The organism is Nocardia fusca NBRC 14340, assembly GCF_001618425.1.
GTDB classification, from domain to species: Bacteria; Actinomycetota; Actinomycetes; order Mycobacteriales; family Mycobacteriaceae; genus Nocardia; species Nocardia fusca.
Genome location: NZ_BDCU01000032.1, coordinates 1 through 53696 on the forward strand (window position 1 = coordinate 1; position 53696 = coordinate 53696).

Below are 53696 nucleotides of genomic sequence, written 5' to 3' on the forward strand. Positions count from 1 at the left end.
ACCGACCCAACAGCGAATCGAACTCCGCACACACCTCGTCCAACGCCGCCGCGAACACCGGGAACACCGCAAACAGCTCCCGGCCCATACCCACCCGCTGCGCACCCTGACCGGTGAACAGGAACGCCGTCTGCCCCGGCACGGACGAGCCCTCGATCGTGCCCGGGGCCCCGGCGGCCACCTGCGCGAGCCCGGCCGTCAACTCGTCGCGATCCCGCCCGACCACCACCGCGCGCCGGTCGAGCAGCGCCCGCGAGCCGGCCAGCGACCGGGCCACCGACCGGATATCCGCCTCCGGGTGAGTCTCCACCCAGGTCAGGAGTCGCCGGGCCTGGGCCCGCAGTGCCGGTTCCGATTTCGCCGAGAGCACCCATGGCACCGCCGCGATCTCGGGCACCCCATCCGTGGGCTGCTCGGCCACCGTGGCCGGAGCGGGGGCCTCCTCGAGAATCACGTGCGCATTGGTTCCGCTGATCCCGAACGACGAGACGCCGGCACGGCGCACCCGCCCGTTCGCCGGCCACGGCCGCGGTTCGGTCAGCAGCCGGACCGCGCCGGCCGACCAATCCACATGGGGGCTCGGCTCGTCCGCGTGCAGGGTCCGGGGCAGCGTCTCGTGCCGCAGCGCCTGCACAATCTTGATCACCCCGCCGACGCCCGACGCGGCCTGGGTGTGCCCGATATTCGATTTGAGGGCACCCAGGCGCAACGGCTCGCCCGCGCGGTCGCGGCCGTAGGCGGCCAGCAGCGCGTGGGCTTCGATCGGATCGCCGAGCGCGGTCCCGGTGCCGTGTGCCTCCACGACGTCGATATCGGCGGGGCGCACCCCGGCATTCGCCAGCGCCGCCGCGATCACCCGCTCCTGGGAAGGACCGTTCGGCGCGGTCAGGCCGTTGCTGGCACCGTCCTGGTTGATCGCGCTGCCCCGGACCACCGCCAGGACCTCGTGGCCGAGCCGCCGGGCATCGGAGAGCCGCTCCACCACCAGGACCGCCGCCCCTTCGGACCAGGCCACGCCGTCCGCGGCCGCCGAGAAGGATTTGCAGCGCCCGTCGCGGGCCAGCCCCCGCTGCCGCGAGAACTCCTGGAACACCATCGGTGTCGCCATCACGGTCGCCCCGCCCACCAGCGCCAGCGAACTCTCCCCCGCCCGCAGCGCCCGGCAGGCCAGATGCAGCGCGACCAGCGACGACGAACAGGCGGTGTCCACCGTGATGGCGGGTCCCTCCAGACCCAGCGCATAGGCCACCCGCCCGGACACCACACTGCCGACCGCGCCGGTGACCACATAGCCCTCGACCTCGGGTCCGGCCTGCCGGGTGACGGTCTCGTAGTCCTGGTACATCACGCCCGTGTAGACACCGGTATCGCTGCCGCGCAGCGAGGCCGGGTCCAGACCCGCGTGCTCCAGTGCCTCCCACGACACCTCGAGCAGCAGTCGCTGCTGCGGATCCATCGCCGCGGCCTCGCGCGGACCGATCCCGAAGAAGCCCGCGTCGAATTCACCGGCGTCGTACAGGAACCCGCCGCGCCGCGTGTACACGGTTCCGGGTTTTCCGGGGTCCGGATCGAAGAGCCGCTCCAGATCCCAGCCGCGATCAGCCGGGAAATCACCGGTCGCGTCGCCCCCGGCAGCCACCAGATCCCACAGATCCGCCGCCGAACCCACGCCGCCCGGGAATCGGCACGCCATCCCCACGATCGCGATCGGCTCGTCCACCGGCACCGGCCGGGCCGGCTCGGCGCGCCGCGTCGCGGTGGTATCGGATGCGGTCGGCTCGATCCGGGACAGGACGAAGCGCGCCACCGCGGCGGGTGTCGGATGATCGAACACCAGGGTCGACGGCAACGGCACACCGGTGGCCTCGGCCAGCCGGTTGCGGAACTCCACCCCGCCCAGCGAATCGAATCCGATCTCGTCGAAACGCTGTTCGGCCCCGATCTCGGCGGCCGACGCGTGCCCGAGCACCGCGGCCGCCTGGGCGAGCACCGCATCCAGGACCGGCGCCGACCGCCGCGCCGGCGGCAACCCGGCCAGCCGGGCGCCCAGCGAGCCGGTCGCCGCGCCGGTTCGGGTCACCCGGCGCGCGTACCCGCGCAACACAGTGGGCAGCGCACCCGGTTCGGAGTGTCGCCGCAGCACAGTCGGGTCGAAGGCCAGCGGTACGAGCCCCGCTTCGGGGCGCCCGGCGGCCAGGTCGAACAACCGGACCCCCTCGGCCGCGCCGAGCTGTTCCAGCCCCATCCGGCGCCACCGCGCCAGCGCGACCCGGTCGAGCGCGCCGGTCATCCCGCTGCCCTGGTCCCACGGCCCCCAGGCCAGCGACACCCCGGCCAGTCCCGCCGACCGGCGACGCTGTGCCAGCGCGTCGAGGTAACCGTTGGCCGCGGCATAGTTGCCCTGGCCCGCCGAGCCGATCACCCCGGCCACCGATGAGAAGAGCACGAACGCCGAGACCTTCCGGTCCCGGGTCGCTTCGTCCAGATTCCGGGCGCCGTCGACCTTGGGCGCCAGCACCCGGTCCACCTGCGTCTCGGTCAGCGTGCCGACGGTTCCGTCCGCCAGCACTCCGGCCGTGTGGACGATCGCCAGCGGCTGCCCGGGGTCGATTCCGTCGACCAGTTCCCGCACCGCCGCGCGGTCGGTGACATCGCAGGCCACCACCCGCACCCGCGCGCCGGACCGCTCCAGTTCCGCCGCCAATTCGGCGGCTCCTTCGGCCGCCGGCCCGCGCCGGGAGGTGAGCACCAGCCGGCGCACCCCGTGCGCGGCCACCAGGTGGCGGGCGAACAGCGCGCCCAGGCCGCCGGTCCCGCCGGTGATCAGCACCGTCGCCGCCGCGAAGGGGGCCGGTTCCGCGCCCGTTCCGGGCGCACCGCTCCGGGTGAGCCGCGGGACCAGCACCTCGCCACCGCGCAGCGCGGTTTCCGGCTCGCCGCTGCCCAGCACCGCGCGAATCCGGCCGAGGTCCACCGGGTCGTCCGGCTCCGTGTCGACCAGCACGAACCGATCCGGGTTCTCCGCCTGCGCCGAACGGACCAGCCCCCGGACCGCGGCGGCCGCGGGGTCGGCGACCTCACCGGCCAGCCCCGCACCGCCGCCGGTGACCACGACGAGCCGGCTGCCGGAGACCGCGGTCTCGGCGAGCCAGGCCCGCAGAACGGCAAGTGTCGCGTGCACCCGGGCCCGCACCCGCTCCGGTTGCCCGGCCCGGTCGGGCTCCACCGGTTCGGCGGCCCGCCACACCAGCGCGTCCGGGATCGCTTCCGCCGTGGCGAGCGCGGCCACCGACGCCCAACTCTCCTCGACTCCGGCCACCGACGTCTCCGCGAGCACCGCCACCGACGCCGGTGCGGCGGCCGCGGCGACCGGTTCCCAGCTCACCTCGTACAGCTCGGCACCGGTCGCGCCGGCGCCGAGCGAGGCCACGGCGACCGGCCGCAGCGTCACCGCGGCGGCCGTGGCCACCGGTGTGTTCCGCGCGTCCAGCAGGGTCAGCGTGATCCGGCGCTCGCCCGCCGCGGCATCGGCCGTCCGCAGCCGGACCCGCGCCGCGGCGGCACCGGAACTGTGCAGCGCGACGGTGTCCCACGAGTAGGGCACCAGGATCTCGCCCGGGCCCGCGAGTTCGACCGCCCCACCGAGGAGCAGCGCGTGCAGGGCCGCGTCCAGCAGCGCCGGATGCACGCCGTAGCGGGCCGCGGAGTGCGCCGCCGGATCGGGCAGTGCCACGTCGGCGAATATTTCGTCGCCGCGCCGCCACAACGCGGTCAGCCCACGGAACTGCGGTCCGTAACCGTAACCGCGGTCGGCGAGTTCGAGGTATCCGTCCTCGACCGCCACCGGCCGGGCGCCGGCCGGCGGCCAGCTCTCCGTGGACGGCACCGGTTCGAACGGCACCGCGGACTCCGCGACCAGCATCCCCGTCGCGTGCCGGACCCATTCGGCGGGCTCGGCGGAACCGGCACGCTGGGGCCGGGAATGCACCGATACCGCCCGTGCGCCCCGGGCGTCGGGTTCACCCGCGCGCACCCGCAGTTCCACCGGGCCCCGCGCCGGCAGGATCAGCGGCGCGGTGACCACCAGTTCGGCCAGCCGCGGGCTACCGGTCAGCGCGCCGAGGTGCAGCGCCCATTCCACGAACGCGGTTCCCGGCACCAGCACGACACCGCCGATGACATGGTCGGCCAGCCACGGCTGCGCCGGCAGCGACAAGCGGCCGGTCAGCACCACGCCCTCGGTATCGGGCAGCCAGACCGCCGCGCCCAGCAGCGGATGGCCGGCTTCGGCGAGCCCCGAGGCCACCACATCGCCGGCACCACCCGGGGCCAGCCAGTACCGGCGGTGTTCGAACGCGTAGGTCGGCAGCGGGACCCGTCCCGGCGCCACGCCGGCGAACAGCGGACGCCAGTCCACCTCCGCGCCCGTGGTGTGGAGCCGGGCCAGCGCCGTCACCAGCTGGGTCACCTCGTCGGCCGATCGGCGGACCGCGGCGGTCACCGCGACGTCGGGTCCGCCCGCCGCGCTCTCGGCCAGGCATCCGCGGACCATGGCCGCCAGGACCGCGTCCGGACCCACTTCGACGAAGCGGCGGACCCCTTGCGCGACAGCGGTCGCCACCCCGGGCGCGAAACGGACGCAGCCGCGCACCTGGCGCACCCAGTACTCGGGGTCGGTCACCGCGTCCCCCGCCGGTTCACCGGTCAGGTTGGACACGATCGGCAGCAGCGGTTGCCGGTAGGCCACCCCTTCGGCCACCGCACGGAACTCGGCCAGCATCGGATCCATCCGCGCCGAATGGAACGCGTGACTCACCCGCAACCGGTTCGTCCGCACCCCCGCATCGGCCAGCTCGCGTTCGATCTCCGCGATCGCCTCGGCGTCACCGGACAGCACCGTCGAAGACGGATCGTTGACCGCGGCGACCCAGACGCGGCCGGCGCGACCCGCGATCGCGTGCACGGCAGCCGCCTCGCCGACCGCGACCGCCAGCATCGCCCCGCCCGCCGGCAACGCGCCCATGAGTCGCCCGCGCGCCGCCACCAGCGCACACGCGTCCGGCAACGACCAGACTCCGGCCACATAGGCGGCGGCGAGTTCGCCGATCGAATGCCCGATCAGCACATCCGGTGTCACCCCGAACGATTCGAGCAGCCGGAAGAGTGCGACCTCGAAGGCGAACAGGGCGGGCTGGGTGAATTCGGTCCGGTTCAGCGTGCCGCCGGGATCGGCGAACATCAGCTCCCGCAGCGAGCGCCCGAGCAGCGGATCGAATTGCGCGCAGACCTCGTCCAGTGCCGTGGCGAACACCGGGAAGGCCTCGTGGAGCCGCGCGCCCATACCGGCGCGTTGCGCCCCCTGGCCGGTGAAGAGGAACGCGGTACCGCCGGATACGGCCTGTCCCGTCACGACCCCGGCCGGGCCGGAACCGGCGGCGAGCTCGGCCAGCCGTGAGACCAGTTCTTCCCGCTCGGCGCCGAGCACCGCGGCGCGGTAGGGGAACCGGGCGCGGGTCTCGACCAGGGCGCGGGCCACGGCGGCCGGTTCGACGCCGGGCCGCTCACCCAGCCACTGCCGCAACCGCTCCGCCTGCGCCCGCAATGCCTCCGGCGATTTCGCCGAGATCAGCAACGGGAGCGGGCCGGCGGTGGCCACGGGCTCCACGCGATCGGGCGCCGGCGCGGCCGGCGCCTCCTCGAGGATCACGTGGGCATTGGTGCCGCTGATCCCGAACGACGAGACACCGGCACGGCGGACCCGCTGCCCGGCCGGCCAGGGTTCGGCGTCGGTCAGCAGCCGCACCGATCCGGCGGACCAGTCCACATGCGGGCTGGGCGCGTCCACGTGCAGGGTGCGCGGCAGCGTCTCGTGCCGCAGCGCCGCCACCATCTTGATCACCCCGCCGATACCGGCCGCCGCGACGGCGTGACCGATATTCGATTTCAGCGAACCGATCCGCAAGGGCTCGTCGCGACCGGATCCGTAGGCCGCGATCAGCGCCTGCGCCTCGATCGGATCACCCAGCGTCGTCCCCGTACCGTGCGCCTCCACCGCGTCGACGTCTGCGGGCACCAACCCCGCATCCGCCAACGCCGCCGCGATCACCCGCTCCTGCGACGGACCGTTCGGCGCCGTCAAACCATTACTCGCCCCATCCTGATTCACCGCGGCACCCCGGACCACGGCCAGCACCTCGTGACCGCGCCGGCGGGCCTCCGACAATCGTTCGAGCACCAGCACACCGACACCCTCGGACCAGGCGACACCGTCGGCCGCCGCCGCGAACGCCTTACAGCGCCCATCCGGCGCCAGTCCGCGCTGGCGGGCGAAATCCACGAACAGGCCGGGGCTCGCCGAAACGCTCACCCCACCCGCCAGCGCCAGCGAGGTCTCCCCGCGGCGCAGTGCCTGACAGGCCAGATGCAAGGCGACCAGCGACGACGAACACGCGGTGTCCACCGTGACCGCGGGCCCCTCCAACCCGAACACGTAGGCGACCCGGCCCGATATCACGCTGTGCGCGGTGCCGGTGAGCCGGAAACCCTCGTATTCGCCGGTCACCGCGCGCTGGTATCCGGACGACGAGGCGCCCACGTAGACACCGGCATCGGTACCGCGCAGCCCGGCCGGATCGATACCGGCGTCCTCGAGGGCTTCCCAGGAGGCCTCCAGTATCAGCCGCTGCTGCGGATCCATCGCGGCCGCCTCGCGGGGGCCGATCCCGAAGAAGCCCGCGTCGAAATCGCCCGCGCCGCTGAGGAATCCGCCTTCACGCGTGTACACGGTGCCCGGCCGGTCCGGGTCCGGATCGAACAACCGGTCCAGCTCCCAGCCGCGGTCGGTGGGGAACGGGGTGATCGCGTCGCGACCCGCGGCGAGAAGCTCCCACAGGTCCTCGGCCGAGGCCACTCCGCCCGGGAACCGGCAGCCGATCCCCACGATGGCGATCGGCTCCTCGGACCGCTGCCGGGACACGGCCCGGCGCACGGCCGGGACCGCGCCCTCCAGGCGGGCGCGCAGCAACCGGGCCACCGCGAGCGGAGTCGGGTGATCGAAGATCAGGGTCGCGGGCAGGGCCACCCCGGTCACCGCGACCAGACGGTTGCGCAGCTGCTGCCCGCCCAGCGAATCGAACCCGAATGCGGTGAAGGGCCGGTCGGAGTGGATATCACCGGCGGAGTCGTGGCCGAGTACCGTGGCCGCCTGCTCCGCCACGACCGCCAGAACCAATGCCTCGCGTTCCCGTTCGGGCGCGGCGGCCAACCGGGACGCGAGCGGGTTGTCCGGCACCGGGGTCACACCGGCTTCGGGCTCGTCCGGTTCCACCACGGAGTTCTCCGCGGCCGTGCCCGGGATCTGCTGCGGCGCGATGGTGATCGCCGGGGTCCAGCACCGGCGCCGCTGGAAGGCGTACACGGGCAGTTCCACCCGGCGGAACGACCGCGCGTCCGGCACCGGCGCCACGTCGAACCCGGCGCAGTGCGCCTGCGCCAGCGCGGCGGCGAACCGGTCGGGTCCGCCGTGGTCGCGGCGCAGGGTGCCCAGTACCGCGACCCGCTCGGCCAGGCCCGCGGCGTCCGCGCTCGATTCGATCGCGGAGACCAGGACCGGATGCGGGCCGACCTCGACGAACGCATTCAGCTCCGCGGCCAGCAGCGCCTCGATCGCGTCGGCGAAACGCACCTCCTCGCGCAGACCCCGATACCAGTACTGCGCGTCCAGGCCCGCGGTGTCCAGGAACTCGGCGCGCACCGTCGAGAAGAACGGCACCGAACCGGACCTCGGCCGTACCGGGGCCAGGTCGGCGAGCACCCGGTCCCGGATCTGTTCCACCGCGGCCGAATGCGACGCGTAGTCCACCGGGATCCGTTTGGCCCAGATACCGTCCGCGGCGCAGGCGTCCAGGAATTCGCCGAGCGCGTCCGCCGCACCGGAGACCACGGTCCGGCCCGGTCCGTTGACCGCCGCCACCGACAGCCGGCCGCCGAATACCGCCACCCGCCGCGCCGCCTCCGGCGCGCCCACCCCGACCGAGGCCATACCGCCCGAACCCGCCAGTACCTCCGCGACGGCCCTGGAACGCAACGCCACCACCCGGGCCCCGTCGGCCAGGGACAGACCACCCGCCACGACCGCCGCGGCGATCTCGCCCTGGGAATGTCCGACGACCGCCGCCGGCTGTACTCCGGCGGCCTGCCACATGCGCGCCAGCGACACCAGCATCGCGAACAGGGCCGGCTGTACGACCTCCACCCGCTCCAGCGACGCGGCGCCCGGGGTTCCGCGCAATACCTCGGTCAGCGACCAGTCGACGTAGGGCGCGAGCGCCGCCTCGCATTCCGCGATCGATCCGGCGAACACCGCGTTCGCGGCCAGCAGTTCGGCGCCCATGGCAGGCCACTGGCCGCCCTGCCCGGGAAACACGAATACCGCGCGCCGGGCGGCGGCACGGCCGGTCACCACCTCGGGACCGCCGGGCACCGATTCGGGCACCGGATCGAGCAGTGCGGTCAGCCCGGCGCTCATCCGCTCGGTGTCGTCTCCCACCACGGCGGCCCGCCATTCCAGCGGAGTCCGGGTACGCCACAGCGACTGCGCGAGATCGATGGCCTCGATATCGAGTTGCCCGGCCAGCCGCTCCCGCAGCCGTACCGCCTGTTCCCGCAGCGCCGCCGGACTGTGCCCGGACAGCACCCAGGTCACCGGCGATTCCGCGGTACCGGGTACTTCGGGCGTCGCGGCCGGCGCCTCCTCCAGCACCAGATGCGCGTTGGTGCCGCCCATCCCGAACGACGACACCCCGGCCCGCCGCGGTGCGGCACCACCGGCCGCGGCCGGCCACGGCTCGGTGCCGGTCGGTACGCGCAACCCGAGTTCCGCCAGCGGGATCCGCGGATTCGGGGACGCGAAGTTCAGACTGGCCGCGAGTTCGCGGTACCGCAGGCACAGCGCGGTCTTGATCAGCCCGGCGATTCCGGCGGCGCTGTCCAGATGCCCGATATTGGTTTTCACCGACCCGACCGCCAGCCGGGCGCCGCCGGTCCGACCGGCCCCGTAGGTCTCGCCGAGCGCCGCGGCCTCCACCGGGTCACCCGCCGGGGTTCCGGTGCCGTGCAGTTCGACATAGTCCACGGTCGCCGGTTCCACCGCCGCAGCCGCGAGCGCGTCCCGCAGCACCGCCACCTGCGCGGCCGCGCTCGGTGCGCTCAGCACCCGCCGTTCGTTACCACTGTTCACCGCGCTGCCGCGGATCACCGCGTAGACCCGGTCGCCGTCCGCGACGGCCCGCGCCAGTGGTTTGAGCACCACCATGCCGCCGCCCTCACCCCGTACGGTGCCGTCGGCGCGACTGTCGAAGGTGAAGCATTTTCCCGATGGTGAATGCGCGCCGAACTGTTCGTAGCGGGCGCCGCTCAGCGGCGACAGGATGAGATTGATTCCGCCCGCCAGCGCCACCTCGGATTCGCCGCCGCGCAGTGACTCGCAGGCCAGGTGCACGGCGACCAGGGACGAGGACTGTCCGCTGTCGACCACGAGGCTCGGGCCGGTGAACCCGTAATGGTTGGAGATCCGGTTGGCGGTGACGCCGCGCCCGACTCCCGGCAGCGAATACCGCCCCACCCCCGCGATCCCCTGCGCGGCCACCAGCTCGGCGAAGTCGGTGCCGGAACCGGCCAGGAACACACCGACCCGGCCACCGTCGCGATCCCGGTATCCCGCGTCTTCCAGTGCCTCCCAGCTCAGTTCCAGACCGAGCAACTGCTGCGGATCGATCGCGCGCGCCTCGTTGGGCGAGACCCCGAAGAATCCGGCGTCGAATTCCGAGGCCGAATCGAGGAAACCGGCTGTTTCGCCGATGCCCGCGCGATCGGCGGGCGCCGCACCGATGGCGTCGCGCCCGTCGCGCAGCAGCCGCCAGAACGCGTCCAGGTCGGCGGCGCCGGGCATCCGGCACGCCATACCGACAATGGCGATCTCATTCGCCGACTCGACCATGGGTTTCCTCAATCTTGCCGATTTCGCTGAAAAGCACTGTGGGGTGGTGGAAGTAACCGGTCCGGAAGCCAGGCGCGGACCGGTCGGCGCCGCTCAGGAAGGCGGCTCCCCGGCCGCCGCGCCGAGCGCGCCCAGCCACTGCCGCATCCGCTCGGCCACCACCGGTATCGCGTCGTCGATGACGGTGAGATGGTCGGCCGGGATCTCGACGGTCTCGCCGCGGTGCTGCCACTGCGGAACCGGTTCGGGCAGTCCGAGTCCCGGCATGGTGGTGGTGGCGCGCAGGACCAGTGTCGGGGCGGAGATCGGCAGCGCGGGCCGGCTGCCGTAGACCCGCGCGTAGCCGGCCATCACCACCAGCGAGCGATCGTCCACGGCGATCAGCTCGTGACCGCTGTCGAGGGCCAGGCCGAGGGCGCTGGCGAAGACCGCGCGATTACCGGCTTCGTCGTCGGGTGAGTAGGTGTCGATCATCGCGACACCCAGCGCCGGCCGTCCCCGTTCGGCGAGCCGGCCCGCGAGTCCGTGCGCGAGGGCGCCGCCGATGGAGTACCCGGCCAGGACGAAGGATCCGGCGCCGACCGTGTCCAGGGTGACCTCGGCGAGCTGATCGAGCAGCCCGTCCCAGGACGCGGGCAGCGGCTCTCCCGGCCGGGTCCCGGGCAGCCACAGCGCGTGCACACCGAATTCGGCGCCCAGTTCCCGGGCCAGTTTCCCGAACTGGTGCGGCCCGTTGCCGATCAGGAAGGACGGCACGCAGATCACCGTCGGTCCGCCGCCGCGGGCCAGCAGCATCGGCTTGCCGATATCCCCCGGTTCGGCCGGGCGGTCGAACGCGACGGTCAGTTCCGCACTCTGGATCAGCAGCGGCAGTACCTCGTCCACGGCGCCGCGCCGATGGGCCGCCACGACCAGATCGGTGAGGCTGCCCCGCGGGCCCGAGGTCGCGGCGGGCGCCGCCGCCGGTTCCGGCCCGGCGGCGGCCAGCCGCGCGCCCAGCATCTCGGCGACCGCCGCGGCGGTGGGATATTCGAACACCAGCGTCGACGGCAGCGTCAGCCCGGTGATCGCGGCGAGCCGGTTGCGGAACTCCACCCCGCCCAGCGAATCGAAGCCCAGTTCGGCGAACAGCGCGTCGGGGTCCACCTCCGCGGCCGAACTGTGCCCGAGCACCAGCGCGGCCAGCGACCGGATCTCGTGCAGGACCAGCTCGTAGTGCTCGTCTTCGGGTACCGCCGCGAGCCGCTGCGCCAGCGACCCGGTCTCCGCCGCCGGCGCGGCGGCCGGGGCCCGCACCAGATCGCGCAGGACCGGCGGCAGCACCCCCGACCGCGAGAGCGCGGTGAGCGCCTCGGTATCGAGCAGTGCGGTGAGCGTCAGCGGGTGCGCACCGGCGAGCGCCCGGTCGAACAGGGCAAGACCCGTCTCCGCGCCGAGGGGCACCAGACCGAGCCGGGTGCGGATCTGGCGCACCATGTGCTCGGCTCCCGCCTCGCCCAGCCCGGCCGCCATCCCGATGGTCCACAGGCCCCAGGCCAGTGTGTGCGCGGGCAAACCGGCTTCGCGGCGCTGCTGGGCGAGTGCGTCCAGGAAACGGTTCGCGGCCGCGTAGTTGCCCTGCCCCTGTCCGCCGAGCAGCGGCGCGGCCGAGGAGAACATCACGAACGCCGCCAGATCGTGGTCACGGGTGAGTTCGTGCAGATTCAGCGCGGCATCGATCTTCGGCCGCAGCACCCGGTCCAGCTGATGCGGGGTCAGCGTGTCGATCGTGGCGTCGTCGATGACGCCCGCGCTGTGCACCACCGCGGTCACCGGATAGTCGGGGCCGACCGAGTCCAGCAGGGCGGCCAGCGCCGCACGGTCGGCGACATCGCAGGCGGCGACCCGCACCCGGGCGCCCGCCGCAGTCAGTTCATCGACCAGTTCGCCGGCCTCCGCGGCCGCCGGTCCGCGCCGGGAGACCAACAGCAATTGCCGCACCCCGTGCGCCGCGACCAGATGCCGCGCCACCAGCGCGCCGAGTCCTCCGGTACCGCCGGTGATCAGCACGGTCCCGGTACCGAAGGTCACCGGCCGCGCGTCCGGCGCACCGGCCCGCACCAGCCGGGGCACCAGCGCACCGGATTCCCGGACGGCGATCCGGGGTTCGCCGAGGGCGAGGGCATCGCGTACCGCGCGGGAGGTCAGCGGGCTCGTCCCGGCGTGGTCGAGCTGGACGATACGTCCCGGATACTCCGCTTGCGCGCACGCCAGCAGACCCGAGACGGCCGCCGCCGCCGGATCGCAGAACTGTCCCGGTATATCGGCGGCATCGCTGGTCACCGCGACCAGCGTGCGTTCACGGGTCCGCTCGTCGGCCAGCCAGGAGCGCACCGCCGCCAGGGCGGCGCCGACCCGGGACCGGGCCGCCGCGGCGGTGTCCCCGGACCCGCCGGCCTCGTCGGTGCGCCAGACCACGATCCCGGGAGCGTCGGGCGCCGCGAGCAGCGCGCCCAGATCCGGGTACTCCTCGGCGTCACCGGTGACGGGCACCGCGCCCACCGCCGCGAGCCGGCCGCGCGATCCCCCGGTCGGTGCGGGGGCCGGGGTCCAGGTGAGGGTGTAGAGGGGATCGGTACCGGTCCGGGACCGGTGCAGCATCCGGGTGTCGACCGGCCGTGCGAGCACCGATTCGATCGTGATCACCGGGTTCCCCGCGATATCGACGGCGTCGACGCGGACCGAGTCGGTATCGACCAGCCCGACCCGCACGCGCACCGCGCCGGCCGCGGGCCGGGACAACCGCACCCCCGCGTAGGAGAAGGGCAGCGGCACCTTCCCCGCGTCGGTATCGGCGAGCCGGTCCAGGGCGGGATGGAAGGTGGCGTCCAGCAGTGCCGGGTGGATGCGGAACGGCTGTCCGTCGAGCCCTTCCGGCAGTCGCAGCTCCGCGTACACCTCGTCACCGGAGGTCCACGCCTCCCGGACATCCTGGAAGGCCGGACCGTAACCGAATCCCATATCGGACAGGCGCTCGTACAGCCGCACCGGGTCCAGTGGTTCGGCGCCCACCGGCGGCCACACCCGCGCGTCGAACGCCGGCGCGACGACCCCGGTCGGGCCGGGCGCCAGCACCCCAACCGCATGGGTCGTCCACGCGGTATCGCCGGTGGATTCGCCGGCGGCGCGGGAATGCACCGTGAACCGGCGCCCGCCGTCGCTCGCGGCGGCCTCCACCACGACCTGGATGTCCACGGCGGCCTGGTCGTCGAGTAACAGCGGCGCCTCCAGGACCAGCTCCCGGACCGTCTCCGCGGCGAGCCGGTTTCCGGCGTACAGGGCCAGTTCGACGAAACCGGTGCCGGGCACCAGTACCGTTCCGAAAACCGCGTGGTCGGCGAGCCACGGGTGGGTGCGGGTGGAGATCTGTCCGGTGAACAGCCACTCGTCCCGGCCGGCGAGGGCATGGGCGGCGCCGAGCAGATGTCCCACGGGCTGTCCCGGCGTACCGGTCCCCGGTTCCAGCCAGTACCGCTGACGCTGGAAAGCGTAGGTGGGCAGCTCGGCCCGGTGGGTGGCGCGACCGGCGAACAGCGGGTGCCAGGACACCTCGATCCCGGCGTTGTGCGCTTGGGTGAGCATCCGGGTGAACTGGACGACCTCGCCGGCCGTCCGCCGGGCCGCGGCCACGACGAGCGACCCGGCCTCGATCTCCGGGTGGTCGGCGAGACATTCGCGGGTCATCGCGGTGAGTACCGCGTCGGGGCCCAGTTCCAGGAAGCGCCGCGCGCCCGATTCGACCAGTGCGTCCACGGCCGCCGCGAACCGTACACAGCCCCGGACCTGCTCGACCCAGTAGCCCGGTTCGGCCGGGTCCGCCCCGGTCGCCGAGCCGGTGGAGACGATCGGGATCGACGGCGCGTGGTAGGTCAGGCTCTCGGCAACCGACCTGAACTCCGCCAGCATCGGTTCCATCAGCACCGAGTGGAAGGCGTGACTCACCCGCAGCCGGGAGTTGCGTATCCCCGCTTCGGCCAACCGCTTCTCCACCGCGTCGACCGCGTCCGCGGTACCGGAGAACACCACCGAGCGCGGACCGTTGACCGCGGCCAGTGAAAGGGTCGCCGGGTGATCCGCCAGCAGTTCCACCGCGTCCGCCGCGGTGATCCCCGCCGCGAGCATCGCGCCACCGGACGGGAGCGCACCCATCAGTCGGCCGCGGGCCGCCACCAGCGCACAGGCGTCGCGCACCGACCACACACCCGCCACATGGGCGGCGGCGAGTTCGCCGATCGAATGTCCCGCCACCAGATCCGGTGTGAGGCCGAACGACTCGACGAGCCGGAACAGCGCGACCTCGTAGGCGAACAGCGCGGGCTGGGTGAACTCCGTCCGGTTCAGCAGTTCCGTCGCCGCCGGATCGAACATCAGCGCCTGTAGCGAGCGCCCCAGCAGCGGGTCGAACCGGTCGCACAGCTCGTCCAGCGCCGCCGCGAACACCGGGAAGGCGCCGTAGAGCTCCCGGCCCATCCCGGCCCGCTGGGCGCCCTGCCCGGTGAACAGGAACGCGGTCCGGCCGGGTTTCGGTCCGGATTCGCCTGCCGCGCCGCGACCCGCGGCCAGCTCGGTCAGCCCCGCCAGCAGTTGCTCCCGATCGGCGCCGACCACCGCCCCGCGGCGATCCCACCGGGTCCGGTGGCCGAGCAGGGTGGCGGCGACGCTCCACAGGTCGGCGGTGGGCCGGTCGAGCAGCCAGTGCCGCAGTCGATCCGCCTGCGCCCGGAGCGCATCGTCGGTCTTCGCGGAGAGCAGCAGCGGGATGGCGGTGGTTTCCGCGGGCGGCGTCGGGGCACCGGGGGTGGTCGTGTCGCCGGCCGGTTCCACCGGGGCCTCTTCGATGATGACGTGCGCGTTCGTGCCGCTGATACCGAACGAGGACACCCCGGCCCGGCGCACCCGCCCGGAACCGGCCGGCCACTGTTCGGCCTCGGTCAGCACCCGCACCGCCCCGGAGGTCCAGTCCACGTGCGGGGACAACTCGTCCGCGTGCAGCGATTTCGGCAGCACCTGGTGCCGCAGCGCCTGCACCATCTTGATCACGCCGCCGACCCCCGACGCCGCCTGCGAATGCCCGATATTCGATTTGAGCGAGCCGATCCGCAGCGGCCGGTCGTCACGCCCCCGGCCGTAGGCCGCGAGCAGCGCCTGGGCCTCGATCGGGTCGCCGAGCGCGGTCCCCGTCCCGTGGGCCTCCACCGCGTCCACATCCACCGGGCGCAGGCCCGCGTCGGCCAGCGCCGCCGCGAGCACCCGTTCCTGTGACAGACCGTTGGGCGCGGTCAGTCCATTGCTGGCGCCGTCCTGGTTCACCGCCGAACCGCGCACGATACCCAGTACGGTGTGCCCGGCGCGGCGGGCGTCCGACAGCCGCTCCAGCACCACCACGCCCACGCCGTCGGCCCAGGCCACACCGTCGGCGGCGGCCGAGAACGATTTGCACCGGCCGTCGGCGGCCAAGCCGCGCTGCCGGGCGAAGTCCAGGTACAGCGTGGGGGTCGCCATGACGGTCACCCCGCCGGCCAGCACCAGGGACGCCTCGCCGCGGCGCAGCGCCTGGCAGGCGAGATGGATCGCCACCAGCGACGACGAACAGGCGGTATCCACGGTCACCGCCGGACCTTCCAGTCCCAGCGAGTACGACACCCGCCCGGAGGCCACACTGGCCGCCGAGCCGATGGACACATACCCTTCGGCCACCGGCCCCGACGCCTTGGCGATGGTCCCGTAATCCTGATAGGCCACACCCGTGATCACCCCGGTCGCGCTGCCGCGCAGCGACACCGGGTCGATGCCCGCGTGCTCGAGCGCCTCCCACGAGACCTCGAGCAGTAACCGCTGCTGCGGGTCCATGGCCACCGCTTCCCGGGGGCTGATACCGAAGAAACCGGCGTCGAAATCCCCCGCGCTCCGGAGAAAACCACCCTCGCGGGTGTAGACCTTCCCGAACCGGTCCGGGTCCGGATCGAACAACCCCGCGAGGTCCCAGCCGCGGTCGGTGGGGAATCCGGCCACCGCGTCGGTGCCGGTGGCCACCAGATCCCACAGGTCGTCGGGGGATTCGACGCCACCCGGGTACCGGCAACCCATCCCGACGATCGCGATCGGCTCGTCGAGTTTCTCCCGCAGTTTCGCCAGATCGTCACGAGTCGTCATCAGCTCGACAGTGACCTTTTTCAGGTACTCCAACGTCCGGTCGGAAGAGTCACCGGTGCCTTTGTCCATGTATCACATCCGCAAATTCGAGAAGGGGTTGCCAGAAAGCCCGGTCCGGGTTTTTCCGGTTTCCAGGAGAATGCTCACGTTGTTTCGATCGACCGGCTTTACCCGGTAAACCAGTACACGGAGCAAAGGGCCGTCATTGTTGTGGATCAACCGTTGCCGGCTTCACCGCCCAGACGGTTGCGCAGAATGTTTCTTCTCTTCTCGCCCCAGGTCGGCGAGCGCCTCAGCCGCGCGGGGCCGAAGGTATTCGATGTCTTCGGGCGCTGCGCACGGCCGGCGGGGCCTGCCGCACCCATGGTGAAGCATCGATAACATCTTTACGAATTACATTGACAGTTCGTTTCACTCGGGTAAACGACCCGTGGGCGACATCATCGAATTCACGCACACAATCCGTGGCCACCAGAACCATTTTCCCGTCCCAAGAACGAAACCGCTTCTCGATCGGATTCCCCGGCACCGCGGAATCCGTGAGTTCACCGACCGGATCCACCGGCCGCGCAATCACAATGCCACCGCGATCGATTTCCCGCAACCGGCCCGCTATCGGTAACCGGCCCTTCGTCCGAATGACACTGGCACGCAACGTAAGAGAATTTCCGGCGGTGACATCGCCTCGTATCGCCGAGAAGCCCGCGCGCACCGCGCCGGCACCCGCGGCCGCCCCGGACCGCCACGCCCCCGACGCCCGGGCCGCCGTCACCACCACCGGCCCCGACCGGATGACCGGATCCGCCACCTCGACCTCACGCTCGAACTCTCCACATCGCACACATCTGAAAACCGACCGATCAACACGGTCGAAGACGAGTGTGTCAGAGTACGCGCGGATTTGCAGCTCAGACGCCTGCAACACATCGCCGCACACCACGACCTGAGCCGCCAAAACAGCCGGGACCTGCACTTTTCCGGCGATAGGTGCGTCGGCCGACCTCGGCTCGCCGCCGCGGTCGGCACCGGCGCCCGGGGCGTTCCGGAGACCGTACGCTGCCGCGGGCACAACTACTCGCGCACGCCGCATTTCAGGGGTGCGGAGTCCGATTCGCCTCGACGCAGCCGTCAACCGGGCGGCACGGACGGAAAGGTCCGGGCGCCGCAACTGGGTTACCGTGGGGGCCACGGCCGTCTCACTCGCCATACGGCTCCTTCGGCGACTCGGCTCGCCGAGCGCCACCAAAGGGCAATTTCGCTCAGCATATCGGCCTTCCCACCAGTGGCGAGAAGGTCGGCAGAGGCCTGGAGCCGCGCTCGGTTCGCGATGCGGCACCATCGGACGATGCGAACCGCTGCCCGCCGGCCCGAGGGACCCGCCGGTCCCCGGCCGGATACCGCCGGGCGGCTCCCGCCCGACTTCTACCGGCTCTGGAGCGCGTTCACCGCCGGCCAGCTGGGCAGTGCCATCGGCGCGGGCGCGCTTCCGCTGGCAGCGATCCTGCTGGTCGGCGCCTCCGACCTCCAGGTCACGCTGATGGCGGCGGGCGCCGGGGTCGCCGCGGCCGCGATCGCGCTTCCACTCGGCCCGTTCCTCGAGTTCCGGCGCAAGCGCCCCGTCATGACGGGTGCGGGTATCACCGCGTGCGCCGCGCTGATCTCGGTGCCGATCGCCGCCCGGTTCGGCGTGCTCACCTACGCGCACCTGTGCGTGACCGCGTCGGTACAGACCCTGTGCGCCGTCGTCTTCAACGCAGCGCGCGACGCGCACCTCAAAACCCTCGTCCCCCAAGGGCAACGAGTTCGAGCCGGAAGCCGGCTGGAGACCACCTTCTGGACCTCGACCACCCTGGGCGGCCCGGTCGGCGGACTGCTCGTCACGGTATTCGGGACGACGACCACCCTGATCGTCGATTCGCTCGGGCACCTGGTGTCGGCGCTCGGTATCCGCCGGATCCGCACACCCGAAAGCCCGCCCGCACAACGGGACGGCAACCGTCCCACCGCGGCCGGGATCAGAGCGGGCTGGACCTACCTCTTCGCGCACCCCACCCTGCACCGGCTGTTCTGGAACGCCATGCTCTTCGGCGGTTCGCTGGTGCTCATCTCACCGTTGCTGGCGCTGCTCATGCTGCGCGAACTGGGTTTCCCGCCGTGGCAGTACGGGCTGGCCCTCGGAATGCCGGGGCTCGGCGGCCTGCTGGGGTCGTGGTGTGCCCCGCGGCTCGTCGCCCGGTTCGGTGCACACACTGTGCTGCTCGGATCCGGCACGCTGCGCACCTGCTGGCCCGGACTGCTCGTGCTCGCCGGGCTCGGGCCGCTCGGGCTCGCCGTCGTCCTCGTCGCCGAAACGCTGCTGCTCTTCTGCGCCGGCGTGTTCAACCCGGTGTTCGCCGCCTATCGCACGAACCACACCGCAGACGACCATATGGTGCGCGTCGGCACTGCTTGGTCGATCAGCGCCAGATGCGTCCAGCCCGCGTTCATCGCCCTCGGCGGTGTACTCGCGACCGCGATCGGTGTACGCGCGGCGATCGGCGTGGCGGCGCTGGCGCTGCCGGTCAGTGCCGCCCTGCTGCCCTGGGGCGGCGCGCGCCGAGACGCGGAGCCCACCCCGGTGACCACCGGGGGCCGGCGCGACAATATCGCCCTCTGAGCCTCAGAGCGCGTCTGAGAACTCCGGGTCACTTGCGGGTGAGTCGTCTCGAAAGCGTGGCGATCATGGCGATGTAGACCATGGCCTCGTGGTGATCGGGCCGGGTTTCGTAGTCGCGGACGCAGCGACGGTGTTCGACGATCCAACCGTAGGTCCGCACGACGACCCAGCGGCGGAGAATCACTAGCCGGTGGTGCGGGATCGTCCGAGCCGAGTGCTCAGTGCATACATCAGTACCGCGCCGCGCCCGGCGCCGATGGGCCACGACAAAGCCGTCACCGCCTGCGTCTCGGGAATCAGGGCGACCGCGACACCGACCGTGCCCGAGAGCACCAGCGCCACCAACGCTTTCATGTTGAACCCGCGGGTGAAGTAGTAACTGGCCTCGGGGGCCTCGGAATACAGTTCCGCGACCAGGGTGCGCTGTCGCCGGATCAGGTAGTAGTCGACGACCAGGATCCCGAACACCGGGCCCATCAGGGCGCCGACGCCGCCGAGGAAATACACGATGAATTCCCGGCTTTCCCAGAGTCGCCAGGGCAGCACCGCGACCGACAGGATCGCGGTGAGGATGCCACCGGTGCGGAAGGAGATGTATTGCGGTGCGGCATTGGAGATATCGTAGGCCGGGGACACGAAGTTCAGCACGACATTGATGCCGACGGTCGCGATCACGAACAGCACGGCGGACACGATGACAATGCCGTCGTTCTTGCCGACGATCCACACGCCCAGCACGATCATGCCGATCCACACCACCGGGCCGGCGAAATCCGATGCCCTGCGCACGATTTCCATGCCGTAGCTGATGATCAGCAACTGAACCGTCCACAGCACCAAGAGCGCGATCCAGCCCAGCGTGGACAGGCCCAGGAACTCTGTGGTCGTCCAGGCCTCGAGTCCCGGCGCGATCGAAGCACCAGCACGAGCAACGCGGTGGAGGCCAGATAGGTCTGGATGCCGTACCAGAAGATCGCGACGGCCGCGCGCAGCAGTGCGGGTACGTTCGCGCCGAACACCCCGAAAGCGGCGCGGGCGAACACCGGGAACGGCACCCCGACCCGCTGGCCGGCGACGCCGATCAAATTGCTGCCCAGCCACAACACCAGCACGCCCGCGAACAGCGCGAGTATCGTCTGCCATCCGGTCAATCCCAGAGCCAGCATGCCGACCGCGAAGCCGTAGCCGGCGATGCTGTGGGCCGAGGTCATCCAGAGACAGAACAGGTCCCAGGTGCGCCAGGTCGCTGTCTTCTCGGTGGTGGGTGCCAAGTCGTCGTTGACCAGCGTGGAACGTGTCGGTGCACCGCCGCGCACCTGGACCTGAGTCTCTGTCATCGAAGTCGCGGCCGGACTCGGCTGCAAGCAAGGCCATCCCATGCTCCGTGTCGACCGCCTCTACTCGGACGCCGCCGGCCGGACCATCGACCTGTCGGTCAGTTACTTTCTGCCCGAGCACTACACCTATCGGGTGACGCTGCGCCGCAGCACACTCTGACGTCGATGCGCTGACCCGACACGGGGAGGGCCGGGCCTGGTAAATCGGCACCACGGCCGCGATCAGTGAGCAGCACGATCGGGTCGATCACCACGCTCGTATCTTCGGGCAACCCGAGACCATCGGTCATGGGAATACGGGCCGGGCGCGATGACGGGCGCGGCCGTGCCCGCGGGTGCCCAGTCAGGGTTCCAGGTCGGAGATATGCCGAAAGAACATAATCGACGGCAGAACTTGTGCGGATTGCACAAATAATATGTGCATCACCAAGAATGGCACGGTGAAAAAGTGACAACCAGCCCGCGCGCCGTAGACTGGTAACGTCTTTTTCACCGCGTTTCGGGAGTGATGTCATGTCCGATATCTCAGACAGTGCCACTGCGGCCGGCAACCGGTAGTTCGACGAATTCCTCGCCGATCTGCAATGCGCCACGCGATGAGCCCGTGACCCGGCCACGACGGTAACTCCGATGCAGAACGACAACGCGCCAGTCCGTTTCACAGGGGCAGCTCCGGATATATCCGCTGGAACCACACCGCCCGCGAGGGCAGCGCAGAGGGTGGATCCCGGTGGCGGGTAGCCGGGGTGGGTGTACGGACGTTGTCCTGTTGACGTCGGTCAGCGGTCGTGCCGAGGTGAGATAGGTGGTCGCTTTTCCCGAGGGGTTTCCCCTGACGTTGTGTGAGCAGGTGATGGGGCCGTATCCGCGGGGGAACGCGGAACAGATGTGGGCCGGCGGGGAGGCGTGGTCCGCAGCGAGGGAGGCGTGTCTGGCCGAGGCGGATCGGCTCGATGCGGTGGTGGCGTCGGTGCCGGGGCGGTTCGGTGGTGCGGCCGGTGCGGAGTTACAGCGGTCGGCGGCGGGGTCGGCGGCCGAGAAACGCCGGCAGGCCGAGTTCTGCGGAAGTCTGGCTGCGCAGTGCGCCGACGGGGCGTTGGGGACCGATCTGGGTCAGTTGACGTGGAAGTGCATGGCGTTCGCGTTGGTGGCCGAGTTGGTGGCGGATATGTTTCTGGCGGGGGGTGCGCCGGTGGCGGCAGCGGCGCATCGGGCGGCGGCGCGGGCGGGGTGGCGGGTGGCGTTGACGCGGTTGGTGGAGTTGTTGACGTTGTCGGGGGAGCGTTTCGCGGGGTCACGGCCGGCGCTGCTGATGGGTGCGGGGGTGCTGGGCGCGGGCCTCGGTGGGGGGATCACATGGGGTGCGCAGGTGTGGCAGCAGGTTCAGGGGCGGCGGGAAGAGATCGATTGGCAGTCGGTGGTGACCGCGGGAGCAGGTGGTGTCGCCGGTGGTGTGGCGAGTGCAGGGGTGTTTTATCTGCGGCCGGTGAACGCGGTGATGACACGGTTGCACGAGTCGGGTACCCGGGCGGGGACCGCGGGTGCGGTGCTGTTCGCGGGCGGGGTGTCGGGTGTCGCGGGTGGTGTGGGGGGTGCGGTAGGCGCGGCAGGTGCGGCCAGCGCGTATGCGGGGCAATGGACGGCGCCACCGGGCAACGAAGTGTGGATGAATGTGGTGAACGGTGTGTTGGAAGGGTTGATCTCCGGCGGAGCGCACACTGTGCACGCTCACCGCGGCGCCACCGGTTCGCGAACTCCGGTACCCGAACTTCCCGCCCTGGTGGGGCAGGGACCCGGCGACCTCGACACAGTCACTCGTCGACTGATCGACGCCGGTACCATCGGCTCCGCGCCCCATACGGTCACCGAGACCCCGGCCCCTACCCGCACGGCTACCACTTTGCCGCCGCCGAACGGCACCTACACACCTACCGCCGTCCCGGACACTACCGGGGAGACGATCGATACCGCCGGTACACCGAAAGCCCCCGCCGATATCGGTCCGGCAATCGGGGCGGACGCATCGTCCACAGTCCGCCCGGACGACGTGCCCGGCGCTCGAACGGGCACCGACACGACCCATGATCCCGGCACCAGCACGGTCTCCCCCGTGGCAATCACCGCGAACCCGGGCGACTTCAGCCCTTCGACACCTACCGCGAACCCGCTCGACCCGGACTTCACACACCCGGTCCCAGTTCTTTCGACGGCCACGACCACGCCGATCGGCGATACCTCGGGTACCTCAGATGCGTCCACCACCTTCCCGGACACCTCGGCTCTTCCCATATCGAGCACCGGCGGACTGGTGATCGCGGCAGGCGCGGACTCCACCACCACAGCCACCACAGCCAGCGGCGCCGCCACCGGCCATACAGACGATGCCGACGTGCCCAGCCCGCCTGCCCGTATCCCGGCCGCCCCGTCCGCCGTGGGGATCGACCGCCGATCCGACGAGCATCCGAATGCCCCTTGGTCCTATACCGCTGAGCAAATGGCCCGGCCCGCACCCCTTCCGGCGAAGCACGGCCCATCACCCTGGCATCCCCACACCGGCAGCCCCCTGCCCAGCACCCCGGCACCGGAACCGATGTACTCCACATCCGCCGCCGGTGCTGCCGTTGCACCTCCCTGGTCTACGGCTGCCGCACCCACCGGCCGATCCGCGGTCACCGGACGCAGTGCCGGCGCACCGCCGCTTGCCGAAGTCGGCAATTCCACCGGCGGTGACGCTTCCATCCTTGCCCACGATGATCGACCTACCACCAGCGCAACCGGTCCCGAAGCCGGCGCCGATGTCGCTGCCGAACCCGGTGGCGGTAACCGTGGTAATGAGTCCGGCGGATCCGGCAACGGCGACAACAACAACGCGGAGAACAGCAGCGGCGACGACAACGACACCACGCTCGGCGAATGGCTTCGCGCTCTTCGCGAGCGCCACAACATGTCCCAAACGGGATTTGCCGAACTCCTCGGAATACACCGGTCATCCGTCGACAAATGGGAAGCAGGAAGTTCTAAACCTTCGCTCGAGAACCTACGAATGCTGCTGAGCAAGAATCTGGTACCGGAAAGCGCCCTGCAATCCGCCTACGAACACTTCTACAGCGACCCCGCAAGATTCCCCGACGGACTCCCACCCCTGACACCCCAGACCCACGACCCCACCGTCTACCCCACCCTCGGCACCTGGCTGGCCGACATCCGCAAAGACCGAAGCATTACCCAAACCGAATTCGCCGAACTACTCGGCGTCGACCTGAAATCCATCAATAATTGGGAAACAGATTTATACAAACCGCCACTCGAGCAGCTACGGAATTTTCTCGACAGGAATGCTCTATCGAAAAGCGTCCTGCAATCCGCCTACGAACACTTCTACAGCGACCCCGCAAGATTCCCCGACGGACTCCCACCCCTGACACCCCAGACCCACGACCCCACCGTCTACCCCACCCTCGGCACCTGGCTTGCCGATATCCGCAGACAGCACAGCATGAACCCAGTCGAGTTCGCCGAACACCTCGGAATCCACCCGTCATCCATCGATAAATGGGAAGCAGGAAGATCTAAACCTGCACTCGAGAACCTACGAATGCTGCTGAGCAAGAATCTGGTACCGGAAAACGCCCTGCAATCCGCCTACCAGTACTTCTACACCGACACGAAAAGATTCCCCGAGGGACTCCCACCACTGATACCCCAGATCCACGACCCCACCGTCTACCCCGCCCTCGGCACCTGGCTGGCCGACATCCGCAAAGACCGAGACATTACCCAAACCGAATTCGCCGAACTACTCGGCGTCAGCCCGACAACCATCGATAGGTGGGAAACGGGCAGCCGCAAACCTTCACTCGACCAGCTACGAAAAATTTACAACAAGAACCTGATACCGGAAAACCACCTGCGATCCGCCTACCGGCACTTCTACAGCCAACTGGCAGAATTCCGCGACGGACTCCCACCACTGATACCCCAGATCCACGACCCCACCGTCTACCCCACCCTCGGCACCTGGCTGGCCGACATCCGCAAAGACCGAGACATTACCCAAACCGAATTCGCCGAACTACTCGGCGTCAGCCCGACAACCATCGGTGTCTGGGAAAAAAGCATATCCGAACCGTCACGCGAGCAGCTACGGAACCTGCTCGACAAAAACCTGGTATCGGAAAACACCCTGCAATCCGCCTACCAGCACTTCTACGATTCCGAGGCGACCGGATCGGACCGCGATGCCGACACCACCCGCCCGGCGCTGCCCGAACCGGACCCACCGGACGGCGAGGTCCGGCGGCTCCTCGGTGCTCCGGTCGACCGATGGACCGAGCTGTCCCCGGAGGGCATCGCAGCGGAACTCGAGCGCAGAGTTCACAGTCTGACCCACACCGGCACATTCGAGGTGCGCAGCTTCGACTCGGACTCACACGCGCATCCGGAGGTCATGCGGGAGATAGCCCGAGCGCTGATCGACGTGTACACCCACCCTGGACACGCGGACCTGCGCAATATTGTCCCGGGCAGGGTCGAGATCTCGCGGCTCGCCGACAGCCGGGCCCCGGTGGAAGCCACCATGTCCCAGGACAAGGGCCGCGCCGGATTCGGTACCGAATCCATCGTGTTCAACCTGGACTGGGCGCTCGAGCTCCTTCACCGAGCCGCCCCCACAACCGCACACGAGGGCGTTCTCCACCAGGGTGCCGGAACTCGCCCGGCTTACTCCGCGATGATCCGCGAGTTCGGTCGAACCGTGGATTTCGCCGGAAAGGGGGCCGCGCGCGACACTGTCACGAAAATGCTGACCGAGCTTCATGAAGCGAAGAACTCGACCTACACTCTCGATGCCTGGCAACGCCGTCACCTGCCTGCGTCCTGCTTCGACAGCTTCGGTCGATTCGATCCGGAAAGGGCGCTGCCCGTTGCGTTCGAGCGTGTCATGGCCGTGGGCCGGGAAAACTTCGGGAACGGCGACCTCATCGGGCTGATCTACGACAAGCTGATGGACGCTGTGAAGTACACCCGGCTGCCACAGGGCGACACCGATTACGGATGGCTGCCCGCCGCTGAGCACATCCCACCGATAACCACATCCCGGACACCGTGGAGCGAGAGCGGAAGATAGTGATTCGGCCATGCTGTTGTCCCAGCACGCCGGTACGGCCGACTGATTGCCGCACGCCCATCCGTTTCAGCTTCTCCCCGAAGTCGTAGCTGGTGTATTTAGCAGGTTCAACCGGTGGAAGCAACATCCGAGGTCAGGAGGGTGTTGTGGGAAGGCCGTCGGATTGGGTTCGGGAGGTTACGGGTCGAGCTCCGATGCGGTCGCCGGGGCATCCCGGGCATCAGCGTGTGGTCGAGCGTGCATTCTGGGACGAGATCGCCCGGGGTGATCTGCCGACGGAATGTGCTGTCGCGGTGGATGTCTCACCGGTCGCGGGGACGCGATGGTTCCGCGATGCTGGCGGGATGTCGCCGTATTCGTGGAGCCCTCCGTCGGGCAGGTTCCTGTCGTTCGCCGAGCGGGAAGAGATCGCGTTGCTGCGCGCCCGGGGCAGCGGTGTCCGGCAAATCGCTGCAGCGCTGGGTCGTAGCCCTTCGACGATTTCGCGGGAATTGCGGCGTAATGCCGCGACCAGGGGCGGCAAGCTCGATTACCGAGCGTCGGTTGCCCAGTGGAAAGGCTTTTCAGTTCTTCGCGGAGGCCGTGTGGCAGGACAGGGCGATCGACGAACATTTCGGCCGCGTATTCAATGTCCAGGAATCGCTGTCGGAGTTCCTCACCAACCCGCGGGTGCTCGCCGGACTGGGTCGGTACGGAGTCAAGAAGCTGTTGAAGCGGACCGGGTACCGCCCACGGTTCCTCCGCACCTGCCGCCACCTGATACCGACTACTCGGCAGTTCGCGGCCCGTCCGCGATCCCCCCTGTGGGCGTGCGATAACGCGGCCTCCGGATTCGCCGCCACTGGTGACCGGTGAGTTCACTGGCCACCACCGGGAAGCTGCGGCGGTGAGGTGCGAGAGTGGCACCCATGCCGGAACAGCAGTCAGCCCCTCACCCCGCCCAGTTGCCCGCTGCGCCCGATGCGTACGGACCACCGCGGGCCCGTGAGGTGAGCGTCGCCTACCGGCGATGGGCAAACATCCTCGTCTGGATCGCGGCGGTCATCGCGGTCCTCGTGCTGGTTGCGCTCGTGGCGAGCTTCATCCTTCTCGCGAAGGCGGACGCGGACGTGGACAACGCCGCCTACGGCTATCTCGCCATCTTCCTCTGGTTCGGGATCGTCGCCGCGATCCCGGCCCTGCTCGCGGTTGGCATCCCCGGTTTGGTCATGAAGCTGCGCGTGCGGCAGCAGGCTCGGGCATCCGGCGGTCTGTGACGGCGGCATGGGGCGCGGTGTCGGCTTCTCTTGTAACGCATGACCATCCGCACCAGAAATACCGCCACCACCAGGCAGAACATGAGCACGAACACGCCGGCGATCTTCGGGCCTGGGTTGTAGTCGATGGTATAGGCGGTCGGTCGGCCAGCGTCATCGTGCAGGCGCACGTTGTCGATCCTGGCCGGCAGCGGGTCGGACTGGTATTGGACGCCATCTTCTACCTGTGCCGCGGCGGCATCGCCTGGGCGCAACTACCGGCGGATTTCCCGCCGTACAGCGGTGCGCGCAGCGCCTGATCAGGTCAGCCGGCGGATGTCCCCGCGCACCCGGTAGAACCCGCCGCGCGCCGACTCGGCCACCCCGTCCACCACATAGCGGGTGCCGGCCTGCCGGATATCCCGGGGGAACTGCACATTCCATTCCCGCCGGTAGCCCGGTGAGACGATGTGCACCCGCAGACGCCCACCCACATCGATACATTCGACGACCACGCCGCCCCCGGCATCGGTGGCCACCTCCACGGTGTTGCTGGGCACCACGGCGGCCAGCGGCGGCGCCTTCACCGAGACGGTCCGCGGCAGCACACCCTGTTCGGCGTCGCGGACCGCGGTCTCGCTCACATCGAGGCAGGCCAGGGTACCGGCGGTGGTGACGAGGTACAGCCGGTCGTCGTGGTACTGCATCGAATACGCCGAACCGCAGCCGGTGCCGAGTTTCCAGAGCCGGCGGCCGTCGGCGTCGAAGCAGTACACCGACGAATAGTTGTCACCGGCGAAAACGTAGCGACCGTCCGGGGAGGCCGCGCACGAGTACACCGCGGCGTCGCACTGGAACGTCCGGTCGGCGCGTCCGCCCTTGTCCAGCATGCGCACCTGGTTACGCGCGGTACCGGCGTACACCGCCGCGGCCTCCTGCCAGCCGAACAGCACCGCGCCGCCGGTGCCGCGATGCCACTGGTGGTTGCCGGAGCCCAGGTCGTATTTCGTGACCCCGCCCGAATGCCCGTGGTACACCCCGTCCGCGTCGATGCGCACCATCCAGCCCGAATCCCCGTCGCTGCGCCGCGACCACAGGGATTCCTCCTCGTGGTCGATCACGGTGAGGCCGCCCTGCACATCGGAGACACCGAGAATGCCGTCGTGGATATCGAGCCAGTAGATGTCGACATCGGCGGCGATATCGTAGGCCGCCCGCGGCACCTTGCCCGACAGATCGTAGACCCGGCCGTCGTCGCAGCCGGCGTAGATCCAGAAGTCGTCGGCGACAATACATTTGACCGAGTCGGGCAGCCGGAAGCGCCCGGTCACCTCGCCTGCCGGGGTGAGCGTGAAGACATCGCCGTTCTCGTTGCCCACCCAGCAGCGCTCGGAGTCGATGAAGATACCGAACGCCGCGGCACCGGAATCGAAGGTCCACAGCACCGGCGCGGTCCGGGCGGTGGAACGCCCGCTGGTGATCGCCCGCCGGGTGACCGTCCGCGCCGCCCGCGCCCCCGGGACCGCGGGGGCATAGCCCTTGCGGACCTTCTCGCCGATCTTCTTCTGTGCCGCCGCCTGCGCCTTCTGCGCGTCGGCGAAGGAGCTGACCTTGCTCTGCCCCTGGTCACCGATCCGGCCGTACCGGATCGTCACCTGGGTGCCGTCCACCGCGACCTCGTAGAACTTATGCGCCGATCCTCCTTCCTCCGACAGTTCGAGATAGGTCGTGGTTGCCGTGGTCATACTGGTCCCGCTCGTCGTCGTTGCGCTTCGACGCGAAAAGTAGCAACCGGCACCGACATACGGAACACCGTCGAAACCTCACCCCGGAACCCGCGGGCACGGGGTGTCCGGACACCGGCCGAGACGGTGCTCACACCGCGTCACGCACCCCGGCCCGGTCTCGTCTCCAGTGGTAGGACCCCAGAGAACGGAGCCACCATGTCTCAGCAGCGCACCCATGTGGTCGTGATCGGCGGCGGATACGCCGGAACCCTGGCCGCCAACCGCTTGCGCCGACGGCCGGACCTCGAGATCACCCTGGTGAATCCACGTCCGGATTTCGTCGAACGTATCCGGTTACATCAGCTCGCCGCCGGTACGGGTACGGCGACAGCCGGCTACGACTCCCTGCTCGGGACCGGGATCCATCTGCTCGTCGACACCGCGACCCGGATCGACACCGGCACCCGGACGATCCACACGACCGCCGGTGCGGAACTGGCCTACGACTACCTCGTCTACGCCGTCGGCAGCACCGCGGCGCCCGGCTCGGCGGTGCCCGGCGCGGCCGAATTCGCCTGCTCTGTCGCCGAACTCGAGCAGGCGCAGCGGCTGCGCGCGGCGCTCGCCGGGACGGCCGCGAATGCCCCGGTCACGGTCGTCGGCGCCGGCCTGACCGGGCTGGAGACCGCCGCCGAACTCGCCGAGCAGGGCCGGACGGTGCGGTTGATCTGCGGCGGTGTACTGGGACCCGCGCTCAGCGCGCCGGGCCGCCGTGCGGTGGCCGCCCGGCTGCGCCGGCTGGGTGTGGAGGTCCTGGATACCGCGGTCGTCGGCGAGGTCCGCCGCGAGGCCGTCGTCCTCGGCGACGGCACGGTGTTGCCCAGCGCGGTGACCGTCTGGACCGCGGGTTTCGGGGTGCCGGACCTGGCCCGCGCCAGCGGCCTGACCACCGACGAGCTGGGCCGGCTGCGCACCGACGAAACCCTCACCAGCGTCGACGACGACCGGGTGATCGCCGCCGGGGACGCGGCGGCCCCCTCCGGGCAGCCGCTGCGGATGAGCTGCCAGGCCGCGATCCCGCTGGGCGCCCAGGCCGCCGATACCGTACTGAGCCGGCTCGCCGGCGATATCGCCGCACCCATCGATCAGGCGTTCGTCGGATCGGCTATCAGTCTGGGCCGCCGCGGGGCGGTCATCCAGGTGGCCCGCCGCGACGACACACCGGTAGAGGCTTTCCTGGCAGGCCGGGTGGCCGCGACGGTGAAGGAAGCCATCTGCAAGGGCACCCTCTGGCAGATCCGGCGCGAGGCGCGCAAGCCCGGTGCGGCACTGTGGTTGAAGGGTGGCAGGAAGGCCGGTACGGCCGCTGCCACCGCCCCGCAGTGAAAATCAGCGGCGGTCACCGTACCGGTACCCCCGATCCTTGTCGCCGTTCCCGTTCGGTGTGAGTGAAACGGAATACGTTCCACCGGCCGGGGTGTTGGCGCCGACATGGCACTCAGCGCACCGATCGGAATCGCCCTCGCTCCCCGCCCCGCCGCCACCAATGCCGTCGACGATGTGATCGAACGGGCCCGCCTCCTCCAGCGGAGCGGCATCGATCGCGCCTGGTTCGGGCAGCGTTTCGATTTCGATTCGCTGTCGCTGGCGGCCGTGGTCGGCTCCGCGGTTCCGGGCCTGCACGTCGGCACCTCGGTGGTCCCGATCAACCCGCGCCATCCGCTCGTGGTCGCGAGCCAGGCGCAGACCGCCCATGCCGCCAGCCATCGCCGGTTCACCCTCGGTCTCGGCCTCGGCGCGCGGGATCTGGAAGAACCCGCGTTCGGGATCCGCATCGAGCGGCCGATCCGCCGGCTGCGCGAGTACCTCACCGTCCTGCGCTCGGTACTCACCACGGGGACGGTCGATTTCACCGGGCACACCGTTTCCGCGGCGCCACCGCTCCCGGCGGCGGTGGCCGGCGGCGACGGGCCCGATATCGTCGTGGCGGCCATGGGTCCGCAGGCGGTGGCCGCCGCGGGTGAACTCGCCGACGGAATCGTGCCGTTCCTGGCCGGACCACGCACCCTCGGCGGCGATATCGTGCCGCGGGCCGAGGTCGCCGCCCGGGCCGCGGGCCGGCCCCGGCCCCGGGTGATCGCGGGGGTCGCGGTGGTGGTGACCGACCGTCCCGAGCAGGTCCGGGCCCGGGCCGCCGAACAGATGGCCTTCTACGAGGGCATCCCGTCCTATCGCGCGGTCCTGGACCGCGAAGGTGTCGCCGCCGCGGCCGAACTGGCCGTTATCGGCCCCGCGGCCGAGGTCGAAGCACAACTGCGCCGCTACGTGGAGGCGGGCGCGACCGAGTTGCTCGTCACCCAGACCGACCTCGGCGGCCCCGAGGACGAACTGGCGACCTGGCGCTTCCTCGGCGCGCTCGGCGGCATCCCGGTCTGATCCCGGCCGGCATCCGCGCGTGATTGCGGCGTCCAAGACGCGGCGGCGGCGTCTTTCCCACAATGTCGAATCAGGCGGGGAACACCACAGCGACGGTGGATTACTCGGCCGCCGAGGCGTGAGCGGCAACGACCCGCCAGCCATGGGAGTCGTCGTGCGCCCAGGTGCGGGTATAACGCATCCTGGCCGCGAATGGTGACCCGTGAACGCTTCCCTCGACGAGGCCGAGGAACCACGTGACCCCGGTTGTCCCTTCCACCAGTACAGTCAGCTGTTCTTCCTCCAGCTTGTTCACGATCTGAGCTTTGGTGCGGTGCAGCTCGAGATCATCGGCCTTGGTGACCGTGTCGGCGCCGAGCGTGAAGATCAACCGATCATCGAGTAACTCATCCAGCACCTGGACATCCCCAGCCAGCTGCGCGGCCTGAAGTCGCCGTTCGGCTTCTCGCAAGTCCTTCTCCATGGCCCCCACCCTGCCAGCTCGGTGTTGGTCAAGCCCTCCCGTTTCGCTGACAGCAGACCTACGCCCGCGGATTCCGGACCAGGCACCACTGCGCCGTCGATGCTCTGGCCGCCCTGAGTGACTCTACTTTTCGTCTGGATTCCCGGCTCTTGAAACGTCCTACAGACGCTCGAATACACCTGGAAACGGCCCGACCTCGCGGCGCGGCTCTCCCATGCCGAGGCGACCGGCCACGACACTGCGGCCGCCGTGCGAGCGGTCGCCGCCGAACGCCCCCCTGCCCTATGAACAGCCCGCAGCCGCCCTGCACTGGCGGCTCACCGAACCACTGGCCGAGGCCGGGGATCTCGACCGTACCCGCGAGTTCCTCCGCGGCCAGCCGGTCCGCCGGCTCGACGACCGCCGGCTGGTCCAGGCGGCCTCCGACCGCCCGCCACCTGCTCAGCGATCCCCGCCGCCCCGATACGAAACTCCCATCTGTATCTTCCGCAGGGGCGGGACAATCGCGGTCGTTCTCCTCCACGGCGAGACCCAGTGGGCGAAGAACACGGTGGCCGCGGGTCACGCCCGGTTGCGCTGTCCCGGTGGCCCGCTCACCCTGCGTGCGCCGCGCGTGGTCCCGCCCCGCGCCGCCACAGCGGAGGTCTCGCGTATCGCGCGCCTGGGCAACCGGGTAGCCGGGGTCATAGTGTTCGAAATCGACCGCCCCTCCGGTTCACGAGCCGAAATCGCGGGCAGACCTGCGTCACCGTCCACCGCGTAGTCACCGGTCTGCCGCCCACTACCGTTGCTCACCGTGACCGCTTCGGAACTCCGGCAACCCTTTCCTGCGATCGAACCCTACGATTCGGGCCTGCTCGACGTGGGCGACGGCAACCGGATCTACTGGGAGACCAGCGGCAACCCGGAAGGCCGCCCCGCGCTGGTGGTCCATGGCGGTCCCGGCAGCGGCGGCCGCCGCGGCGCGCGCACCCTGTTCGACCCGGAGGTCTTCCGGATCGTACTGTTCGATCAGCGTGGTTGTGGCGAAAGCCTGCCGCACGCCGCGGATCCGGTGGTCGATATGCGGCACAACACCACCGATCATCTGCTCGCGGATATGGAGGCGCTGCGCGAACATCTGGGTATCGACCGGTGGCTGCTCTACGGCGGCTCGTGGGGTTCGACCCTGATCCTCGCCTACGCCGAACGTCATCCGGAGCGGGTTACCGGCATGGTGCTGGCCGGGGTGACGACCACCCGCCGGGAGGAGATCGACTGGCTCTACCACGGCCTGCGGCTGCTGCTGCCGGTCGAATGGGAGCGGTTCCGCGCTGGCGTCCCGGCCGGCATCCGGGACGACGAACTGGTCGAGGCATACCGGCAGTTGATGGAAGATCCGGATCCCGGCGTCCGCGCGGCCGCGGCCCAGCGGTGGTGCGCATGGGAGGACGCGGTTATCGCGCACGAAGATCTCGGCACGCCGGGTCAGTACAGCGCGAAACCCGATGCGGCGCGGCTGGCCTTCGTCCGGATCTGCGCCCACTATTTCGCCCACGCCGCCTGGCTGGAGGACGGCAGCCTGCTGCGTGACGCCCATCGACTCGCGGGCATCCCGGGTGTGCTCGTCCACGGCCGACTCGACCTGTCCGCACCGCTGCGCACCGCCTGGGAACTCTCCCGCGCCTGGCCCGACGCCGAACTGCGGATCGTGGACGACTCCGGGCACACCGGCAGCCCCGCGTTGCGCGCCACCATCCTCGCGGCAATCGCCCGCTTCGCGGAGTGACCCGAGTACCGCGTCCCGGACACGGTCGCACCGGCACAGCACGGAAGGGTCCGGGGGTCTCGCATGATTCGCCGACGACTCACGGATGCACCACAGCAGCCGAACCGCCGCCGAACGCGCTGTCCGATTGCCGCCAGCAGTCCATTCGCCGGAATCCGATAGTGGTGCCATGACCGCGACTTCCGCACCGTCGGCCCGGCTCGTCCTCGAAGGCATGTACCGAGCCGAAGCCGAGTACCTGGCCGCCGGTGGACCGGGCAAGGCCTCGTTCACCACGCTCGCGCCGTTCTTCGCCCCGGACGTCGAACTCCACCAGGCCGACGGTCTCCCTTACGGCGGCGTCTGGCGTGGCCATGCCGGTATGGAGCGATTCTTCCTCGTCATGAGCGCCACCTGGGACCGCTTCGACATGGCCGAGCAGACGATCCTGTCCGATTCCGGTCCGCTCGTGGTCCACACCCATGTGCGCGCCCGCGCCCGCGTCACCGGCCGCGAACTCGATTTCCCCATCCTGCAAACCGTCACCGTGCTCGGCGGACTGATCACCGAAGTACACCCGTTCTACTGGGACACCGCGGCCATCGCGGCCGCCTGTTCACCAACCCCCGAAAAGCATTAGTGGGTGCGACCCAGCCTCCGGGCCCACCCCGCGGTTCGACACGATGACGCGGGCTCGGAACCCCGGCGAGGCGACGCCGAAAACGGGCCTCGGCGAACTCACCCCACGCGCGCGCCGCCGAGCTGTCACACCAGGATGTCTCCGGACTTTCCGGGCGATTCACTCCGGGACCTTCGCGGTTTCCGGTTGACGAGCGTGGTGTCGCCGCCGTAGTGGGCCAGGAGCCGGGGATCCATGACCGCGCGCCACAGCGGTGGGACGGCGGCGAGCAGGACCATGGTTGCGTAACCGAACGGCAGCTGCGGGGCTTCATCGAAACTGCGCAGCGTCTGGTAGCGGCGGCCGGGGTTCGCGTGGTGGTCGCTGTGGCGTTGGAGGTGGAGCAGGAAGACATTGGTGACCAGACGGTCGCTGTTCCAACTGTGGCATGGTGCGCACCGCTCGTAACGGCCGTCGGCGCGGCGGGCCCGGAGCAGACCGTAGTGCTCGAGGTAGTTCACGGTCTCGAGCAGTCCGATGCCGATCACGGCCTGCAGCGCCAGATAGGGGATCACGACGGGCCCGAAAACGAGAATCATCGAACCGAACACCACGACGCTCATCGACCATGCCTGTAGTAGCTGATTCTCCCGGCCGAACCACTTCTTTCCCTTGCGGGACAGACGGTCCCGTTCCAGGGCGAGTGCCGAGCGGAAGCCGCCCACCGCGCTGCGCGGTATGAACGCCCACAGCGACTCGCCGAAGCGGGCGCTCGCCGGGTCTTCGGGTGTGGCGACGCGGACATGATGGCCGCGGTTGTGCTCGACGAAGAAATGACCGTACCCGGATTGCGCGAGCGCGATTTTTGCCAGCCAGCGTTCGGAATGTTCGACCCGATGGCCGAGTTCGTGCGCGGCATTGATGCCGATACCGGACACGATACCCAATGTTACGGTCAGGCCCAGTTTGTCGACGAGCGCCAGCTCGGAGCCGGACCACATGTACCCCGCGATGGCCAAACCGGCGAACTGCATAGGCAGGAACAGAAATGTGCACCAGCGGTAATAGCGGTCGTTGGACAATGCCTCGTAGTCTTCGTCGCGCGGACTGATGCCATCGCAGCCCACCGCGATGTCCAGTACCGGAATCACCACGAACACGAGGATCGGGCCGATCCACCAGAACAGCGAGAGTCCGGTCCAGGACACCAGTTGCGCCGGTAGCAGCGCGCAACCAGGAGCCACGGTGCTCAGAATCCAGAGATAGCGTTTGTGATCGCGCGCGTTCCCGCGTCTGAGGAGTGTCATATCCGTCTCGCTCTTTTCACACGGCACACTTGATTAGGTATGGCTGCTGTAAACGGGTAACGCTGAAACGCCGCATATCTCGAGACGCCCCGGCCGGTCGGCCCAGGGCAGAGTACAGCCCCTGGACCGACCGTGGCCGGACATGGTAGCGAGATACGCGGATGCGTTCCGCCGCGGATGCGTGACAGCGGCCGATCTCCTGCCCGACCGGATACCGGAGTGCCGGAAGCGGTCGTGCCCCCGCCGGATTACGGCAGGGCCGCGCAGTTCACGGGGGCCGGCACATTGGCAAGGCGATCGGTCACCCACTGCTGCGAGGTCATCAGTGACGGGAAGAACGCCACATCGTGGGTGCCCAGCAACCCGGCGGAGATAGGAGGCAGACCGGCGTCCGAGTCCAGCTGAACGGTCGCGCCGGCACCGCACCAACTCGCGGCCAAACCGTGCACGGCCGCGTACGGCGCTCCCTCATCGTGCCTGGCCGAGTAGATACGGACCGGCACCGAGGGGGCGAGCCCGCCGAGCCGCTGCTCGTCGAACGCCCTTTTCAGTTCCGGGGAGCCATCGATCACTGCCGCGAGCGGCAGTCCGCTGGTGGTCCACTGTGTCGTGTTCTGCGGTTGCGTGAAACTGCTGGAGAGGCCGCCGCATCTGCCGATCGCCGCGTTCATGATCGCCTTACCGGTGTTGTTCAGTGCAGCGTCGAGCACCGGACGGGTGTCGGGATAATCGGCGGCGATACCGTTGACGATCCATGCGATGGCCGTGGCGACACCGGGGCGGCCGTCGAAGCGCGCGATGTAGTCCTGGGGGCTCACCAGGGGGCCGCCCACATAGGCGCCGCGCACGTTCAGGTCGGGGGCATACTTCGGTTGCAGCTCGGCCGCCGCCGCGGAAGCCATCCCGCCCTGGGAGTAGCCGTACAACAGGACCGGCGAGTTCGGACCGAGGCCGGTATCGGGCAGGCGCAACGCGGCACGCGCGGAGTCCAGTACCGCGTAGCCCTGTGCCTTACGGTTGAGGAAGTTGTGGATGCCCGGCGCGTTGAGGTCGTGATAGTCGGTGATCACCACACCCATCCCGCGAGCGAGCAGTTGATAGATCGCGATGACGTCGTATTCGAAGAGCACGTCGGCCGGCGGCTGAAAGCGGACCACCTGCGACAACATCGCCGAGGGCGCGCATTCGGCGCCCTGCCCCTGGGTGCCGCCCGCGTACGCCACCAGCGGGCGTTCCCCCGGGCCGGTCCACGGCGCAAGCGGCTCCAGATACGTTCCCACCACCGTGGTAGGCGCGTCATGGGTATCGCTGCTGGCATAGGTGAGACGTGTCGACCTCGCCGGGACCGTCCCGGGTATCCCGGGGGCCGACACCGTCAGCTGCGACGCTTCGGCACGGAGAATGTCGCCCCCGGCGCCTTGCGACTGCAACGACGCCGGTTGCGTCCATGCCGGTGATGCGGTGACCGCCCCGCCACCGGCGACGATGAGGGTTCCCGTCAACACTGCGACCCAGGCACGTTTTTCGCTCTTCATACCGATCCTTCATGCGTGTGGTTCATGCAGGGCAGTTATCGAGCCGAAAGACACGATCGCCGCGGACACAGCGCGACACTGCTGGTCAGCGGACCATTAGCGGAAACGGTGACGCTTCGATTCAACAGATCAGACCGAATATTGCGAGTATCTCTATTCGAGCGCAAAGCAGGAAAACAGGCAATTCGTATCGCCGAGGCCACAGCTTATGCCATGCGACGGGCGCAGGCCCGGAAGCCGCCACCTCGATTCGGCACGAGTCGATCGGTCTCCGGTCAACGCAGGCCACCGGAGGGAAGAATGGCCGGACGCGCAGACCGCTCCGCGTGCGCACCGGCTCCATGACGACCCTGTCGGTCGGGTCATCTGTCCAGCGACCTGCACACCACCTGCCTGCTGGGTGCGGCCCAGACGCTCGCCGCCGACAGCTCCGGCCGGCTGGGAACCCTGCTGTTCGTGTTCCGGCCGGCCGAGGAACTGACCCACCGGAGCCGGTGTGGTGGTTCCGAGCCCCATCGAATTCATGGTCTGCCCGGCCGGAATTCCGTTGACACCTACGGGCCCGACCGGCAGCCTCCCGGTGTGCGAGAGAACCCGATGTCGATCGAACTGGAGCCGCTGTCCGAGAACAACCTCGGAGCGCTGCTGGAGGCGGCCGTGGCCGATGCCGATCCGTCGGAGGTCATGCCCCCGGTGGCCGGGGAACCGGGATGGACCGCTCAGCGCAAGCAGGCCTTTCTGGAGTTCCACCGTGGACGCGCGCTCCGGGCCGAGGGGCCGGTGGAACTCACCTACGTCATCACCGTCGACGGCCGGGCCGTCGGTGCGGCGCGACTGGAATATCAAGGCGACTCGTTCGAGGCAGGCGTCTGGATCGGCCGCTCCCACCGCGGTCGCGGAGTCGGGCGAGCGGTCGCCGAAAGATTACGCATCGCTGCCGTGGCCGCGGGTGTTCGTCGTATTGTCGCGGTCACCACCGGCGACAATACGGCCGCACGACGACTGCTTCCGACAGCGACACCGGTAGACGAGGACGGGACCGTAAGGGCAGCCGTCGACCTCGAATAACCCACGAAACGTCGAAGACCGGAACTATCCGGGATCCATCGGTACCGAGCGTTGCATCGCACGGCACGGCCCGCGCAGAGAGATCGTGCCCGCTATTCCGGCCACACCAGCGCCCAGACCAGCACCGCCAGCGGAAGTCCTACCGCAACGAGGAAACCGAGTGTGATCACGCCCGGCCCATATCGACCACCGGCCACCGGTGCCCACGTGGGTAAACCTGGATGGGCGTGACCAACGCGGCGAGATCGGTCACGACATGACGCACCGCGTCGGCGTGCTCGAATCCCGGCACCACCACGGCTTCGGCTTCGTGTTCCATCACCGCGCCCGCCAGGATCAACGAGGAAACCAGCGGGCCGGTGTCGAGGTAGATCGTCCACACCACCCGGTAACCGAACCGGTCGGCCACCTGATGAATATCCACGCCGTGGCCGAACACATCCTTGCGGATCAACCCGAGCGCCCTGTCCCTGCCGCCCATCTGTTCCCCTGTCCCCGTGCGTCTTTGGTGTGCACCCGCCGCCGGGGAGTGAATCATGCCCCCCGAGTTCAGCTCTGGTGGACCGACCCGGCGGCGAGGCCGAGACCGACGCTATGGGCGCAGCGTCAGCATTCACTACAACTTTGCGTGGCTTTGCGCGAAAGGTTGGCTTGTGCGGATAAATACATGAGGATTGCGCTGACAGATCGTCTCGATCGCAAAGGATGAACACCGTGCGCTTACGACTTCTCGGCTCCGGCTCGGATCACGGCACCTGCCCGGCGGTGTATGCCGCCGACACGGGCGATCTGGTGGTGCAAGGCGATATCACCGACCGCGCGACCGCCGTCCTGGTCCCTCACGCGCTGATCGACTGGCTCGAACCGGGGATGAAACTGCCGGTGGAAGCCACCGATAAGCCCGGAGCTTTTCTGGTGTCCGGCGAACCCGTCACCGCGCCGGAAGTCCTGGCGCAGCTCACCCTCGCCGACCACGAAACGGCCGTGGTGGTGCGCTGATGCGGCATGTCGTCGGCGACGGGATATTCGAGCCGCTGTTCCGCGCGGCCCGCCATCGCGCTTTCCATCTGGAGGTGCAGGACACCTACGGCGTAGCCGACGAGGTCGAAGCACTGCGGCGTTGGGAGGCCGGACAGGCCTACGAGCCAGAGGAACAACCCGCATCCTGGAGCGCCTGGGACGACCTCATGGTCGAAACGGCTGGGCGCGGTGTCGTGCTCGAACGACTACGCGTGGTCACCGTTCCACACTCGGACTACACACGGTGGCTGCTCAGCCGAACGGACATCCGCATCGAAACAGGCGAATCGGTGCGATGGCTCCCCCGCCACCTCGCCGACCCTGACGAGGTACCCCGCGACGACTATTGGTTGTTCGACGACGATACCGTTGCGTTCACCACCTTCGCCGAAACGGGAGAATTCATGGGCCTGTCGATCACCACCGACCCAGGAATCGTCGACCGTTGTGTGCGAGCGCGAGCGATCCTGTGGCCGAACGGCATCGACCACGCCCGGTACGCCGACAGCGAGTACACGCACGTACAGTGAACGCTGTCTCCGACGCACGGTCCGCGCTCGGCGCACGCCTTCGCGAATTGCGCCGAGCCGCTCACCTCACCGGCGTCGAACTCGCCGCACGGTGCGGCTGGCACTCCAGCAAGGTCAGCCGCATCGAGCGCGGAAAACAAGCACCCTCCGAAGCGGACCTCGCCGCTTGGTGCGATGCCTGCGAGAGCCTCGCCGTTCTCGACGACCTGGTTGCCAACCTGCGCAACCTACGCTCGATGTATCTGGAGTGGCAGCGCACCGTCGCCGCCGGGCACACCCACCGGCAACGCCAGTCGATCGAGCTGGAGGGGCAAACGCGCCTGATCCGCTGGTTCGCCCCCGATACCCTGCCCGGCCTGTTGCAAACCGAGGACTACGCGCGTGCCGTCCTGCGCGCCTGCATCGCCATCACCGGTGGCCGCGACGACCTGGAAGAAGCTGTAGCCATGCGAATGGCACGCCGACGCGTCCTCGAACGAGCCGGGCGGCGGTTTCATATCCTGATCGGCGAGTTGTCACTACACCGCACCGTCGGCAGTGCCGCAGTCATGGCCGCGCAGCGCGAGCACCTGCTCAGCGAGTCGATGCGGCCGAACCTGCGGTTGGGGGTGATCCCGCTGCGAGCCGAGTACCGAGCACCCGCGACGAACTTCGTGATGTACGACCGCGCACAGGTCATCACCGAAACCGTGAGCGCCGAACTCACCATCACCCGGCCGTCGGAGATCGCGCTGCACGAGAAAACGTTCGCGCTACTGGCCGAACAAGCCGTACACGGCGACGACGCCCGAACATTGATCCAGGCCGCAAACCCACCCGTATGACCTAATCGGGAAACTCAACGACGCTGCCGCTCGAGCCCGGCGGCCGCAACAGAGGCGGGTCTGCGGGAACTCCCTGGCCTCGCCAGCTGTGAAAACGATGACCGAACGACAAGAGCTCATATTCGAGAATGCAGAAACTGGTCTGGTGTGGGGCTCGAACCCACGGCCAACGAGTTATGAGTCCAATCGCTGTCAGCGATGTACCAACCGGCAAAGAACCTGCTGATCAGAGATCATTTTCCCATAGTCTATTGGTCTACGAAACCCGCACCCTGGGGAGCAATCGGCTCGTCTCCACTTTCCGTGGCGGCACTGGAAACGCGCGAGTTGACGTACGGAGGGAGCCAGTTGTCGCCGTCACCGCGACGGGTGGCTCCGCGCACCCCCAGGTCAGTACGAGCACAGGCATAGAAATCATCGCGAAGAGTCCCCAAGACCCGGAATTGCCTCAGGAACTCTTCCTGCTCTGGGCTCTCCTCCATGGCAAGGAAACTGAAGTCGTACACCGCCATATGCCACCGGCGGGCAGCCACGATCGTGTCCGGGGAACCCAGAAGAAGCACTTGCTCCCACTTCACGGTCCGGTGGGCCTCTGCATCCGCCAGAGCATTGGCTACCAGTGGCTCGTCCGCCGGCGTGGTCAGGTTGGGCAGTCCTCGCTGAGCCGCGAGACGAAATACGACCTCCAATATCGTCTTGACTGCGTTGGCGTACTCAACGTACGCAGCCAGACGCTTCTCATCCCAACGGGTGTCGATCGCACGCCTCCACTTCGCGCGCTCGACAGAGGTCGTCGCCACAAAGGTCGCGCCCGCCCCTACGAGCACTCCGGCGAGCGTTACCACCTGTTGCAGAAGAGGCCCCACCACTGCATTGTCAGGTGAATTTGACCCAATAGGCAAGGCGCCGAGGGTAAGTCATGCCGTCGAGGGCTGTTCACCTTTGCCCAGGCCGGGCTCGTGCAATACGTCGGGCACCAGGCGAAGAACTGGACGTTGCTGCTGGTCCACGCCGAGGATCCTGCGGATATCTGCTGGAGTCCACGCGAGTTCCAGAGCCAGTTCCGCAATTGTGAGACCGTGGTCGCAAGCCAGGGAGAATCCTTTGGCGAGCAGCGCAGGCTGCTCACCGGGGAAGCTGGTCAGCGGCTCAGGTAGCCCCAGCCCAGGTGTGTCACGCGACTCGCGCAGGCGTATGAAGCCACGACCCATCACGCGCGGCTGCCCTGCCCCGGGCCGGAGGGCTGTCTGGAATCAACGCACGCGCCCGCAGGAATATCGACGACCCGCGCCCGGTTCGGTCCGGCGCGGGCGACAGTGGAATCCATCTCCTAGCCGGCTCTACCCGCAGATATACTTTGATGCCGGAGCGCTGCTCTAGACAAACTCGGCTGTCGAGTTATGCATTTCCGCTGGTAGAACCCTGTTTGTGGGGCGGGTGGGGCTCGAACCCACGACCAATGGATTATGAGTCCACGGCTCTAACCGACTGAGCTACCGCCCCTGGCTGCGACCTGAGGTCGCAAGTGTCGGATGGTACCCGGTTGGCGTGACAGGGGCCAGTTGATCGGGTCCGGGAGGCCGGGGAAACTCGGGGATCCCGACTAGGCTGGGGTCGTTGCCGAAGCGGAGGAGGGCGCGTGGCCGAGCTGTTCGTGCGGGTGTTGCGGGCGCATCAGTGGCTGTACGAGAAGAGCGGCGGGCTGGTGGGGCATCGGCTGCTGTTCGGGAACCCCACCCTGCTGCTGCGGACCGTGGGGCGGAAGACGGGGCTGGAGCGGACGTCGGCGCTGACCTATGCCAGGGACGGGGCGGATTATCTGGTTACCGCCTCGAACGGCGGGTCGCCGCGGCCGCCGGGGTGGCTGGCGAATCTGCGGGCGCGGCCGGAGTGCGAGATTCGAGTAGGGCGGCGCGCGTTCCCGGTTCGGGCCCGGGTCACTCTGCCCGACGATCCGGAGTACGCGCGCCGCTGGGGGTTGGTGGACGCCGTGAATCAGGGCCGGTACAGCGAGTACCAGCGGAAGACGAAGCGTCCGATTGCCGTGGTCGTGCTATCGCCCGCGAGTGGTGCGGGTCAGTCGGAGTAGCTCTCCGAGCCGACCCGCGCACGCGCTCTCCGGGGACGGAGGTCCTCCGGGGGGCGGCTGGCGAGATGGACTACGGAGGCAACGAGAATCAGGATTGCGAGCACTACCAATGCGGTAACCACGGCACGCACAGTAACGATGTCAAGGGGGATATTGCACCCCAGAACGGTCTATGGTGCCCGCGTCGGTTACGGCCAACCGGAGACCGTTTCGCCGGATATGACGGATTTCCAGGCGTATCGATGCACCGCCGGACAATTTGGGATACAAACCCAAAACCCTTGGTGCGGTGTGAAATTACACAGTTCCACCGATACCGAATTGGTATGGGTGGAACACGCCGACAGGTTCCCCACCTGTGAAAAGTAGTGAAGGCGAGTCCTATTCGGAAGGCCGAATCTTGTGCGATCTCACAATCGGTTCACTCGGCCCGCCGACCGAAAGATTGCCCGCAACTTCAGGTTACAGCCAAACCGGTCGAAGTCTCACGACCGCTGCGCCTTCGGCGGGACCGCAGTGGTCCGCCGGGCCCGGTCGGAGAGCCCTCACGGCCGGTCGCTACGACGACGAGCCGCCACCTCCGCCGCAGCTACTTCCACCACCACAACTGCTACCACCGCCGCAGCTGCTGCCGGAAGAACCGCTGTCGCCACCCGAGCCGTCGGCGGACCAGATACCACTGGAGGAGCCGTATCCACCCCGCCGCCGCGTTCGGTTACCGCCGCGCGGCGAACTCGTCTTGACGATCACCACCACAATGCCCACGACCACCGCGAGGCAGCCCACCCCGAACGCCAACACGATGAACAGTGCCAGATCCATTGCTCGACGGTACCGAGGAAAACACTCCGCCACAGAACATTTTTCGACCGAGAGGCCACCGGACCGCCGCCCCGATATCCGTCGCCGAGCCGAGACCCGCCCGCCGATACAGGAGACCGGTCCGGCGAGCGGTCCGCGATAATGACGACGTGTTCGCGTTCACCCCGTTCCGCCGCCACCGCGGGACCGATCCCGCCACCGTGGAGCGGGCGGTCGATGAGCTCGAGCTCTCCGAAGCCGTCTACAAAACCTGTCCGTGGGAGCCGCGCGCACTCGTGGCCACGGGGTTGCGGCAGTGGTTGCGCTGTTGCGGCGCGGCCATGGCGGACGGTCAGGTGATCGGGATGCCGTCGCACGCGGTCGACGAGGCATGGCACGGGCTCATCCTGTGCACGAGACGGTACGCGCGGTTCTGCGAGCGCGCCTACGGACAGTTCCTGCACCACTACCCGGACGGCGACGGCAGCGCGTCGGGCGGCGGGCAGGGCGACGACACGGCGAGCCAACTCGGCCGTACCGTGGTGGCGTGGTCGCTGGTGGCGCGCCCGGGCGAGGAGTGTGTGCTCTGGGATCTGGATTCCCGGCTGGGACTGGCACAGCCCTGGGGAATCCCCGCGGAGCGCGTCGCCTCGATCGAGGCCGCCCTGCGGCAGCGCACCGCCGCAGGCCGCTGAGCGGCTACCCGACCGCTATATATTCACTATTCGGGCAATCCGGATTAAGCCGACACGCTGCGCTGCGGTATCTTCGGCGGGGTGAGTTACTCAGCCGTCGCAGCGGCCACCACCGAACTTGCCCTGATGCCGGGTTTTCTGGACCCGGTGAATCTGCTCAACTCGTTCGGCACCTGGGTACTACTCGGCCTGCTCGTCGTGGTGTTCATCGAGTCGGGCCTGCTGTTCCCGCTGCTGCCCGGTGATTCACTGCTGTTCACCGCAGGACTCATCGCGGCCTCCAAATCGGCGGAGATCGAACCCTTCGCGCCGATCTGGCTACTCCTCGTGCTGATCCCGATCGCGGCGATCGCCGGCGATCAGGTGGGCTACCTGATCGGCGCCAAGGGCGGGACCGCGCTGTTCAAGAGCGACGACGCGAAGATCCTCAAGAAGTCCTATCTCGACGAATCGCACGCGTTTTTCGAGAAGCACGGACCGATCACCATCGTGCTGGCCCGGTTCGTCCCGATCGTGCGCACCTACGCACCGCTGGTCGCGGGGGCGGCCAGGATGAAGTACTCGGTGTTCCTCACCTATAACGTCGTCGGCGGCGTGCTGTGGGGCGCCGGGGTCACCATGCTGGGTTATCTGCTCGGCCAGATCGCGATCGTGCGCGACAATGTCGATCTGATCTTCCTGCTCATCGTGGCCGTCTCGGTGCTCCCGATCGTCTGGGAGGTCGTCAAACGCTATCGCTCCGGCCGCGGGAAGACCGCCGCGGCGGACGCGGACGAACCCGCCGATCACCCGGCCGCCTGATCGCTCACGCGGCCGGGCCACCGGTCATCGCACGAGGCGGCGCAGCAGTTTGTTGCCGAACAGCGTGCTGATGGTCTTCTCCAGCGTGGCGGCGGTGGCCTCGCTGTAGGGGTACCAGATGTTCTCCTTCTTCAGGCCCCACCGGTCCAGCAGCACCGGCTGCGGGTGCGCAAAGCCGCGCAGCGCGTCACGGCCGTTGACCAGGCCCAGACCGCTGTCCTTGCGGCCGCCGAAGGGCGCCTCGGCGACGCCGTAGATCACCGACGCGTCGTTCTGCACCACCGACCCGGTCTTGAGCTGCTTGGCCAGCCGCACGACCTTGGCCTTGTCCTTGGTGAACACGCTGCCGCTGAGGCCGTACTGGCAGTCGTTGGCCATTTTCACGGCTTCTTCCTCGTCCCGGACGCGCATGATCGCGACGATCGGGCCGAAGGTCTCCTGCTGCATGATGTCCATATCGTGGGTGACGTCCACGACCACTGTCGGCTTGAAGAACACGCCCTCGGCGGTGTCGGATTCACCGCCGAGCAGGACGGTGGCGCCCTTGGCCTTGGCGTCCTCGACGTGCTTCTCGACGATCTCGAGCTGCCGGTCCCAGAACAGCGGGCCGACATCCTTGCCCACGGCGCCGTAGGTCACCTCGGCGGCGCGTTTGCGCACCTCCTCGATGAACCGGTCGGCGATGCTTTCCACCACGTAGATCCGCTCGACCCCGACGCAGACCTGACCGGTGTTGAACATCGACAGGTACACCGCGCCGAGCGAGGCGCGGTCCAGGTCGGCGTCGGCGCAGACGATCATCGCGTCCTTGCCGCCGAGTTCCAGAGTGACCGGGATCAGCCGGCCCGCGCAGGCGGCGGCGATCTTCTTGCCGGTGGCGACGCTGCCGGTGAACGAGATCTTGTCGACATCGCCGTTCACCAGGGCCGCGCCGGTCTCGCCGTCACCGTGCACGACCTGCAGGACATCCTCGGGAACACCGGCCTCGTGCAGCACCTTGACCGCCCACTCCCCCGAGTGCGGGGTGACCTCGGACGGTTTGAGAACCACCGAGTTGCCCGCCAGCAGGGCCTGGGCGATCGGGTTCAGGGAGAGGATGAACGGGCCGTTCCAGGGCGTGATCACACCGACCACGCCGAGCGGCTGATAGTTGATGACGAGTTTCTTCAGCGGCAGCATGTAGCCGTGCAGGCGGCGCTTCTCGTCGGCCAGGTCCTTGGTGGCGCGGCCGCTCCAGTAGTTCAGGAAGTCGCACGCGGGCACCATTTCCACGGCCAGCGCCTCGACCCGTGGTTTACCGGTCTCCTGCATCACCGTTTCGACGATCTCGTCGCGACGGGCCAGTAGCACCGAGACCGCGTTGCGGATTATCGCGGCGCGTTCCGCGACCGGCCGGGCGGCCCAGCCGGGCTGCGCGGCGCGCGCCGTGGCCAGGACCGCGGCCACATCGTCGGCCGTGCTCACCTCGATCTCGCCGACGCGTTCGCGGGTAGCGGGGCTGCGCAGCTCGAGCCGCCGGCGTCCGTCGGCGGTCGGCTCCAGCTGTTCAACGATGGCCATGGTGATCTCTCCTCACCGGAGGAATTGGAACAGGTTCTACTTGAATTCGCAGCTTACGTCATGCGCGCGGGCGACGCACCGGGGATGGCCCGAACAAGTCCGGACTACCCACGATGCCGCTATCAACCGATTCAATCAATTGATTGACACGGGGCGCCGCGCAGGCCACCATCGAAACGCGGTCCAGTGCCGGACCGCGCCCCCGATCGGCAGGAGACCGATGACAGCCGAGTCCCCGGACGCGAGTCTCACCGCGCCCTACAGCATCGAATTCCCGTACAACCGGACGGTCGGCGAGAAGATCGGCACGTTCCTCGGCGGTCTGCGCGACGGCGAGCTGTACGGGGTGCGCACCGCCTCCGGCGCGGTGCTCTGCCCGGCCCTCGAATTCGACCCGGCCACCGCGGCCCCCACCGGCGAGCTGGTCCGCCTGACCCCCTCCGGCACCGTCACCCACTGGACCTGGGTGCCCACCCGGCCCGGCGACGAGATCGAGGCCGACCATTTCGCCTGGGCCCTGATCACCATCGACGGCACCGAGGGCGGCCTCTTCCACGCCGTCGATACCGGCGGCGACCCGTCCCGCCTCGCCGCGGGCCTGCGCGTGGCACCCCGCTGGCGCGCCGACCGGGTGGGCAGTATCCGCGATATCGTCTGCTTCGAACCGGTGGAGTCGTGATGAGCACCCTGCCCACACCCGTGGAATCGTTCACCAGCCCGCACAAGGTGGACTACACCTTCGTCGCCGGAACGGGCCGTTCGACCTTTCTGCGCGGGTTGCAGGAACGCCGGCTGCTGGCCCGCCGCTGCCCGTCCTGCGAGCGCGTGTACCTGCCTTTCCCCGAATTCTGCTCCCGCTGCCTGGTCGAGCTCGACGCACCGTTCGAACTGGACGGCACCGGCGTGGTGAAAACGTTCTGCGTGGTGAATTTCCCGTTCCCGGGCCAGGTGATCGACCCGCCGTACCTGGTGGCCTATATCCAGGTCGACGGCGCGGACACCACGCTCATGCATCTGATCCGGGACGTCGAGCTCGCCGATGTGCACATCGGGATGCGCGTGGAACCGGTGTGGTGCGCCGAGGAGGACCTGGACACATCCATGAACAGCATCCGCTACTACCGGCCGGTCGCAGGAGGTTCCGATGCGTGATATCGCGGTGGTCGCATTCGCGCAGTCGCCGGGGACATCCGCCGACCGGCACGACGATATGGCCGAGATCCTGCTGCCGGTGATGCGCGAGGCGCTCGGCTCGGCCGGAATCGATCGCACGGAGGTCGATTTCTGGGCGTCGGGCAGCCACGATTTCCACGAGGGCCGGACCTTCGCCTACATCGAATCGCTCGACGCGGTGGGCGCGTGGCCACCGATCTCGGAATCCCATGTCGAGATGGATGCCGCCTGGGCCGCCTACGAGGCGTGGTCGTGGCTGCAACTCGGTGAGGGCGAGATCGCGGTGGTCTACGGTGTCGGGCGCGGGTCGCTGGCCCACGATCTCGACCAGGTGACCGCCACCCAGCTCGACCCGTACTTCCTGGCCCCGCTGCGGCCGCATCAGGACGCGCTGGCCGCGCTACAGGCGCAGGCGCTGATCGCCGCCGGGAAGCTGGACGAGAAACAGCTGGCCGAGGTCGTGGTCCGGGCGCGGGCGGGCGCGGTGGGCAATCCGGCCGCGCAGGTGTCCGGGGCGGTCACGGTGGACGAGCTGCTGGCCGCGCCGTATCTGGCGTCACCGCTGCGCGCCCACGATCGGGGCCCGATCGGCGATGCCGCGGCGGTCCTGGTACTCGCGGCCGGTGCTACCGCGCGGCGGCTGGCGCAACGCCCGGCCTGGGTGCGCGGCGCCGATCATCGGATGGACAGCCACTATCCGGGGACCCGCGATCTGACCCGCGTCGACACGGTGACGGTGGCCGCGGCGAAGGCCGCCGCGCAGGCCGGTTTCGCGGCCCGCGAGGTCCAGATCGCCGAACTGCACACCGAGTACAGCTACCAGGAACCGCTACTGGCGCGGGCACTCGAATTGTCCGGGGCAACGATCAATCCGGGGGGCGGACCGCTGGTCGCCCGGCCCACCACCGCCACCGGGCTCATCCGGATCGGCGCCGCGGCACAGCACATTCTGACCGGTCGCGCGGACCGCACGCTGGCGCACGCCACCAACGGGCCCGCGCTCCAGCAGAACATGATCTGCCTATTGGAGGGAGACCGGTGAAACTCGCGGTCGTCGGAATCGGACAGAGCAAACAGGCCAAGAAGCGCAAGGTCACCATCGGCGCGATGGTGCGCGAAGCCGTCGACGAGGCGATGGCCGACGCCGAACTGGAATTCGGGGATATCGACGCCGTCGTGCTGTCGAAGACGCCGGACCTGTTCGACGGGGTGATGAATCCGGAGCTCTACCTCGCCGATGCGATGGGAGCCCGCGGGCTACCCGTGACCCGGGTGTTCACCGGCGGCAGCGTCGGCGGGCATGCTGCCATCTACGGCGCCCATCTGGTGCAGGCGGGTCTGGCACGGCGGGTGCTCGTGGTCGCGTATTCCAAAGAATCCGAGGGCGATTTCACCTGGGCGCTGTCACGCGGGCTGCCCTTCAGCGCGCAACTCGGCGCGGGCGCCGGCGCGCATTTCGCGCCGGTGATCCGGGAGTACATCCGCCGGTCGGAGGCACCGGAGCACATCGGCTGGCAGATCGCGGTCAACCACCGCCTCAACGCCACCCGGAACCCGTACGCGCATATCCAGCTACCGGATATCACCGTGGAGCAGGTGCGCGAATCCCGGATGCTCTGGGATCCGATCCGTTTCCTGGAGTCGTGCCCTTCCTCTGACGGTTCCTGCGCGGTAGTGATCACCGGGGAAGCCGACGCCCACCGCACCGGCCGTCCCCCCGCCTGGATCCACGGAATGTCGTGGCGCACCGAGACCGGCCATTTCGCCGGCCGCGACGAGGTGAATCCCGAGGCCGGACGGCAGTGCGCCGCCGAGGCGTACCGGCAGGCGGGGATCACCGATCCGGCTCGCGAGGTCGATACCGCCGAGCTCTACATCCCCTACAGCTGGTTCGAGCCGATCTGGCTGGAGAATGTGGGCCTGGCCGAGGTCGGTCAGGGGTGGAAGGTGGTGGATTCCGGCCGGACCGCGTTCGGCGGGGAACTGCCGATCAACCCGTCCGGTGGGGTGCTGTCCGGAAACCCCACGGGCGCCACGGGGCTGCTGCGGTTCGCCGAGGCGGCCATGCAGGTACGGGGTACCGCGGGTGAGCACCAGGTACCGGACGCGCGGCGTGCCATCGGCCACGCCATGGGCGGGGCGGCGCAGTTCCACGCGCTCTGGGTGGTCGGCGCCGAACCACCGAATAGTTGATGCGATACCTCCGCCTCCGCTGCGGCCTCCGCGGACCGCATGAACCTGCAAAGAGGAGTAAACATGACCGAACGGGTGTACGTCGCCGGGGTCGGGATGACGAAATTCGAGAAGATCCAGACCCGGGCCTGGACCTATCCGGAGATGGTCGCCGAAGCGGTCGGCCAGGCGCTCACCGACGCCGGGGTGCGCTATGACCAGGTGCAGCGCGCGGCTGTGGGCTACGTCTTCCAGCCGTCGACCGCGGGCCAGCGGGCGCTCTACGAAATCGGGCTCACCGGTATACCGATGGTGAACGTCAACAACAACTGCGCCACCGGATCGACCGCGCTGGTCCTCGCCCGCGAATGGGTGCAGGCCGGTCTGGCCGATATCGTGCTCGCGGTCGGGTTCGAGCAGATGACCAAACAGGCCATGGCCGGAGACGGCAGTACGCCGAAGGTCACCACCATCGACCTGCACATCGATGCCCTGAAGGCCGCCGCCGGCTTCGGTCAGGCCCCGCTGACCGCCCAGTTCTTCGCCGCGGCGGGCGCGGAACACATGAAGCGATACGGGACCACGCGCGAACAGCTCGCACAGGTCGCGGTGAAGAACCACGAACATTCCACCCGCAACCCGAAGGCCCAGTTCCAGGACGCCTACACCCTCGAACAGGTCCTCGGCGACAAAATGGTCTCCGATCCGCTGACCCGGTCGCAGTGCTCCCCCATGTCCGACGGCGCCGGGGCCGCGGTACTGGTCAGCGAACGCTACGCCCGCGAGCACGGCCTCGACCGCGCGGTGCCGATTCTGGCCCAGGAACTGGTCACCGACAGCGGCGCCTCGTTCGAATCCGGTTCCATGATCGACGTGGTGGGCGCCCCCATGGCCCGTATCGCCGGTCAGCGGGTACTGGAAACGGCCGGGGTGGGCATCGGCGATATCGATGTGCTCGAACTGCACGACTGCTTCTCGATCAACGAACTGCTCACCTACGAGGCACTCGGTATGTGCGGTGCGGGCGAATCCGGCGCGCTGGTCGAATCGGGTGACACCACCTACGGCGGCCGCTGGGTGGTGAACCCGTCAGGGGGTCTCATCTCCAAAGGCCATCCGCTCGGCGCCACCGGCCTGGCGCAGTGCGCGGAACTGGTCACCCAGGTACGCGGGGCGGCGGGTGAGCGCCAAGTGCCGGGCGCTCGACTGGCGTTGGCGCACAACCTCGGGCTCGGCGGGGCCTGCGTGGTGACCCTGTACGGCGCCCCCGGCGCGGTCTCCTAGAGTTTCGATCATGGCGCGAGGTCGGGTACAGGCGAGGGGCGACGATCCGCCGCCGCACCCGGCCGCGCCCGTGGCGGAACCCGGATCGGGAACGGACGCTGTTCTCCCGACCGACCAGCGTCTGATCCTGGCCGCGGAACGACTGTTCGCCGAACGCGGGATCGACGCGGTATCCCTGCGTTCGGTGATGGCGGAGGCCGGCGCGAATGTCGCGTCGGTCCACTACCACTTCGGCTCCAAGGACGCGCTCGTCGAATCGCTGATCAGCAGGCGCAGCGAACAACTGCACAACCGCCGCGCCGAACTGCTCGACGCTGTCGAGGCCTCCGGTACGCCCGACGCCCGCGCGCTCGCCGACGCATTCGTCCGCCCGGTCGGCGAACTCGCCGCCGCGGGCGGCACCCCCTGGATCCGCCTGGTGGCGGGCATCATGAGCGGTAACCATCGCGCCCTGGCCCGGCTGACCGAGGGTTTCGCCCCACAGGCGCTGCGCTTCAATGCCCTGCTGGAGGAGATCTCCCCGGACACTGCGGCCCGCACGATCCGCTTCCGCCTCACCCAGGCCATGAACCTGACGTTCCAGACCCTCGGCGACCCGGCCGGCCTGCGGAGCATGCTCGCGCTGAGCGGCACCCGGCTCTCGCCCGATGAGCTGCTCACCGAATTGATCGATACGGTCACCGCGATCCTCACCGGCCCACCGGACCGGTGAACGGTCGCACGGGCCACACGATCCGATCGACGGACACGCACCGGTCCTCGTCATCGCACGCACGACATTCCGGCCGGGCTGCTGCCTCGGGGTACTAATCAGTCGATTCCATCAGTAGATGTTCCAATCCGGCAGTCTGGTCGGAGTATCCGCGGACACCGATAACCGCGACGAACTCGCGATCACCGGCACGGCGCTGCAACAGACTCCAATTGTTGGCCAGGTACCAACTCGCTCCGGGAGTACCGCGCGGGCCCAATCCCGCGCAATAAATACAGTATCGGCCGGGGTACAGATCCGGGCTCGGTCGCACCCGCACGATGATGCCGATATTGCGGTCTCTGCTCGACTCATAGCTGCTTCCATCGCTCAGATCGAGGCGCTCCGGATAGAGGCCGGTGCCGGCATGAGAGTCCCGGATGCTGAACAGTGGGTATTCGACGCTGTCGAGATACCTACGTGTGCAGTCGTTGCCGGTGAGACCGAAGCTGATGTACGGGCGGTCGAAGTGCGCGACCATCTCACGGTCGCTCTGGACGTAGGTGGGAATACCGGTGTAGCGCTGGAGTAGCGAGAACACATACAGCAGCCCGCGAATATCGTTCTCCGGCAACATGGTCGGAAAGTCGATCCGACGATGCGGCGTGAGAACACCGGCCGTACTCCCGAATCTGCGCTGCCGGGGAATTCCGGCTTCCCGGAGTGCTTCCACGGATGGCCCGGTCAGCTCGAGAGTCGGGTACACCAGAGTTGTCCCGCGGGTGGCCGCCTCAGCGCCGAGGAATGCCTGAAGTTGGATGTCGGCACCTGACGGCAATCGAGTGGCGGCAGAGGCCGAGTCGGCCATCTGAAACAATCCTTCCACCGTCCACCCCGGAAACATTTTCTCGAGCACCCGGCGGTGGTAGTAGCGGGGAAGCCCGACCATGCGGCCGGAGAGCCATTGGTAGTACTGTGCCTTCGCCGGCCCGTGACCGCGGGGTATGGGTGGGTCGAGCTGAGCCGCGCACATGTCGTACGCGGCGAGGAAATCCGGATGACTGTTGAGGTGCCGCTCCGCCAGCAGCATCTTGAGTACGGTTGCCAACGAAAACCCCTTACCCCTGCGGCTTGCGCCCATCGTGGCTTTGTCGCTGTTCGCTCAACCCACACCACAATGCGGCTGGGCCGCCGGTAATTACCCCTGCGACGGCCCAGCCGCATCAGTCGTCACACGTAGGTGTAGGCGACACCGTTAGTGGTTCCTCCTGCGGTGGTTGTGCTGACTTGTACGGTACCCGTCCCAGCGGGGGCGACGGCCGTGATCTGCAGGGCGGAGTCGACGGTGAACGAGGCCGCGGGTGTGGGACCGAAGTTCACCGCAGTGGCTCCCGTCAGGTTTATCCCTGCGAGGACGACTGTCGTTCCACCGATTTCCGGCCCGGTATTCGGAAGCACCGCGGTCAGGCTGGGAATCCCGACGTAGGTGTAGGCGACACCGTTACTGGTTCCGCCGGCACTGGTGACGGTGACCTGCACCGTCCCCGTCCCGGCTGGGGCTACGGCCGTGATCTGGGTGGCCGAGTCCACGGTGAACGAAGTCGCCGGAGTGCCACCGAAGGTGACCGCGGAGGTAGTGGACAGCGCAGTCCCGGTGAGGACGACTATCGCCCCGCCCGCTTCCAAGCCCACATTCGGAAGCACCGTGGCCAGGCTGGGCGCCGGAATATAGGTGTAGGCGAGGCCGTTGCTGGTTCCTCCGGATGTGGTCACCGTGAGCTGCACCGTCCCCGTCCCGCGGGGGCTACGGCCGTGATCTGGGTGGCCGAGTCCACAGTGAACGAAGTCGCCGGAGTGGCCCCGAAAGTGACCGCGGATGCTCCGGTCAACCCGGTCCCGGTGACGACGACCGTTGTCCCGCCCGCTTCCAAGCCCACATTCGGAAGCACCGTGGCCAGGCTGGGCGCCGGAATATAGGTGTAGGCGAGGCCGTTGCTGGTTCCTCCGGATGTGGTCACCGTGAGCTGCACCGTCCCCGTCCGCGGGGGCTACGGCCGTGATCTGGGTGGCCGAGTCCACAGTGAACGAAGTCGCCGGAGTGGCCCCGAAAGTGACCGCGGATGCTCCGGTCAACCCGGTCCCGGTGACGATGACTGTCGTTCCGCCCGATGCCGGGCCCACATTCGGAACCACCGTGGTCAGGGCGGGAACCGCGACGTAGGTGTAGGCGACGCCGTTACTGACTCCACCCGCGGTGGTCACGGTGAGCTGCACCGTCCCGGTCCCCGCCGGGGCGACGGCCGTGATCTGCGTATCGGAGTCGACGGTGAACGAGGTCGCCGGGGTACCACCGAAGGTGACCGCGGAGGCGGTGGACAGGCCCGTGCCGGTGACAACGACCGTCGTCCCACCGGCTTCCAAGCCCACATTCGGAAGCACCGTGGTCAGGGCGGGAACCGCGACGTAGGTGTAGCCGACGCCGTTGGTGGTTCCACCCGCGGTGGTGACGGTGACCTGCACGGTGCCTGTTCCGGCGGGCGCGACCGCGGTGATCTGGGTGGCGGAATCGACGGTGAACGAAGTCGCCGGTGTACCACCGAAAGTGACCGCGG

At 68.9% G+C, this 53696-nt stretch carries 36 protein-coding genes, 1 tRNA gene and 4 pseudogenes; 25 read left to right on the forward strand and 16 right to left on the reverse strand.

From position 1 onward, the window contains the following. From NF4_RS39815 to NF4_RS37915, 3 genes and pseudogenes are all read right to left on the reverse strand, one after another. Positions 1 to 9922, reverse strand: a pseudogene (locus NF4_RS39815) (type I polyketide synthase); the annotation flags it as partial. Between the two features lie 168 nt (positions 9923 to 10090). Continuing rightward, positions 10091 to 16258 (reverse strand): type I polyketide synthase, encoded by a 6168-nt coding sequence (locus tag NF4_RS21760; RefSeq protein WP_063129232.1) that lies wholly within the window; start codon positions 16256 to 16258, stop codon positions 10091 to 10093. 223 nt (positions 16259 to 16481) lie between these two features. Further along, positions 16482 to 17162, reverse strand: coding sequence for a hypothetical protein (locus tag NF4_RS37915; RefSeq protein WP_232330594.1), 681 nt, complete (start codon positions 17160 to 17162; stop codon positions 16482 to 16484). 372 nt (positions 17163 to 17534) lie between these two features. Here NF4_RS37915 and NF4_RS21775 point away from each other — a divergent pair, with 372 nt between their 5' ends. Continuing rightward, complete coding sequence (locus tag NF4_RS21775) at positions 17535 to 18845, forward strand: MFS transporter (protein WP_063129235.1); 1311 nt, start codon at positions 17535 to 17537, stop codon at positions 18843 to 18845. A 28-nt stretch (positions 18846 to 18873) separates the two neighbouring features. Here NF4_RS21775 and NF4_RS39820 read toward each other — a convergent pair whose 3' ends face one another. Both NF4_RS39820 and NF4_RS21780 read right to left on the reverse strand, forming a co-directional pair. Continuing rightward, positions 18874 to 19005, reverse strand: a complete 132-nt coding sequence (locus tag NF4_RS39820) for a hypothetical protein (protein ID WP_269749644.1) — start codon at positions 19003 to 19005, stop codon at positions 18874 to 18876. A gap of 23 nt (positions 19006 to 19028) precedes the next feature. Then, positions 19029 to 20182 (reverse strand): annotated as a pseudogene (locus tag NF4_RS21780) (cytosine permease). 1 nt (position 20183) lies between these two features. Between NF4_RS21780 and NF4_RS36700 the strand changes: the two are divergent. From NF4_RS36700 to NF4_RS38720, 6 genes and pseudogenes are all read left to right on the forward strand, one after another. After that, positions 20184 to 20342, forward strand: a pseudogene (locus NF4_RS36700) (UTRA domain-containing protein); the annotation flags it as partial. 645 nt (positions 20343 to 20987) lie between these two features. Then, positions 20988 to 25307 (forward strand): helix-turn-helix domain-containing protein, encoded by a 4320-nt coding sequence (locus NF4_RS21785; RefSeq protein ID WP_157120500.1) that lies wholly within the window; start codon positions 20988 to 20990, stop codon positions 25305 to 25307. A gap of 194 nt (positions 25308 to 25501) precedes the next feature. Next, positions 25502 to 25864: pseudogene (locus NF4_RS39405) on the forward strand (helix-turn-helix domain-containing protein); the annotation flags it as partial. Further along, positions 25851 to 26162, forward strand: a complete 312-nt coding sequence (locus tag NF4_RS38715) for a hypothetical protein (RefSeq protein ID WP_063129237.1) — start codon at positions 25851 to 25853, stop codon at positions 26160 to 26162. The pseudogene NF4_RS39405 and the gene NF4_RS38715, both read left to right, overlap by 14 nt. Before the next feature lie 53 nt (positions 26163 to 26215). Beyond that, positions 26216 to 26563: a hypothetical protein gene (locus NF4_RS21795; RefSeq protein WP_198165409.1), complete on the forward strand. Its 348-nt coding sequence runs from the start codon at positions 26216 to 26218 to the stop codon at positions 26561 to 26563. Next, positions 26560 to 26862 carry a transposase gene (locus NF4_RS38720; protein ID WP_198165411.1) on the forward strand — a complete coding sequence of 101 codons (303 nt, stop codon included), beginning with the start codon at positions 26560 to 26562 and terminating at the stop codon, positions 26860 to 26862. The genes NF4_RS21795 and NF4_RS38720 overlap by 4 nt, the downstream gene beginning before the upstream one ends. Here NF4_RS38720 and NF4_RS21800 read toward each other — a convergent pair whose 3' ends face one another. Continuing rightward, complete coding sequence (locus tag NF4_RS21800) at positions 26863 to 28287, reverse strand: WGR domain-containing protein (protein ID WP_063129239.1); 1425 nt, start codon at positions 28285 to 28287, stop codon at positions 26863 to 26865. A 198-nt stretch (positions 28288 to 28485) separates the two neighbouring features. Between NF4_RS21800 and NF4_RS21805 the strand changes: the two genes are divergently transcribed. Beyond that, entirely contained in the window at positions 28486 to 29655 is a 1170-nt protein-coding gene (locus NF4_RS21805; RefSeq protein ID WP_063129240.1) for an NAD(P)/FAD-dependent oxidoreductase, read from the forward strand. Positions 29656 to 29760: 105 nt separating this feature from the next. Continuing rightward, positions 29761 to 30705 (forward strand): TIGR03564 family F420-dependent LLM class oxidoreductase, encoded by a 945-nt coding sequence (locus NF4_RS21810; RefSeq protein ID WP_063129241.1) that lies wholly within the window; start codon positions 29761 to 29763, stop codon positions 30703 to 30705. 100 nt (positions 30706 to 30805) lie between these two features. On the opposite strand, the gene NF4_RS21815 is transcribed toward NF4_RS21810, so the two are convergent. Then, on the reverse strand, positions 30806 to 31168 hold the full coding sequence (locus tag NF4_RS21815; RefSeq protein ID WP_058853759.1) for a nuclear transport factor 2 family protein: 363 nt from the start codon (positions 31166 to 31168) through the stop codon (positions 30806 to 30808). Between the two features lie 214 nt (positions 31169 to 31382). Between NF4_RS21815 and NF4_RS21820 the strand changes: the two genes are divergently transcribed. The 3 genes from NF4_RS21820 to NF4_RS21830 all read left to right on the forward strand — a co-directional run bounded on the left by NF4_RS21820 (position 31383) and on the right by NF4_RS21830 (position 33555). Then, complete coding sequence (locus NF4_RS21820; protein ID WP_063129242.1) at positions 31383 to 31931, forward strand: hypothetical protein; 549 nt, start codon at positions 31383 to 31385, stop codon at positions 31929 to 31931. A gap of 33 nt (positions 31932 to 31964) precedes the next feature. Continuing rightward, positions 31965 to 32936 carry a prolyl aminopeptidase gene (pip, locus tag NF4_RS21825; RefSeq protein WP_063129263.1) on the forward strand — a complete coding sequence of 324 codons (972 nt, stop codon included), beginning with the start codon at positions 31965 to 31967 and terminating at the stop codon, positions 32934 to 32936. A gap of 169 nt (positions 32937 to 33105) precedes the next feature. Next, positions 33106 to 33555, forward strand: a complete 450-nt coding sequence (locus tag NF4_RS21830; RefSeq protein WP_063129243.1) for a nuclear transport factor 2 family protein — start codon at positions 33106 to 33108, stop codon at positions 33553 to 33555. Positions 33556 to 33680: 125 nt separating this feature from the next. Here the strand turns inward: NF4_RS21830 and NF4_RS21835 are convergent, their stop codons facing one another. Both NF4_RS21835 and NF4_RS21840 read right to left on the reverse strand, forming a co-directional pair. After that, complete coding sequence (locus NF4_RS21835; protein ID WP_063129244.1) at positions 33681 to 34841, reverse strand: alkane 1-monooxygenase; 1161 nt, start codon at positions 34839 to 34841, stop codon at positions 33681 to 33683. A gap of 248 nt (positions 34842 to 35089) precedes the next feature. After that, positions 35090 to 36376, reverse strand: a complete 1287-nt coding sequence (locus NF4_RS21840) for a lipase family protein (RefSeq protein WP_063129245.1) — start codon at positions 36374 to 36376, stop codon at positions 35090 to 35092. Between the two features lie 582 nt (positions 36377 to 36958). Between NF4_RS21840 and NF4_RS21845 the strand changes: the two genes are divergently transcribed. Then, positions 36959 to 37444 carry a GNAT family N-acetyltransferase gene (locus NF4_RS21845; RefSeq protein WP_232330595.1) on the forward strand — a complete coding sequence of 162 codons (486 nt, stop codon included), beginning with the start codon at positions 36959 to 36961 and terminating at the stop codon, positions 37442 to 37444. A 166-nt stretch (positions 37445 to 37610) separates the two neighbouring features. Here NF4_RS21845 and NF4_RS21850 read toward each other — a convergent pair whose 3' ends face one another. Then, positions 37611 to 37925: a hypothetical protein gene (locus NF4_RS21850; protein ID WP_232330596.1), complete on the reverse strand. Its 315-nt coding sequence runs from the start codon at positions 37923 to 37925 to the stop codon at positions 37611 to 37613. 233 nt (positions 37926 to 38158) lie between these two features. Between NF4_RS21850 and NF4_RS21855 the strand changes: the two genes are divergently transcribed. The 3 genes from NF4_RS21855 to NF4_RS21865 are packed head-to-tail and all read left to right on the forward strand — an operon-like array spanning position 38159 to position 39818. Next, a complete protein-coding gene (locus NF4_RS21855) occupies positions 38159 to 38443 on the forward strand; it encodes a hypothetical protein (protein WP_157120501.1) in 285 nt (94 codons plus the stop codon). Continuing rightward, positions 38443 to 38994 (forward strand): DUF6879 family protein, encoded by a 552-nt coding sequence (locus tag NF4_RS21860; RefSeq protein ID WP_063129249.1) that lies wholly within the window; start codon positions 38443 to 38445, stop codon positions 38992 to 38994. The genes NF4_RS21855 and NF4_RS21860 overlap by 1 nt, the downstream gene beginning before the upstream one ends. Beyond that, complete coding sequence (locus tag NF4_RS21865; protein WP_063129250.1) at positions 38991 to 39818, forward strand: helix-turn-helix domain-containing protein; 828 nt, start codon at positions 38991 to 38993, stop codon at positions 39816 to 39818. Before NF4_RS21860 ends, NF4_RS21865 begins: the two co-directional genes overlap by 4 nt. A 248-nt stretch (positions 39819 to 40066) precedes the next feature. On the opposite strand, the gene NF4_RS21870 is transcribed toward NF4_RS21865, so the two are convergent. Both NF4_RS21870 and NF4_RS21880 read right to left on the reverse strand, forming a co-directional pair. Further along, positions 40067 to 40684, reverse strand: a complete 618-nt coding sequence (locus tag NF4_RS21870; RefSeq protein ID WP_157120502.1) for a hypothetical protein — start codon at positions 40682 to 40684, stop codon at positions 40067 to 40069. Between the two features lie 563 nt (positions 40685 to 41247). Further along, positions 41248 to 41321 (reverse strand) — tRNA-Ile (locus tag NF4_RS21880). A gap of 136 nt (positions 41322 to 41457) precedes the next feature. On the opposite strand from NF4_RS21880, the gene NF4_RS21885 reads away from it, so the two are divergent. Next, a complete protein-coding gene (locus NF4_RS21885; protein ID WP_063129253.1) occupies positions 41458 to 41907 on the forward strand; it encodes a nitroreductase family deazaflavin-dependent oxidoreductase in 450 nt (149 codons plus the stop codon). A gap of 558 nt (positions 41908 to 42465) precedes the next feature. Here the strand turns inward: NF4_RS21885 and NF4_RS36715 are convergent. After that, on the reverse strand, positions 42466 to 42729 hold the full coding sequence (locus tag NF4_RS36715; RefSeq protein ID WP_084533322.1) for a hypothetical protein: 264 nt from the start codon (positions 42727 to 42729) through the stop codon (positions 42466 to 42468). Positions 42730 to 42878: 149 nt separating this feature from the next. Here NF4_RS36715 and NF4_RS21890 point away from each other — a divergent pair, with 149 nt between their 5' ends. Together NF4_RS21890 and NF4_RS21895 are read left to right on the forward strand one after the other, a co-directional pair. Continuing rightward, on the forward strand, positions 42879 to 43403 hold the full coding sequence (locus tag NF4_RS21890; protein ID WP_063129254.1) for a UCP032817 domain-containing protein: 525 nt from the start codon (positions 42879 to 42881) through the stop codon (positions 43401 to 43403). 126 nt (positions 43404 to 43529) lie between these two features. Continuing rightward, entirely contained in the window at positions 43530 to 44204 is a 675-nt protein-coding gene (locus NF4_RS21895; protein WP_084533323.1) for a VTT domain-containing protein, read from the forward strand. 24 nt (positions 44205 to 44228) lie between these two features. On the opposite strand, the gene NF4_RS21900 is transcribed toward NF4_RS21895, so the two are convergent. After that, positions 44229 to 45764 (reverse strand): aldehyde dehydrogenase family protein, encoded by a 1536-nt coding sequence (locus tag NF4_RS21900; protein ID WP_063129256.1) that lies wholly within the window; start codon positions 45762 to 45764, stop codon positions 44229 to 44231. A gap of 220 nt (positions 45765 to 45984) precedes the next feature. On the opposite strand from NF4_RS21900, the gene NF4_RS21905 reads away from it, so the two are divergent. The 6 genes from NF4_RS21905 (at position 45985) to NF4_RS21930 (ending at position 51105) form a co-directional block, all read left to right on the forward strand. After that, positions 45985 to 46443, forward strand: coding sequence for a hypothetical protein (locus NF4_RS21905; RefSeq protein WP_063129257.1), 459 nt, complete (start codon positions 45985 to 45987; stop codon positions 46441 to 46443). Further along, positions 46443 to 46916: a Zn-ribbon domain-containing OB-fold protein gene (locus NF4_RS21910; protein ID WP_063129258.1), complete on the forward strand. Its 474-nt coding sequence runs from the start codon at positions 46443 to 46445 to the stop codon at positions 46914 to 46916. Before NF4_RS21905 ends, NF4_RS21910 begins: the two co-directional genes overlap by 1 nt. Then, positions 46909 to 47979: a thiolase family protein gene (locus tag NF4_RS21915; protein ID WP_063129259.1), complete on the forward strand. Its 1071-nt coding sequence runs from the start codon at positions 46909 to 46911 to the stop codon at positions 47977 to 47979. Before NF4_RS21910 ends, NF4_RS21915 begins: the two co-directional genes overlap by 8 nt. After that, entirely contained in the window at positions 47976 to 49130 is a 1155-nt protein-coding gene (locus NF4_RS21920; protein ID WP_063129260.1) for a thiolase family protein, read from the forward strand. The genes NF4_RS21915 and NF4_RS21920 overlap by 4 nt, the downstream gene beginning before the upstream one ends. A 63-nt stretch (positions 49131 to 49193) precedes the next feature. After that, the gene (locus tag NF4_RS21925) at positions 49194 to 50393 is read left to right on the forward strand and encodes a thiolase C-terminal domain-containing protein (RefSeq protein ID WP_063129261.1); all 1200 of its coding nucleotides are present in this window, start codon (positions 49194 to 49196) and stop codon (positions 50391 to 50393) included. Between the two features lie 10 nt (positions 50394 to 50403). Further along, positions 50404 to 51105: a TetR/AcrR family transcriptional regulator gene (locus tag NF4_RS21930; protein WP_084533324.1), complete on the forward strand. Its 702-nt coding sequence runs from the start codon at positions 50404 to 50406 to the stop codon at positions 51103 to 51105. A 94-nt stretch (positions 51106 to 51199) separates the two neighbouring features. On the opposite strand, the gene NF4_RS21935 is transcribed toward NF4_RS21930, so the two are convergent. Together NF4_RS21935 and NF4_RS40285 are read right to left on the reverse strand one after the other, a co-directional pair. Then, positions 51200 to 52192, reverse strand: a complete 993-nt coding sequence (locus NF4_RS21935) for a hypothetical protein (protein ID WP_157120504.1) — start codon at positions 52190 to 52192, stop codon at positions 51200 to 51202. Positions 52193 to 52314: 122 nt separating this feature from the next. Next, positions 52315 to 53696, reverse strand: a 1382-nt coding sequence (locus NF4_RS40285) for an IPT/TIG domain-containing protein (RefSeq protein ID WP_198165410.1), incomplete at its 5' end; no start/stop codon positions are given.

Excerpts from the sequence above, each read along its gene's own strand:
- NF4_RS21810 (WP_063129241.1), top strand. The coding sequence starts at position 29,761 with ATGGCACTCAGCGCACCGATCGGAATCGCCCTCGCTCCCCGCCCCGCC.
- NF4_RS21775 (WP_063129235.1), top strand. The coding sequence starts at position 17,535 with ATGCGAACCGCTGCCCGCCGGCCCGAGGGACCCGCCGGTCCCCGGCCG.
- NF4_RS21815 (WP_058853759.1), bottom strand. The coding sequence starts at position 31,168 with ATGGAGAAGGACTTGCGAGAAGCCGAACGGCGACTTCAGGCCGCGCAG.
- NF4_RS21760 (WP_063129232.1), bottom strand. The coding sequence starts at position 16,258 with ATGGACAAAGGCACCGGTGACTCTTCCGACCGGACGTTGGAGTACCTG.
- NF4_RS21900 (WP_063129256.1), bottom strand. The coding sequence starts at position 45,764 with ATGGCCATCGTTGAACAGCTGGAGCCGACCGCCGACGGACGCCGGCGG.
- NF4_RS21795 (WP_198165409.1), top strand. The coding sequence starts at position 26,216 with ATGCCGGAACAGCAGTCAGCCCCTCACCCCGCCCAGTTGCCCGCTGCG.
- NF4_RS36715 (WP_084533322.1), bottom strand. The coding sequence starts at position 42,729 with ATGGATCTGGCACTGTTCATCGTGTTGGCGTTCGGGGTGGGCTGCCTC.
- NF4_RS21895 (WP_084533323.1), top strand. The coding sequence starts at position 43,530 with ATGCCGGGTTTTCTGGACCCGGTGAATCTGCTCAACTCGTTCGGCACC.
- NF4_RS21905 (WP_063129257.1), top strand. The coding sequence starts at position 45,985 with ATGACAGCCGAGTCCCCGGACGCGAGTCTCACCGCGCCCTACAGCATC.
- NF4_RS21840 (WP_063129245.1), bottom strand. The coding sequence starts at position 36,376 with ATGAAGAGCGAAAAACGTGCCTGGGTCGCAGTGTTGACGGGAACCCTC.
- NF4_RS21925 (WP_063129261.1), top strand. The coding sequence starts at position 49,194 with ATGACCGAACGGGTGTACGTCGCCGGGGTCGGGATGACGAAATTCGAG.
- NF4_RS21860 (WP_063129249.1), top strand. The coding sequence starts at position 38,443 with ATGCGGCATGTCGTCGGCGACGGGATATTCGAGCCGCTGTTCCGCGCG.
- NF4_RS21820 (WP_063129242.1), top strand. The coding sequence starts at position 31,383 with ATGCCGAGGCGACCGGCCACGACACTGCGGCCGCCGTGCGAGCGGTCG.
- NF4_RS21835 (WP_063129244.1), bottom strand. The coding sequence starts at position 34,841 with ATGACACTCCTCAGACGCGGGAACGCGCGCGATCACAAACGCTATCTC.
- NF4_RS21800 (WP_063129239.1), bottom strand. The coding sequence starts at position 28,287 with ATGACCACGGCAACCACGACCTATCTCGAACTGTCGGAGGAAGGAGGA.
- NF4_RS21830 (WP_063129243.1), top strand. The coding sequence starts at position 33,106 with ATGACCGCGACTTCCGCACCGTCGGCCCGGCTCGTCCTCGAAGGCATG.
- NF4_RS21805 (WP_063129240.1), top strand. The coding sequence starts at position 28,486 with ATGTCTCAGCAGCGCACCCATGTGGTCGTGATCGGCGGCGGATACGCC.
- NF4_RS21910 (WP_063129258.1), top strand. The coding sequence starts at position 46,443 with ATGAGCACCCTGCCCACACCCGTGGAATCGTTCACCAGCCCGCACAAG.
- NF4_RS21850 (WP_232330596.1), bottom strand. The coding sequence starts at position 37,925 with ATGGGCGGCAGGGACAGGGCGCTCGGGTTGATCCGCAAGGATGTGTTC.
- NF4_RS21930 (WP_084533324.1), top strand. The coding sequence starts at position 50,404 with ATGGCGCGAGGTCGGGTACAGGCGAGGGGCGACGATCCGCCGCCGCAC.
- NF4_RS21915 (WP_063129259.1), top strand. The coding sequence starts at position 46,909 with ATGCGTGATATCGCGGTGGTCGCATTCGCGCAGTCGCCGGGGACATCC.